The 57,671-nt window shown below is 37.8% G+C and carries 65 protein-coding genes (1 of these 65 running past the window's edge); 54 read left to right on the forward strand and 11 right to left on the reverse strand.

The window, feature by feature from the left end; all coding sequences use genetic code 11:
• A partial coding sequence (locus tag BMW30_RS10570) for a LysM peptidoglycan-binding domain-containing protein (protein ID WP_180366228.1) occupies positions 1 to 1,018 on the reverse strand: 1,018 nt, incomplete at its 3' end.
• A gap of 298 nt (positions 1,019 to 1,316) precedes the next feature.
• Here BMW30_RS10570 and BMW30_RS05460 point away from each other — a divergent pair.
• From BMW30_RS05460 to BMW30_RS05510, 12 genes are all read left to right on the forward strand, one after another.
• Positions 1,317 to 2,027: a YebC/PmpR family DNA-binding transcriptional regulator gene (locus BMW30_RS05460; protein ID WP_091474674.1), complete on the forward strand. Its 711-nt coding sequence runs from the start codon at positions 1,317 to 1,319 to the stop codon at positions 2,025 to 2,027.
• A gap of 33 nt (positions 2,028 to 2,060) precedes the next feature.
• Positions 2,061 to 2,591: a ribonuclease FAU-1 family protein gene (locus BMW30_RS05465; RefSeq protein WP_091474676.1), complete on the forward strand. Its 531-nt coding sequence runs from the start codon at positions 2,061 to 2,063 to the stop codon at positions 2,589 to 2,591.
• A 22-nt stretch (positions 2,592 to 2,613) separates the two neighbouring features.
• On the forward strand, positions 2,614 to 3,483 hold the full coding sequence (locus BMW30_RS05470) for a LysR family transcriptional regulator (protein WP_091474678.1): 870 nt from the start codon (positions 2,614 to 2,616) through the stop codon (positions 3,481 to 3,483).
• A 44-nt stretch (positions 3,484 to 3,527) separates the two neighbouring features.
• Positions 3,528 to 4,700, forward strand: a complete 1,173-nt coding sequence (locus tag BMW30_RS05475) for an MFS transporter (RefSeq protein ID WP_245705639.1) — start codon at positions 3,528 to 3,530, stop codon at positions 4,698 to 4,700.
• A 1-nt stretch (position 4,701) separates the two neighbouring features.
• Entirely contained in the window at positions 4,702 to 5,187 is a 486-nt protein-coding gene (locus tag BMW30_RS05480; RefSeq protein ID WP_091474682.1) for a DUF456 domain-containing protein, read from the forward strand.
• 22 nt (positions 5,188 to 5,209) lie between these two features.
• Positions 5,210 to 5,452 (forward strand): hypothetical protein, encoded by a 243-nt coding sequence (locus BMW30_RS05485; protein WP_091474684.1) that lies wholly within the window; start codon positions 5,210 to 5,212, stop codon positions 5,450 to 5,452.
• A 233-nt stretch (positions 5,453 to 5,685) separates the two neighbouring features.
• Positions 5,686 to 5,841, forward strand: a complete 156-nt coding sequence (locus BMW30_RS10575; RefSeq protein ID WP_180366229.1) for a hypothetical protein — start codon at positions 5,686 to 5,688, stop codon at positions 5,839 to 5,841.
• Between the two features lie 70 nt (positions 5,842 to 5,911).
• A complete protein-coding gene (locus tag BMW30_RS05490; RefSeq protein WP_091474687.1) occupies positions 5,912 to 6,808 on the forward strand; it encodes an ABC transporter substrate-binding protein in 897 nt (298 codons plus the stop codon).
• A gap of 68 nt (positions 6,809 to 6,876) precedes the next feature.
• Complete coding sequence (locus BMW30_RS05495; protein ID WP_091474689.1) at positions 6,877 to 7,578, forward strand: gamma-glutamyl-gamma-aminobutyrate hydrolase family protein; 702 nt, start codon at positions 6,877 to 6,879, stop codon at positions 7,576 to 7,578.
• A gap of 102 nt (positions 7,579 to 7,680) precedes the next feature.
• Positions 7,681 to 9,339 carry an ABC transporter substrate-binding protein gene (locus tag BMW30_RS05500; protein WP_091474691.1) on the forward strand — a complete coding sequence of 553 codons (1,659 nt, stop codon included), beginning with the start codon at positions 7,681 to 7,683 and terminating at the stop codon, positions 9,337 to 9,339.
• A gap of 172 nt (positions 9,340 to 9,511) precedes the next feature.
• Positions 9,512 to 9,832, forward strand: a complete 321-nt coding sequence (locus BMW30_RS05505; protein ID WP_091474692.1) for a hypothetical protein — start codon at positions 9,512 to 9,514, stop codon at positions 9,830 to 9,832.
• Positions 9,833 to 9,840: 8 nt separating this feature from the next.
• On the forward strand, positions 9,841 to 10,383 hold the full coding sequence (locus BMW30_RS05510) for a GNAT family N-acetyltransferase (RefSeq protein WP_091474694.1): 543 nt from the start codon (positions 9,841 to 9,843) through the stop codon (positions 10,381 to 10,383).
• Positions 10,384 to 10,614: 231 nt separating this feature from the next.
• On the opposite strand, the gene BMW30_RS05515 is transcribed toward BMW30_RS05510, so the two are convergent.
• From BMW30_RS05515 to BMW30_RS05530, 4 genes are read right to left on the reverse strand one after another with little or no spacing between them, the layout of a single operon-like run.
• Complete coding sequence (locus tag BMW30_RS05515; protein ID WP_091474696.1) at positions 10,615 to 11,208, reverse strand: LOG family protein; 594 nt, start codon at positions 11,206 to 11,208, stop codon at positions 10,615 to 10,617.
• Positions 11,209 to 11,223: 15 nt separating this feature from the next.
• Complete coding sequence (locus BMW30_RS05520) at positions 11,224 to 11,880, reverse strand: hypothetical protein (RefSeq protein WP_091474697.1); 657 nt, start codon at positions 11,878 to 11,880, stop codon at positions 11,224 to 11,226.
• A gap of 18 nt (positions 11,881 to 11,898) precedes the next feature.
• Positions 11,899 to 13,686 (reverse strand): two-component system histidine kinase PnpS, encoded by a 1,788-nt coding sequence (gene pnpS / locus BMW30_RS05525; protein WP_091474699.1) that lies wholly within the window; start codon positions 13,684 to 13,686, stop codon positions 11,899 to 11,901.
• On the reverse strand, positions 13,679 to 14,380 hold the full coding sequence (locus BMW30_RS05530; RefSeq protein WP_091474701.1) for a response regulator transcription factor: 702 nt from the start codon (positions 14,378 to 14,380) through the stop codon (positions 13,679 to 13,681). Before BMW30_RS05530 ends, pnpS begins: the two co-directional genes overlap by 8 nt.
• A gap of 143 nt (positions 14,381 to 14,523) precedes the next feature.
• On the opposite strand from BMW30_RS05530, the gene BMW30_RS05535 reads away from it, so the two are divergent.
• Positions 14,524 to 15,525 (forward strand): ThiF family adenylyltransferase, encoded by a 1,002-nt coding sequence (locus BMW30_RS05535; RefSeq protein ID WP_091474703.1) that lies wholly within the window; start codon positions 14,524 to 14,526, stop codon positions 15,523 to 15,525.
• 12 nt (positions 15,526 to 15,537) lie between these two features.
• Positions 15,538 to 16,032, forward strand: coding sequence for a MogA/MoaB family molybdenum cofactor biosynthesis protein (locus tag BMW30_RS05540; protein WP_091474705.1), 495 nt, complete (start codon positions 15,538 to 15,540; stop codon positions 16,030 to 16,032).
• Between the two features lie 65 nt (positions 16,033 to 16,097).
• Here the strand turns inward: BMW30_RS05540 and moaC are convergent, their stop codons facing one another.
• On the reverse strand, positions 16,098 to 16,586 hold the full coding sequence (gene moaC, locus BMW30_RS05545; RefSeq protein ID WP_091474707.1) for a cyclic pyranopterin monophosphate synthase MoaC: 489 nt from the start codon (positions 16,584 to 16,586) through the stop codon (positions 16,098 to 16,100).
• 83 nt (positions 16,587 to 16,669) lie between these two features.
• Between moaC and BMW30_RS05550 the strand changes: the two genes are divergently transcribed.
• From BMW30_RS05550 to BMW30_RS05595, 10 genes are all read left to right on the forward strand, one after another.
• Positions 16,670 to 17,941, forward strand: a complete 1,272-nt coding sequence (locus BMW30_RS05550) for a molybdopterin molybdotransferase MoeA (protein ID WP_091475130.1) — start codon at positions 16,670 to 16,672, stop codon at positions 17,939 to 17,941.
• 1 nt (position 17,942) lies between these two features.
• Positions 17,943 to 18,419, forward strand: a complete 477-nt coding sequence (gene mobB, locus BMW30_RS05555) for a molybdopterin-guanine dinucleotide biosynthesis protein B (RefSeq protein ID WP_091474709.1) — start codon at positions 17,943 to 17,945, stop codon at positions 18,417 to 18,419.
• Positions 18,416 to 18,862: a molybdenum cofactor biosynthesis protein MoaE gene (locus BMW30_RS05560; protein WP_091474711.1), complete on the forward strand. Its 447-nt coding sequence runs from the start codon at positions 18,416 to 18,418 to the stop codon at positions 18,860 to 18,862. The genes mobB and BMW30_RS05560 overlap by 4 nt, the downstream gene beginning before the upstream one ends.
• On the forward strand, positions 18,859 to 19,092 hold the full coding sequence (locus BMW30_RS05565; RefSeq protein ID WP_091474712.1) for a MoaD/ThiS family protein: 234 nt from the start codon (positions 18,859 to 18,861) through the stop codon (positions 19,090 to 19,092). Before BMW30_RS05560 ends, BMW30_RS05565 begins: the two co-directional genes overlap by 4 nt.
• Positions 19,089 to 19,664 (forward strand): molybdenum cofactor guanylyltransferase, encoded by a 576-nt coding sequence (mobA, locus tag BMW30_RS05570; protein ID WP_091474714.1) that lies wholly within the window; start codon positions 19,089 to 19,091, stop codon positions 19,662 to 19,664. Before BMW30_RS05565 ends, mobA begins: the two co-directional genes overlap by 4 nt.
• A 31-nt stretch (positions 19,665 to 19,695) precedes the next feature.
• Entirely contained in the window at positions 19,696 to 20,712 is a 1,017-nt protein-coding gene (moaA, locus tag BMW30_RS05575) for a GTP 3',8-cyclase MoaA (protein ID WP_091474715.1), read from the forward strand.
• A gap of 34 nt (positions 20,713 to 20,746) precedes the next feature.
• Complete coding sequence (locus BMW30_RS05580; RefSeq protein ID WP_091474717.1) at positions 20,747 to 21,598, forward strand: DegV family protein; 852 nt, start codon at positions 20,747 to 20,749, stop codon at positions 21,596 to 21,598.
• A 154-nt stretch (positions 21,599 to 21,752) separates the two neighbouring features.
• Complete coding sequence (locus BMW30_RS05585) at positions 21,753 to 23,087, forward strand: hemolysin family protein (RefSeq protein ID WP_091474718.1); 1,335 nt, start codon at positions 21,753 to 21,755, stop codon at positions 23,085 to 23,087.
• Between the two features lie 125 nt (positions 23,088 to 23,212).
• On the forward strand, positions 23,213 to 23,539 hold the full coding sequence (locus BMW30_RS05590) for a hypothetical protein (RefSeq protein ID WP_091474720.1): 327 nt from the start codon (positions 23,213 to 23,215) through the stop codon (positions 23,537 to 23,539).
• Position 23,540: 1 nt separating this feature from the next.
• Positions 23,541 to 23,822 (forward strand): hypothetical protein, encoded by a 282-nt coding sequence (locus tag BMW30_RS05595; RefSeq protein WP_091474722.1) that lies wholly within the window; start codon positions 23,541 to 23,543, stop codon positions 23,820 to 23,822.
• A 54-nt stretch (positions 23,823 to 23,876) separates the two neighbouring features.
• Here the strand turns inward: BMW30_RS05595 and BMW30_RS05600 are convergent, their stop codons facing one another.
• Positions 23,877 to 24,137 carry a GlsB/YeaQ/YmgE family stress response membrane protein gene (locus tag BMW30_RS05600; RefSeq protein WP_091474724.1) on the reverse strand — a complete coding sequence of 87 codons (261 nt, stop codon included), beginning with the start codon at positions 24,135 to 24,137 and terminating at the stop codon, positions 23,877 to 23,879.
• 190 nt (positions 24,138 to 24,327) lie between these two features.
• On the opposite strand from BMW30_RS05600, the gene BMW30_RS05605 reads away from it, so the two are divergent.
• The 15 genes from BMW30_RS05605 (at position 24,328) to BMW30_RS05675 (ending at position 38,956) form a co-directional block, all read left to right on the forward strand.
• Positions 24,328 to 24,903 (forward strand): anthranilate synthase component II, encoded by a 576-nt coding sequence (locus BMW30_RS05605; RefSeq protein WP_091474726.1) that lies wholly within the window; start codon positions 24,328 to 24,330, stop codon positions 24,901 to 24,903.
• Positions 24,900 to 26,588, forward strand: a complete 1,689-nt coding sequence (pabB, locus tag BMW30_RS05610) for an aminodeoxychorismate synthase component I (RefSeq protein WP_091474727.1) — start codon at positions 24,900 to 24,902, stop codon at positions 26,586 to 26,588. Before BMW30_RS05605 ends, pabB begins: the two co-directional genes overlap by 4 nt.
• Positions 26,589 to 26,596: 8 nt before the next feature.
• A complete protein-coding gene (locus BMW30_RS05615; protein WP_091474729.1) occupies positions 26,597 to 26,806 on the forward strand; it encodes a hypothetical protein in 210 nt (69 codons plus the stop codon).
• Positions 26,807 to 26,814: 8 nt separating this feature from the next.
• On the forward strand, positions 26,815 to 27,072 hold the full coding sequence (locus tag BMW30_RS05620) for a hypothetical protein (RefSeq protein WP_091474731.1): 258 nt from the start codon (positions 26,815 to 26,817) through the stop codon (positions 27,070 to 27,072).
• Entirely contained in the window at positions 27,069 to 28,022 is a 954-nt protein-coding gene (locus tag BMW30_RS05625) for a 5-oxoprolinase subunit C family protein (RefSeq protein WP_091474733.1), read from the forward strand. Before BMW30_RS05620 ends, BMW30_RS05625 begins: the two co-directional genes overlap by 4 nt.
• A gap of 143 nt (positions 28,023 to 28,165) precedes the next feature.
• A complete protein-coding gene (gene recQ, locus BMW30_RS05630; RefSeq protein ID WP_091474735.1) occupies positions 28,166 to 29,950 on the forward strand; it encodes a DNA helicase RecQ in 1,785 nt (594 codons plus the stop codon).
• A gap of 302 nt (positions 29,951 to 30,252) precedes the next feature.
• Complete coding sequence (gene nrdI / locus BMW30_RS05635; RefSeq protein ID WP_091474737.1) at positions 30,253 to 30,651, forward strand: class Ib ribonucleoside-diphosphate reductase assembly flavoprotein NrdI; 399 nt, start codon at positions 30,253 to 30,255, stop codon at positions 30,649 to 30,651.
• Entirely contained in the window at positions 30,623 to 32,728 is a 2,106-nt protein-coding gene (gene nrdE / locus BMW30_RS05640) for a class 1b ribonucleoside-diphosphate reductase subunit alpha (RefSeq protein ID WP_091474739.1), read from the forward strand. The genes nrdI and nrdE overlap by 29 nt, the downstream gene beginning before the upstream one ends.
• A gap of 24 nt (positions 32,729 to 32,752) precedes the next feature.
• Positions 32,753 to 33,715 (forward strand): class 1b ribonucleoside-diphosphate reductase subunit beta, encoded by a 963-nt coding sequence (gene nrdF / locus BMW30_RS05645; RefSeq protein ID WP_091474741.1) that lies wholly within the window; start codon positions 32,753 to 32,755, stop codon positions 33,713 to 33,715.
• 128 nt (positions 33,716 to 33,843) lie between these two features.
• Positions 33,844 to 34,269, forward strand: a complete 426-nt coding sequence (locus tag BMW30_RS05650; RefSeq protein ID WP_091474743.1) for a FixH family protein — start codon at positions 33,844 to 33,846, stop codon at positions 34,267 to 34,269.
• Positions 34,270 to 34,327: 58 nt separating this feature from the next.
• A complete protein-coding gene (locus BMW30_RS05655; RefSeq protein WP_091474745.1) occupies positions 34,328 to 34,939 on the forward strand; it encodes an SDR family oxidoreductase in 612 nt (203 codons plus the stop codon).
• Positions 34,940 to 35,165: 226 nt separating this feature from the next.
• Positions 35,166 to 36,134 (forward strand): ABC transporter permease, encoded by a 969-nt coding sequence (locus tag BMW30_RS05660; RefSeq protein WP_091474746.1) that lies wholly within the window; start codon positions 35,166 to 35,168, stop codon positions 36,132 to 36,134.
• Positions 36,124 to 37,083: an iron chelate uptake ABC transporter family permease subunit gene (locus tag BMW30_RS05665; RefSeq protein ID WP_091474748.1), complete on the forward strand. Its 960-nt coding sequence runs from the start codon at positions 36,124 to 36,126 to the stop codon at positions 37,081 to 37,083. Before BMW30_RS05660 ends, BMW30_RS05665 begins: the two co-directional genes overlap by 11 nt.
• A complete protein-coding gene (locus BMW30_RS05670) occupies positions 37,080 to 37,895 on the forward strand; it encodes an iron ABC transporter ATP-binding protein (RefSeq protein WP_091474750.1) in 816 nt (271 codons plus the stop codon). The genes BMW30_RS05665 and BMW30_RS05670 overlap by 4 nt, the downstream gene beginning before the upstream one ends.
• 32 nt (positions 37,896 to 37,927) lie before the next feature.
• On the forward strand, positions 37,928 to 38,956 hold the full coding sequence (locus BMW30_RS05675) for an ABC transporter substrate-binding protein (protein WP_091474752.1): 1,029 nt from the start codon (positions 37,928 to 37,930) through the stop codon (positions 38,954 to 38,956).
• Positions 38,957 to 39,046: 90 nt separating this feature from the next.
• Here BMW30_RS05675 and murB read toward each other — a convergent pair whose 3' ends face one another.
• A complete protein-coding gene (murB, locus tag BMW30_RS05680) occupies positions 39,047 to 39,964 on the reverse strand; it encodes a UDP-N-acetylmuramate dehydrogenase (RefSeq protein WP_091474754.1) in 918 nt (305 codons plus the stop codon).
• A 124-nt stretch (positions 39,965 to 40,088) separates the two neighbouring features.
• Between murB and BMW30_RS05685 the strand changes: the two genes are divergently transcribed.
• On the forward strand, positions 40,089 to 40,970 hold the full coding sequence (locus BMW30_RS05685) for an EMYY motif lipoprotein (protein ID WP_091474756.1): 882 nt from the start codon (positions 40,089 to 40,091) through the stop codon (positions 40,968 to 40,970).
• Between the two features lie 51 nt (positions 40,971 to 41,021).
• On the opposite strand, the gene BMW30_RS05690 is transcribed toward BMW30_RS05685, so the two are convergent.
• A complete protein-coding gene (locus BMW30_RS05690; RefSeq protein ID WP_091474758.1) occupies positions 41,022 to 41,270 on the reverse strand; it encodes a hypothetical protein in 249 nt (82 codons plus the stop codon).
• A gap of 110 nt (positions 41,271 to 41,380) precedes the next feature.
• Here BMW30_RS05690 and ytxJ point away from each other — a divergent pair, with 110 nt between their 5' ends.
• Complete coding sequence (gene ytxJ, locus BMW30_RS05695; protein WP_091474760.1) at positions 41,381 to 41,701, forward strand: bacillithiol system redox-active protein YtxJ; 321 nt, start codon at positions 41,381 to 41,383, stop codon at positions 41,699 to 41,701.
• Positions 41,702 to 41,732: 31 nt separating this feature from the next.
• Here the strand turns inward: ytxJ and BMW30_RS05700 are convergent, their stop codons facing one another.
• On the reverse strand, positions 41,733 to 42,782 hold the full coding sequence (locus BMW30_RS05700; protein WP_091474762.1) for a GGDEF domain-containing protein: 1,050 nt from the start codon (positions 42,780 to 42,782) through the stop codon (positions 41,733 to 41,735).
• A gap of 144 nt (positions 42,783 to 42,926) precedes the next feature.
• Here BMW30_RS05700 and BMW30_RS05705 point away from each other — a divergent pair, with 144 nt between their 5' ends.
• Positions 42,927 to 43,961 (forward strand): MraY family glycosyltransferase, encoded by a 1,035-nt coding sequence (locus tag BMW30_RS05705; RefSeq protein ID WP_342707586.1) that lies wholly within the window; start codon positions 42,927 to 42,929, stop codon positions 43,959 to 43,961.
• On the opposite strand, the gene BMW30_RS05710 is transcribed toward BMW30_RS05705, so the two are convergent.
• Positions 43,958 to 44,587: a YigZ family protein gene (locus BMW30_RS05710; RefSeq protein WP_091474766.1), complete on the reverse strand. Its 630-nt coding sequence runs from the start codon at positions 44,585 to 44,587 to the stop codon at positions 43,958 to 43,960. The two genes, BMW30_RS05705 and BMW30_RS05710, sit on opposite strands and share 4 nt — an antisense overlap.
• A gap of 92 nt (positions 44,588 to 44,679) precedes the next feature.
• On the opposite strand from BMW30_RS05710, the gene BMW30_RS05715 reads away from it, so the two are divergent.
• From BMW30_RS05715 to uvrA, 12 genes are all read left to right on the forward strand, one after another.
• A complete protein-coding gene (locus BMW30_RS05715; RefSeq protein ID WP_091474767.1) occupies positions 44,680 to 45,546 on the forward strand; it encodes a DegV family protein in 867 nt (288 codons plus the stop codon).
• A 207-nt stretch (positions 45,547 to 45,753) separates the two neighbouring features.
• Positions 45,754 to 46,851 (forward strand): DEAD/DEAH box helicase family protein, encoded by a 1,098-nt coding sequence (locus BMW30_RS05720; RefSeq protein WP_180366230.1) that lies wholly within the window; start codon positions 45,754 to 45,756, stop codon positions 46,849 to 46,851.
• A 203-nt stretch (positions 46,852 to 47,054) separates the two neighbouring features.
• Positions 47,055 to 47,522 (forward strand): ComF family protein, encoded by a 468-nt coding sequence (locus BMW30_RS05725; protein WP_180366231.1) that lies wholly within the window; start codon positions 47,055 to 47,057, stop codon positions 47,520 to 47,522.
• 50 nt (positions 47,523 to 47,572) lie between these two features.
• A complete protein-coding gene (gene hpf, locus BMW30_RS05730; RefSeq protein WP_091474769.1) occupies positions 47,573 to 48,142 on the forward strand; it encodes a ribosome hibernation-promoting factor, HPF/YfiA family in 570 nt (189 codons plus the stop codon).
• 116 nt (positions 48,143 to 48,258) lie between these two features.
• Entirely contained in the window at positions 48,259 to 50,802 is a 2,544-nt protein-coding gene (gene secA, locus BMW30_RS05735) for a preprotein translocase subunit SecA (RefSeq protein WP_091474771.1), read from the forward strand.
• A 2-nt stretch (positions 50,803 to 50,804) separates the two neighbouring features.
• A protein-coding gene (prfB, locus tag BMW30_RS05740; RefSeq protein WP_143248996.1) for a peptide chain release factor 2 occupies positions 50,805 to 51,915 on the forward strand; the annotation gives its coding sequence in 2 pieces (ribosomal slippage) (positions 50,805 to 50,876 and positions 50,878 to 51,915; 1,110 coding nt in all).
• A gap of 80 nt (positions 51,916 to 51,995) precedes the next feature.
• Positions 51,996 to 52,409, forward strand: coding sequence for a c-type cytochrome (locus tag BMW30_RS05745; RefSeq protein ID WP_091474774.1), 414 nt, complete (start codon positions 51,996 to 51,998; stop codon positions 52,407 to 52,409).
• Positions 52,410 to 52,560: 151 nt separating this feature from the next.
• Positions 52,561 to 53,148, forward strand: coding sequence for a TlpA family protein disulfide reductase (locus BMW30_RS05750; RefSeq protein WP_091474777.1), 588 nt, complete (start codon positions 52,561 to 52,563; stop codon positions 53,146 to 53,148).
• Complete coding sequence (locus BMW30_RS05755; RefSeq protein WP_091474778.1) at positions 53,148 to 53,792, forward strand: YfbR-like 5'-deoxynucleotidase; 645 nt, start codon at positions 53,148 to 53,150, stop codon at positions 53,790 to 53,792. The genes BMW30_RS05750 and BMW30_RS05755 overlap by 1 nt, the downstream gene beginning before the upstream one ends.
• Positions 53,793 to 53,794: 2 nt before the next feature.
• On the forward strand, positions 53,795 to 54,040 hold the full coding sequence (locus BMW30_RS05760) for a DUF2198 family protein (RefSeq protein ID WP_091474780.1): 246 nt from the start codon (positions 53,795 to 53,797) through the stop codon (positions 54,038 to 54,040).
• Between the two features lie 98 nt (positions 54,041 to 54,138).
• Positions 54,139 to 56,115 carry an excinuclease ABC subunit UvrB gene (gene uvrB, locus BMW30_RS05765; protein WP_091474782.1) on the forward strand — a complete coding sequence of 659 codons (1,977 nt, stop codon included), beginning with the start codon at positions 54,139 to 54,141 and terminating at the stop codon, positions 56,113 to 56,115.
• A gap of 5 nt (positions 56,116 to 56,120) precedes the next feature.
• Positions 56,121 to 57,671: the 5' portion of an excinuclease ABC subunit UvrA gene (gene uvrA, locus BMW30_RS05770; protein WP_091475134.1), read on the forward strand. The gene runs 1,281 nt beyond the window's last position; only the first 1,551 of its 2,832 coding nucleotides appear in the window; its start codon is at positions 56,121 to 56,123; its stop codon lies off the right edge, out of view.

The following is a 57,671-nucleotide window of genomic DNA, read 5'->3' on the forward strand; positions in this document are numbered from 1 at the left end:
GTCTTTCAGCTTCCGCTTGCTCAGCTGCTTGTCTTTCAGCTTCCGCTTGTTGAGCAGCTTCTCTTTCAACTTCTGCTTGCTCAGCCGCTGCTTGTTCAGCTGCAATTCTTTCAGCTTCTGCTTGCTCAGCCGCAATTCTTTCAGCTTCTGCTTGCTCAGCCGCAATTCTTTCAGCTTCTGCTTGTTCAGCCGCTGCTTGTTCAGCCGCTGCTTGTTCAGCCGCTGCTTGCTCAGCTGCAACTCTTTCAGCCTCCGCTTGTTCAGCGGCACTGTTATCTACAACTTCAACTTCTGCTTGTGGTGCTTCAACTTCTACAATTGTTTCTACTTCTGAAGCTTCGATTACTTCTTCTGAAGCTTCAGAAGTTGTTTCAGTTGTTTCTTCAACTTGAGTTACTTCTTCAACGATTTCTTGTACGTAATCGTCTTCAGCTTCCTCAGCGACTGCTTCTTCACCAACTAATGATAATTTTTGACCTACATAGATCAGGTCAACATTTTCAATATTGTTCCACTGAGCAATCAGTTTATAGTCAATACCGAATCTTCCACCGATTTTAGCTAATGTGTCACCAGCTTGTACTGTGTAAACATCAACTGTTTCTTCTTCTTCGACTACTTCTTCAACAACTTCTTCAGGTTCAGGTGCTGGTGCTTGAACAGTTTCTTTAAGTTCAAGCACTTGTCCTGGGTAGATTAAATGTGAAGTAATCCCGTTAATTTCCATTAACGCTCTGTAGTTTGTACCGAATCTGTCAGCGATTTTACTTAAAGTATCGCCAGCTTGTACTGTGTATGTATCAGAATCTTGTAACTTTAATGATTGATTCGTGTAGATAGTATCTGATTTTAAGTTATTTAATTTTTTGATTGAATCGATTGAGACTCTGTTATCTTGAGCAAGTTTCCAAAGTGAATCACCTGCTTGAACTTTGTACTCTGAAGCGTCAGCTTCTTGCGATAATGTAATAGTGGCAAATGCTGCTGATGCAGTGAGTGCTGTAACAATTTTCTTCATTTAGAAATTCCTCCATCGTAAATTGTTCTATATTGTTCATTCTTCTGTTGTCTAATTAACTATTCATATATTAGCAGATAAAAACTATGATTTGGGCTTTGTAATATAACTGTAAAACAATTTAAATCATTCTAATATAAACATAGGGAATTCTGTAATCTAAACCCGTTTTTTGTTACTTTTTAGGTGTCTTACAGAACATTAGCCATTATAACAAATGTAGAAAAAATAACACTTATAAAAAGTAATTTGCTAAAATTAGTAAGTAACAATTATATATGGAAAGAAAGTGTTAGATATGGGTAGGAAATGGAATAACATTAAAGAAAAGAAAGCGATGAAAGATAAAAACACATCGCGATTATACGCTAAGTTCGGACGTGAAATATACGTCGCTGCAAAAAAGGGAGAACCAGATCCGGAGAGTAATGCAGCTCTAAAGGCAGTACTAGACAAGGCTAAAACATTCTCTGTCCCAAAACACATCATTGATAAGGCAATTGAAAAAGCTAAGGGTACAGATCATGAAGATTATCATGAGTTGAAATATGAAGGATTCGGACCAGCGGGTTCAATGATCATCGTTGAAGCTTTAACGAATAATGTTAACAGAACAGCAAGTGACGTGCGTGCTGCATTCGGTAAAAATTACGGTACGATGGGTAATAGTGGTGCAGTCAGCTACATGTTCGATCCGCGCAGTGTCTTTGTGTTCAAAGGTCACGAAGAAGAAGTCTTTCTGCATTTAATGGAAGAAGGCGTTGAAGTAATTGATGTAACAACTGAAGAGGATTTAGTGGTAGTCTATGGAGAAATAAGTCAATTTAACGAAATAAAACAAGCATTGGATCAGTTGGAGATTTCTGAGTATGAGGTTGCAGAACTCACGATGATTCCTCAGTCACAAGTTACATTGGATGAAGAAGGAATGAGACAATTTGAACAGCTCATCGATTCTCTGGATGATTTAGATGATGTGTCTGTTGTCCATCACAACGTTGCAAATTAATTGATACAACGAGATAAGTAGGTGGTATTTGCAGTGAGGACTAAATTTATAGATAAAAGAGGATGGCGACGTGTAACAGATTCTAGTTATAAAGAACAGTTGGTCACATTGGATGATGAACGGTGTTTAGTCGGGCTAATCCGCATAAATAAAGTAACGAATCCACTTACAGTGAAGATTGTCGGTGAAGATGTGTGTGTCGTCGCACCTGGATATCGTTGGTTAACAATCATGCCTGAGAATAAGTATTACAGCATTACGGTCATGTACGATGAAGACTGGAAGGTCTTGCAATATTATATTGACATCAATTATGAACATACATTAGAACTCGATAATGCGCGGCGAAAAGATCTTTATCTGGATGTGTTAGTATTGCCTTCTGGTAAAAAGGAAGTCGTCGATAAGAAAGACCTTAAACACGCACTTAAAAAAGACAAAGTCACAAAGGAACAATTTGACTTTGCCTATTCTATCGTAGATGAAGTGTATCAAATGTTGGATTCTGACTTTAATGGTTTTACAACCTTTTGTAACGACTGTAAAGAAGTAATGAATAAATAAGATGAATCGGGAGGTTGTTTAAATGAAAGTCGATGATCATGAGTTACTCGTAGCATTGGATCAGACGAAATCGTTGAAAAGTGCTGCGGATTTATTATTCATCTCCCAACCAGCAGTGAGTCAGCGACTAAAATCAATAGAAGAGGATTGGGGCGTGCAGATTTTCATTAGAACGAAGCGCTTCATCCACGTTACACCCGAAGGTGAACGTATCATTGAACATGCAAGGCGCGTTGTTGCTGGAGAAAAAGAAATTAAAGAGTACTTGCGAAGTCATAAGAACGAAGTGTCAGGGAATTTATCGATTGGTGTGTCTTCCATTATAGGCAGTACGATTTTACCGAAAATTGTGCGTCAGTTTTTACTGGAATATCCGGATGTGAATATTAAAATCACCGTTGGATCAACACCTCAAATCATTTCGAAAAGTAACGAGTATCACGTGTCGATAATACGCGGTACACAGATCTCTCATAAGATTAACGAGCGTATTAAAACCGATCGACATTATTTTGTCTCACCAATTCAACAGATGGATGCCCATGAACTTTCTGTTATCGAATTTCAAGCAGACCGCTTATACTTAAATGAGATTGAGCAGTTTTACGTTGAAAGATATCAGGAAAGATATGATCCACAGATTAAAGTGGACCAGATGAGTACGTGTAAAGAGCTGTTGCTAGAAGGTATAGGTGTAACGATCTTACCCGAAATTGCAACACAGGATTTAAGCAATGAAGATTTCAATATCGAAGAAGTGTTAGTTAGAGGCGAACCACTTTTAAGAGATACATATTTAGCATATGATGAAACCATGTTGCGATTACCTCAAGTCAATGCATTTAAATCATTAGTCAATACGTTCGTACAACAAAATAATAGAAAGAATTAGGGGTGCCTATGCTAAGGGATATATTTAATATAAAAAATTACCCATTGTTTTTAGTTAATATGGGATTCCTTGGAGTTGCCATTGCTGTCACGAGTCCATTCTTAATCATCTATATGACTGAAGAATATGGCATATCAACAACTGCGTTTGGTTTGTTTTTAGCAGCTGCAGCACTCGGGAGTTTTATCATCAATACATATGTCGGTCGAAAAAGTGACCATATTACCTTTGACCGAAAATACATAATCGTCGCTGCGCTAGTCAGTATGATCATCGCGTTTATGGGCTTCGTAATATTTGAGAATTTACTCATCGTTATTGTCAGCTACATATTGTTTGCATCACTCGGTGCACCAGCAATGCCACAACTGTATGCAAGTGCACGCGAATCGATTAACGATTACCAGCCCCGCCTTGCGACATTTGCCAACACAGTCTTACGTTCTACATTTTCACTTGGATTTTTGATCGGTCCATTAATCGGTACAATATTACTCGCTAATTTTGGCTTCGATGGTTTGTTTGTCGGTACTTCATTATTTTTCGTTTCGGTATTAATACTTGCGTTACTGATAAAACCTCGTTCAAAACCACCGAGTGAGCGCGACGATGTTCAGATGAATGTATCAGTGTCTAATCAAGCACCCTCATTAACAAAAAACATGTATATTTTCTTACCGTTTATAGCATTTATCTTTTTACAAATGGCTATGTTTATGTATAACCTTAACATGCCGTTATATGTTACGGGGACGCTTGGACTTGATGAACGAAACGTCGGAATTATCGCGAGTCTCTGTGCAGGACTCGAAGTACCATTTATGATTATGGTGGGTTATATTGCGGGGAGATATTCTGCTAGAAATTTACTCATAGTCAGTGGATTCTTTGCAATTATATATTTCACCTTAATCGGCACGATACAAGACTTTACGTGGATGCTGATTGGACAAGTGCCACTCTCCATATTTTTAGCAATCATGTTAGGACTTGGAATTAGTTATTTCCAAGAACTTGTGCCACAATTTCCGGGGTTTGCTTCAACACTTTTTGCCAACGGTATGATCGTTGGGCAGTTACTAGGAAATTTACTCGGTGGGATGCTCAGTGACTTTGCTGGCGTACAGAGTGTATTTTACCTTTGTACAGCTGCTGTCATCATATCGATGATTATCCTGTTTATAACGAAGCCAGTAGTAAAAGAGGAGGCGATTTAATATGGAAGTTTTATGGTGGATTTTGATTGTCGTGTCGTTTCTCATTGGATTTGTCGGCGTTGTTATACCAGTGATCCCTTCGATATTAATGTTTTGGATTGGATTTTTTATCTATCAATTTTTAATTAGTGGGTATGAACTCGGCTGGATATTCTGGACAACTTCAGCCGTTTTAACAGTGTTGCTCTTCTTTAGTGAAATTATCGCTAACTCTATATTTGTAAAGAGATTCGGTGGTACAAAAGCGGGTGAATATGCAGCAATCATCGGTGTCATTGCCGGTATGTTTGTGTACCCGCCAATCGGTATCATTTTAGTTCCTGTCATTGGGGTTTTTACTGTAGAATTTTATCAGTCAAGAAATAGACGCCAAGCAACACGAGCATCCATCGGCTCATTATTAGCATTTCTTGCGAGCTCATTATTTACTTTACTCGTGTTCATATTCTTAGTCGTATGGTTCATATTATGGGTGTTCGTATTTTAGATAGAAGGACGGAGATGGCGATATGAAGAGAATATTAACGATTTGTTTATTGTTTACTGTTACAATCGTTCTTAATGGCTGTGAAAATGCAAGTAGTGAAAGTGCAACGATGGAAGAAGAAAATAAATGGATGGAATCACGAATAGCAGAGCTTCAGGAAGAAAATGCAGCATTACTTGAAGAGATACAAGCATTAGATCCTGAGTTTGAATATGGGAAAGAAGAAACTGATGAAGAAACAGAAGAAATAGAAGAAGACAACTAAAAAATTATGGATGATGAAGCTAGGACATGTGTCCTAGCTTTTTTCTTTTGAATAAATTTTGTGTTGGAATAAAAGAATTACAATGACAAACCAACGATTAGAGATCATATGAAAAATTCATAATTAACGTATAACGATTGCATAATTAATTTGATAGAGTTTCTAGGAAAATCAAATAATAATTATAAAATTTAATTTTTATTATCAAAAATTGAAAATAAACAAGTGTATAAATGATAACGATTACAATGCTTCATAATAAAGAAATCGATAAAATCAATGTTATCGGAGATTTTAATTTGAAAATTATGGGAAAAACTGGTTTTATTGCATTTAACGAATATGAAATTGTCATACAAAAAGCTTGGACTAAAATTAAATTAGAATAATTTATAATAATACTTGAATTGAATATAGATTGATATATGATTGTTTCAAATTTAACTTGGAAGAATGCAAATGAAACGATTGAAAAGCACTTTGGCTTTATCATTAATGTTACTCGGGGACGGTGTGTTCTTATCACAGACAGCTGATGCACAGGAACAAGGTGGCGATGTGATTGTATCGATTAATAGTGATGTGGTATCAATGGATCCACATGGAAGTAACGATGTACCATCGAACCAAATGCGTACGACATTGTATGAAGGTCTCGTTAAGTTAGACGAAAATATGGAAATTCAGCCGCTACTTGCTTCAGAATGGGAAGCAGTTGATGACACAACTTGTGTGTTTAATTTAAGAGAAGGCGTAACATTCCATGATGGTACTGAGTTTAATGCAGAAGTTGTTAAAGCAAACTTAGATCGAGTATTGGATCCAAATTTCGCTTCAGAGCGTGCATTCCTCTATACAGCTGTAGAGTCAGTAAACATCATCGATGAATATATTGTTGAAATTGTTACAAGTTATCCGTATTCACCATTACTCGAGCATTTAAGCCATGATGGTGGGGGAATGATGAGTCAGGACCTCATCGAAGCGGACTATGAAAATGCACTTGAACAAGCGGGTGTTGAATTATCTCTAGAAGAATACTACGAGTTGTGTGAAGACGGTGGTAGCGATAACGCACTTGTTCCATTATTCCACTCTGATAGTTTAGGTGATGTGGGTAACCGTTCGTTCTACGTGAGTGAAGAACTCGATGCTTTACTTGATGCAGGTAAAGAAGAAGTTGATGATGATGCACGTGAACAAATATACAAAGATGCAGCACAAATTATTGTTGAAGATGCACCAGCAATCTTCGTTCGTCACGGTGAATACTTGAACGCATACAGAACTGAATTACAAAATGTACAGATGGATAGATTTAATAATATTAACTTCAAAGATTTATACTTTGAATAATCATTGAATAATAGCTAGACTTAAAGAGTGCCAAACGGCATTCTTTATTTTTGGAGAGGAGAGAGGATATGAAAGTTCCATTAATAGGCGTAACGACATTTATTGAAGGTGTCAGCTATCGTTTACCAAAATATTACGGTGAAGCAATTGTTGACTGTGGGGGCGTTTCAGTGCTCCTTGTTAAAACTTTAGACGAAGATAAAGTAAAGAAACAAGTCGAAGCACTCGATGGCATCATTTTAGCAGGTGGTAGCGATATAGATCCTGAATTATTTGGAGAAGGGCCACATCAAAAACTTGGTGAAATTGAGCCAGGACGTGACGAATATGAAATGCTGTTGATCAAATATGCACTTGAGATGAACAAACCAATTTTAGGTATTTGTCGCGGTAGCCAAATCTTAAACATCGCAATGAAAGGTAATATGTATCAGGACATCTACGCGCAGATGGATGATGTTTATCAGCATAATCAAAAATCACCTGTGCAACGAAATTCACATTATATTGATATTGAAAAAGGTTCGAAATTACACGAGATTATGGGGGATGACAATATTAAAATCAACTCATTCCACCATCAGGCAAACAAAGAAGCTGGACCAGGATTTAAAGTCGTTGCACGAAGTAAAGACGGTGTCGTTGAAGCGATTGAGTCGACAACACATGATTTCGTGATTGGTGTGCAATGGCATCCAGAATGTACATATGAAGTAGATGAATATTCACAAAAATTATTCCAAAGATTTGTTGATACAGCACGTGGATAACAAATAAATATTAATTAAAATTTATTTTATTACGAATTCCGTTGTAATCTGTAAACGCTTTCTTTATACTAAACTTATGACTATAAGGAGAGTGATGATTTAATGCGTTTGGGTAAGATGATGTTAACAAGTTTAGGTGTAATGCTCACAGCATCGTTAGGGTATAGCATGGCAACGAGTAGTGTAGATGCGCAGGAAGACGGTGTTGATTTAGATATTGGTTTACTGAATGAACCGGTATCGATGGATCCACATACTGCGAATGACATTCCGTCTGCACAGATTAGAACTCAGCTTTATGACACTTTAGTGAAACAAGATTTCGATATGGAGATCGGAGAAGGCCTTGCAACAGACTGGGAACAAGTGGATGACAATACATGGAGCTTCACATTACGTGAAGGTGTAACATTCCATGATGGCAGTGATTTTACAGCAGAGGACGTGGAAGCAACACTTGAGCGTATACTGGATCCTAGTTCAGCATCATCTGTTCGATTTATGTTTGAAATGATTACAGATATAGAATCGGTCGATGAACATACGTTAGAGATTACGACAGAATATCCGTTTGCACCGTTATTGAGTAACTTATCTCACAACACAGCGGGTATTTTAAGCAAAGATACGATTGATGAAGATTATCAGAACGCGCTTGACGAAGCTGGATTAGACATTACGCTTGATGAATATTATGAGATGCGCGATGAAGGTGGAGATGAGTTCGATGATGTATCGGCTCAGATTACTGAATTCATTGGAAATCATTTAGCACCAAACCCTGTCGGTACAGGTCACTTACAATTTGTAAGTCGTACGCCAGGAGATAACATCGTGCTTGAAGGTTTCGACGATTACTATGAAGAAGGACGCGAGCTTGGTACAGTTACTTACCGCGTCATCCCAGAAAACCAAGCGCGTTTAGCAGAACTTGAAACAGGTGGTATCGCAATTTCTGATAGCGTTGACCCAGTGAATATGGAACGTGTTAGAAATGCTGATAATATGGATATCATCGATCAAGAAGGATTATCAATGACTTATTTAGCATTTAACGTTGAGAACGAATTGTTTGCTGATGTGAATGTCAGAAAAGCAATTTCACATGCATTAGACCGTGAAGGTATGATTGATGGTCTACTAGATGGTCGAGGCATTCATGGTTCAACACATATTGCACGTACAGTTAACTTCCATGACGAGTCATTCGAAGAAATCGAATATGATATGGAATTAGCACAAGAATATATGGCTGAGTCTGACCAGGCGGATGGCTTCAGTGCAACACTATGGGTATCTAACTCAGATACGAACCGTGACTTAGCGCAGTACATGCAAGAGACACTTGGTGAGTTGAAAATCGATATTACAATTGAAGAATATGAGTTCGGTACATTCTTAGATATGGCAAACAGCGGTACACATGATATGTTCATGCTTCAGTGGATTACAGTAACAGGTGATGCGGACTACGGATTATATCCAATGTTCCATACAGATTCTCAAGATGGTTCAGGTAACAGATGGTTGTATTCTAACCCAGAACTTGATACAGAATTAGAAGGTGGACGTCAAGCACAAGATGAAGAAGAACGTGCTGCATTCTATAGTGAAGCACAGCGCATCTTACTTGAAGACCTTCCGATTACACCGCTTTACTATTCAGAGCTCGGAATTGGTATCAATACAGACTTAGTCAGTGGTGTTGAACTCGATCCAGTTGGTATCATTCGCTTAGAGAATGTTACTGCCCCAGAGTAAACCATTTATTTAAAAGATAAAAATATAAAATAATACTAATACACGTATTCCCCATCATGGATGCAATACGTGTATTTTTATCTGTGCGTGTGAGCCAGTCATATTTCCATAACCAATGTTCAAGTGATATAATAAACAAGTGATTACGAATTGAGAAAATTGGGTGAACAATATGTATGAAAAACAATTTAGATTGCTAGAAAATAAAAAAATGACATTAAAAGAACTTGCACTTGAGCTGGAAAGTGTTGTCGGACAAACGATCAATAAAGATGAATTTTTTTATAAAAGAGATGTTGCGCTAAAGCCAAATACGAACGTGTCACAAGATACATTTCATGTAACATATGAATTTCTGGATCATAAAGATTTTATAGATGTCGTTGCGTCGTTACCGAGTAAGCGAAAGCTTTCAGAGTATGATTTTACAGATGCCAATTTTGATATCGAATTAATATCTTATGTTAAACGAGATACTCCAGAAAATAAGTAAGGTAAACAATGATTTATTTTAAAACGAAACGATTGATTTTTAGGGATTGGAAGGCATCTGACATCCCGAAATTTCAGCGTATGAATATAGACCCAGACGTTCGCAGATATTATGAAGTAAAAGAATTGGACAAAGAAATTTCGAAAACGCGCGCAGAAGAATTTCAAAAACATCTAGAAGATCGTGGCTTTGGATTTTTTGCAGTCGAACTGAAGCGGACAGGGGAGTTTATCGGGATGATTGGTATTAAAGTGATCGATGAAAATGGTCCCTTTAAATTGGAAATTTTCCCGTGCGTTGAAATCCGTTGGAAACTGATGAAGAAATATTGGAACCAAGGCTACGCAACAGAAGCGGGTGTTGGTCTGATTCGATTTGTTGATCGGAACACAAACATCCATGAGTTATATGCCCTGTTTCCAAAGAAGAACTTTGCTATTCAAAATGTCGTGGAAAAAATCGGCATGACGTATCACTCGAGCTTTGACCATCCGCTTATAACGGATGGCCATCAATTAAAGCCATTTTCTGTTTTTTATCGAAAAATATAATAGGTTTTGTTGGATTACCCCTGTGAGCTGGAAGAAAACTAGTTTATGGGGGTTTTTGTTGTCGAGTGTGTGGATATACGTGCCAATGAAAGTTGCTCATTGACACGCAGATTGGTTTACATTCCAATGAGACTCGCTCACGGACACGCAAACTCGATTTACTCACCAATAAGCGTCGCAAAAAACAAAAATACCCCCTGCATATAACAGGAGGTACCCAACAATACAATTTTAATTCAAATTTTGAATGTCTTCGTAAGTTCGTGTGGATAATGGCGTAAATGTTTTAAATCCTTCAAGCAGTTTTTCAGCAGAAGTTTCTACTTGAACGAGTGTTTTAAAACGCGCTTCTAGAAATCCTTCATCGATCAACTTATCGATTGTTTTTAACAATTGATCATAGTATCCGTTGACGTTTAAAATACCGATTGGCTTATCATGTAATCCAAGTTGGCCCCAAGTGAATACTTCGAAAAATTCTTCTAATGTACCTGCGCCACCTGGTAACATAATGATGCCGTCACCGTGTTCTTCAAGCATCGCCTTACGCTCATGCATTGTTTTAACAATAATCGTTTCACTGATGTCAGCATGCGCGACTTCGCGGTCGACTAAAAATTGTGGGATGATGCCTTTCACATAGCCATTCCCAGAAAGTGCACCATCTGCGACTGCACCCATCATGCCTGTTGCGCCAGCGCCATACACAAGTCCGATATTCTGTTCTGCTAAAAATTTTCCTAACTGAAGTGCGGATTCTATATAAGCAGGATCTTTACCTGATCCAGCGCCACAGAAAACCGTAATATTCTTTAACTCTCTCATTGCGACGCAACTCCTTTAGATACCCGTTTTTCTACCAATTTCTTGTATATGTGCTTCTTGTTTTTCTCTGTGCTTTTCAAAGAGACTCTTTGATGAATCTTTATCTGTTTCTACCTCGTGATTATCTTTACGATCTTTTTCCTCTTCTTGCGTGAAGTCAACCGCTTTAGAATCTAGCGCACGCTTGTGTTTTTCATGCAGTTTTCCAGGATCGAGTGTCTCTGCTTCCTTTCGACTCGCAGCGATTTTCTTTTCATTTAATTTTGCAATGTTATTTAGCATGTTTGATCCAATCTCCTTTTCGTGTTGGACATTAATATTTTGAATATCTTTGATGTCTTGTACTTCTTTAGAATCTAAATTATTTTGCTCTTGAGATTTTAAAATCTGAGGTACTTCTACTTTTTCTTTAGAACGCAATTCTTCTACCTTGTCACCAACATTTGAATTGACTGTTTTAATCGTTTGTTTCGTGTTGGAGTAGACAGATGAACTGATATTTTTGGCACCTTTAATTGTTTTCGTACTTGTGTTTTTTATTGAATTTAGTGCATTGCTGGATTTTTCAGGAATTCCCTTATCAGTGATGTAATTCTTTATGTTTTGTCGATTCATGATGATTGGAATCAGTACTAAAATTAAAACATTTACTATCAGTCTAGCATTTTTCATATTCTCACCCTCTGATCATTAACTTGATACGTCATGGTGTTTTCTCGGAATAATAACTGTAAATGTTGAGCCTTCGCCTTCAACACTTTCAACATCGATTCGACCTTTGTGAAGTTCGACAAGGTGCTTCACGATGGATAATCCGAGTCCGGTTCCACCTGAATGACGGCTTCTTGCTTTATCTACCCTATAAAAGCGTTCAAAAACACGCGAAATCGTATTTTTAGGAATACCTATTCCATCGTCAGTCACAGCGAGTACAAATTCATCTTTTGAGAATACAACACCGACTTTAATATTACCATTTTCTTTTGAATAGTTAATTGCATTTGCAATTAAGTTTAAGATGACTTGACTGAATCGATCCACATCAAGCTCAACAAACATTTCCTTCTCATCCAAATTCGGTAGTTGCAATGTCAGTCCTTTTTTCTCAATTTCATTTTGTAATGTTGCGGCCGTACTATGAATGAGCTGGATGACATCGACCGTTTTAATATTGAGCGGGATATCATGTTTTTCAATTCTAGACAATTGTAGTAAGTCGTGAATTAGACGATCGATACGATCACTTTCATCATAAATAATTTGTAAGAAGTAGTTTCGTGTCTTTTCATCATTGACTTCGTTAGAGAGCAGTGTTTCTGTAAATCCTTTTACCGATGTGACTGGTGTTTTTAATTCATGTGATACATTCGCGATGAAATCACTTCGAATTTGTTCAAGTCTTCTGATGTTCGTAATGTTATGGAGGACGACGATAATCCCGCGTCGCTTCCACCCTTTACCATAGTATGGTGTCAAATGGGCATCATAGATAAAATTCTCAGATAAGTGTAGTTCCTCTTGGATTTTTCTATTATCTTGATACAATTCATGCATTAAACGAATCAGAGTAGGGAAAGACTTAATACTCGTAAAATGCTTACCGATTAGATCGTCTTTCGTTAAATTGAGAATAGATGTCATCGACGGATTGATCAGCTCGATATATCCTGCCTTATCTACAATCATAACTCCGCTGTTGATCTGAGAGATGATACTCTCAAGTTCTCTTTCATTTTCTTCAATTTCACGCGTCTGTTCAAACAGACTCACCGCAAGGTCGTTAACAGATTCACCGAGAATTTTGATCTCACCGCTCGTGTCGATATTCACTCGACTGCTGTAATTCTTGTTGCGCAGCTCTTTCGTTACTTTGATAATTTCATTGATTGGCCGCGAGATACCACGTGCAATCAACATGCTAATGATTGCGAATAGAATGAGTAGACCACCTGTTACAAAGGCTGCACTTCTCCAAAATTCCGCAATCATTTGTTCTAGAGAATTTAAGGTCATCGATGTCCGTATGATCCCTGCGATTTCACCATTCGCATCGTATGTTTTAAGTGCATGGTAAAGCATGGATTCTTCAAGCGTATCACTATATCTCTCAGTCGTATAAGAGCGTCGACTATCTTCAAGTAAAACTTGAATCTCTTCACGTTCTAAATGATTTTCCATAGATGCCTGGTTGTGCATCGAGTCAACGATGACATCACCATCCGTATCGATAAAAGTCATGCGTACATTGGATTCTGTGTTTAAATCTTCCAACCATATTTCTACGTTCTCATGTATCTCATCGATTTCTTGAAACTGGAGTTGTTGTGAAATGAGTTGTGCAGTATCTTCTAATTGTGTGATAACTTGTTCTCTAGCAAACGATTCTATCGTAGAAGTTAATGCCCACCATAATAACAATAAAAGTATGAGAATACTCAAGAAAAATGCTGAAGCTATTCTCAACCATAATCTATTCATCCGACGGTCCTTCCAGCTTATAGCCAAATCCGCGAATCGTTTTTATGTATACAGGACGCTTTGAATCATCTTCAATCTTCTCGCGCAAGTGACTGATGTGAACATCGACGATGCGTGTATCTCCGTCATAATGGAAGTCCCAAACACCGTTGAGCAGTTGATCTCGACTCAGCACCTTACCATGATTATTCGCAAGATATAGTAGGAGCTCGAACTCTTTTGGTGTTAAAACGAGTAATTTATCTTTAAAATGAACATCATAACGATCAAGGAAAATTTTCAAATCACCGATTTTGATGACTTCACCATTTTCGTCCTCTGTTTTCACATCTTGTGTGCGTCGTAAGATTGCTTTGACACGTGCGATGACTTCTCTTGGACTAAATGGTTTTGTCATATAATCGTCTGCGCCGAGTTCAAGACCAAGAATCTTGTCGAATTCTTCATCCTTGGCAGTGAGCATGATAATTGGTACATTGACCTTCTCTTGTCTTAAATGTTTACATACATCCATCCCATCCATTCCTGGGAGCATTAAATCGAGAATGATTAAATCTAGTTTTTCTTTTAAAGCAATCTCTAAAGCTTGTTTACCATCATCTGCTGAAATTACGTTGTAACCAGCTTGTTTTAAATTAAATTGTAAGAGCGTAGAAATTGATGGTTCATCATCGACAACTAGAATTGTACGCATGGAGAAGCTCCTTTCACTTTATGTATCCACAGTGGACAATTATAATAATATTTTAACATATCAACACGAAAACTTAGCAATATTAACAATCTTTTAATATACACGTTGCTGACTGGTAGTAAGAAGAGAAGGAGGGCATTTATATGGGAAGATATAGTCGTCAAACATTGTTTAAACATATCGGTGTAGACGGTCAGCGTGCGATTACAAAGCGTACGGTCGTAATCATTGGTGTTGGTGCGCTCGGAACAGTATCGGCTGAGATGCTCGCAAGAGCTGGTGTAAAGAAATTAATACTCGTCGATAGAGATTATGTAGAGGAAACAAATTTACAGAGACAGTCTTTATTTACGGAGCGCGATGCGGTGAATCAAACACCAAAGGTTGTCGCAGCGAAAGAAAGAATTAAGGAAATAAGAAGTGACCTAGCCATTGAAACGTATATCGAACATTGTGATGCACAGTTGCTTTTATCGATTGCAGCAGGTGCTGATTTAATATTAGACGGCACGGATAACTTTGAAACGCGTCTGTTAATCAATGATGTCGCTTATAAATTAGGCATCCCATGGATATATGCTGCATGTGTTGAGAGTACCTATGTGAGCAGTGCATTTATACCCGATAAAAACACGCCGTGTTTTAGATGCTTGATTCCAACTTTACCGACGACAACATTAACATGTGACACGGCAGGCATCATCGCACCAGCAGTGCATACAGCTGTCAGCTTACAAATTTCAGCTGCGCTCAAAATTTTGAGTGGGGGAGAAATTATAAAACCATCGATGACAATGGGTGACCTGTGGCAAAACGAACACATGACGATCGGTACAGAAGCGTTGATTCATGACGAATGCCCAACGTGTCAAACGAAAGAATTTCCAGAATTAAATAGAACGACACATCGTCAATTTAGTTTATGCGGACGCGATACGGTGCAGATTATTGATGACAGACTCACAGAGCAAGTGGTTGCTAAAACACTTACAGAACGTTCAATAGAATATAAAGAAACACCATATTTCATAGAATTTCATTATGATGATACACGTATCGTTGCGTTTCAAAATGGACGATTACTCGTTCATGGCATCATGGATGTCAATAAAGGACAGACAATCGTCAATCAAGTGTTTGGATAAGGAGTTGAGGAAATGAGTCACGTTGAGGATATCGGAAGAAAAATTAGAGTGGGTGTGATAACTGTCAGTGACACGCGGACGAAAGAGACTGATAAGGGTGGCGCGCTCGTGCAAAGCTATTTAGATGATGATACCTATGAAGTGACGCATTATCGTATTGTTAAAGACGATGTTAATGCCATTCAATCTGAATTAAAAGAGATGCTTAACACAGTGGATGCTGTTATAACGACAGGAGGGACTGGCATTGCCAAACGCGATGTGACGATTGAAGCGGTGTCATCATTTTTTGTAAAAGAGCTCGAAGGTTTTGGTGAGATTTTTAGAATGTTGAGCTATACAGAAGATATTGGATCACGGAGTATTTTATCGAGAGCTACAGCAGGTACGACGGAAGAAAATAAGTTAATTATTTCACTACCCGGTTCAACAGGTGCCGTCAAGCTTGCGATGGAACGACTCGTCGTGCCTGAGTTGAAACATATGATTTCTGAACTAAATAAATAATCAAGTAAAAATCACGTATGTCTTCTCATACAAGGAGACATACGTGATTTCATTTTTGATTATTCTTAATCGGCTTGATAGTCCCCACTTTTACCACCGGACTTTAACAACAGTTTAGTTTCTAAAATTTCCATGCCTTTATCGAGCGCTTTACACATATCGTAAACGGTTAATGCCGCTGCACTTGCTGCTGTCAGTGCCTCCATTTCAACACCTGTCTTTCCAGTTGTTTTAACCGTTGCACTGATTTTTAAAATATATACATCATTCTTTTTATCATTCTCCCATTCGAAACTGATATCAATACCATTTAACATGAGTGGATGGCACATGGGGATGATTTGTGAAGTATTCTTCGCTGCCATAATTCCTGCGACTTGACTGACAGCGAGTACATCACCTTTTTTTATATTGTCTTCAGTAATAGCTGCATAGATCTCTTCAGTCACTTTAATTTTAGACTGCGCAGTTGCTGAGCGTTTCGTTATATCTTTGTCAGAGACGTCAACCATGCGTGCGTGTCCTTCTTCATTGAAGTGCGTAAACTTTGTCATAGAATCACCTTGCTATATAATAGTATGTAATCATTATAACGCAGAATCATAACAAGATACTAAAATAGAGGAAAGTGATCGCCGTGACATTACAACGTACACCCATTCATATCACCGATGCTGTTGCTCGTGTGATTAAACATACAAAAGAAACAAAAATCGAAACGATTGACTATCTAGACAGTTACGGGAGATTTTTAGCAGAAGATTTATATGCAAATGAAGATCTACCGCTGTTTAATAAATCTGCCATGGACGGATTTGCCATTCGTTCTGTAGACTCGATTGGTGCATCGGGTGACAATCGTATCGCGTTCAAAGTAGTTGAAGAATTACCTGCTGGAAAAACGAGTGATTACACGCTCAAAGAGAATGAAGCATTTCGAATTATGACCGGTGCCGAAATTCCGACAAGTGCTGATGCTGTCGTCATGTTTGAACAATCAAAAGCGATTGATGATACATTATTCACGATTAGAAAACCTTTCGAACCGAATGATAACATCGCCATGCGTGGCGAAGAGGTTAAGACTGGTGAATTAGTCGTGCCAAAAGGCACGTTGATCAATCCTGGTGTCGTTGCGAACTTGGCAACGTTTGGCCATGGTAAAGTGCGCGTGCATCAGTTACCGAAAGTTGCGGTCATGTCTACAGGCAGTGAGCTGTTAGATGTAGAAGATAAACTGACGCGAGGAAAAATTAGAAACTCTAATACGCCGATGATTATTAGCCAGTTGAAACGCATGGGCATCGAGGCGAAAGTTTATCGGTTTAAAACAGATGAGCTGGATGAAATTTTAGAGATTTTTAAAGAATTGACGTCTGACTTCGATGTTGTCATTACAACGGGTGGTGTCTCTGTCGGAGACTATGACTTATTACCAAAAGTGTACGCCCACTATGATGCAGAAGTATTATTCAACAAAGTCGCAATGCGTCCAGGCAGTGTCACAACGGTTGCAAAGCTGAATGATACGCTGCTGTTTGGACTTAGTGGTAATCCTTCAGCATGTTATTCAGGATTTGAATTATTTGCACGACCATCGATTTTAAAGATGCTTGGCGGAAAAAATATTTATGCTCCTATTGTTGAAGCGACGCTTGGTGCTGATTCCAAAAAGGCAAATCCTTTTACACGATTTATTAGAGCAGAATTAGAATACACAGGTGGCACACTGTATGCATCACCTGCTGGATTCAATAAATCAAACGCAGTCACTTCTATCGCAAGATCGAACGGTGTCATCATCTTGCCAAGTGGATCACGTGGTTTTGTTGCAGGAGATCAAGTGAAAGTCATGCTGACAGATGTGACGAGTGGTACACCTTCGTTTCTGCTTACGGAGGATGATTGATATGAAGATACTTCAAGTCGTCGGCTATAAAAATTCAGGTAAGACAACGACGATTCGTACATTTATTGAGCATGTTAAATCTCATGGAAAATCTGTTGCTGTCATTAAACATCATCATTTAGACAAAGCCGTTATCCGTGAAGAAGTGGATACGGGCAAATTTGTCGCAACTGGAGCTGAATACAGTATATTGAACACACCGACATATACTGAATTGACACAGCGTCATGATGAAGATATTGTCGTTCAATTGAATCATCAACTGGAATTTCTAGAAAAGTCAGGGATCGATTTCGTCTTTATTGAAGGATATAAGGACCAACCGTATCCAAAAATCTCATTGAACTATTCATTTGGTCAAGCCAGAGAGACAGACATCAATGATATCGGACTTGAAGCGGTGTTAGAAACGTTTGATTTACGGTATGATAAAGAGAAATTGTTTTCATGGTTTAAAGGTTGGAGTGATTTAAATTGAAGTTATTTAGCGTGGTAGAAGAGCCGATTGATGTCAATCAATATCAACAGCTCGTACTCAATGAACATCAAGGTGCAATCGTGACATTTACAGGACATGTTCGCGAATGGACACATGGAACGAAAACGGTTCATTTAGAATACGAAGCATATACACCGATGGCTGAAAAAATGATGGCACAAATCGGTGCCGAGATTGAAGAACGTTGGCCAGGTGTCATGACAGCAATGGCACATCGTATAGGTCATTTAAATATATCGGATATCGCAGTCGTTATCGTCACGAGTTCGCCGCATCGTAAAAATGCATATGAAGCAAATGCGTATGCAATAGAAAGAATAAAAGAAATCGTCCCGATTTGGAAAAAAGAAGTTTGGGAAGATGGAGAAGAATGGATAGGAGATACGAAGCAGTATCATCCAGACGTGGAGGAAGAACAATGAAAGTTCTGTTATTTGCAGGTTTAAAACAAAAGGTCGGTCGGGAGTTTATTGACATTCCAGTTGAACAGTCGTTAGAGGTCAGCGCATTGCGTGAAAATATAGAAGAGATCGCGCCAACATTAAATGGAGAAGTATACATGGTGGCAGTAAATGAAAACTTCGTGCGCGCAGATTATCGAGTGCAAAAAGAAGACACTGTTGCACTTATTCCACCAGTGAGTGGCGGATGAGAACAATCGGCATCATACTGACAGGCGGACGCTCCACGCGTTTTGGTGAAGATAAGTCGTTATACAAAATCGATGGTAAACCGATGTATCAACATGTCTATGATTTAGTCGATGATTCAGGTGTGACCGATGAGATCATCATCAGTACGAATGAAACATTAAAAGATGAATTTGGCGCGCATCAAGTAATTGTCGATGAACCTTCACTGACTGACGTCGGACCGCTTGGCGGTTTATATGCAGTAGCGAAAAAGTATCCAGGCTCACGATTTATACTTGTTTCTTGCGATACACCTTATATACCTTCCTCATGGATAAAAAGACTTGTTGAACATGCAGAAGCGCAACCGGGTAAATCTATCATTACTTTAGAAAATAGTATGTTACATCCGACGATTGCTGTGTTTGATGATCCTGAGTTAGTGGATAAGTTAGCAACACATTTGAATTCGGGTGGGCGTAGTATCCGTTCATTTTTCGATCAGATAGATGTCACATTTTTAGATGTAATTGAAGAAGGATTTGATCGCGAGAACTTTATCAATATTAACAGGAAGTCAGAATTGAAGTAGATTTATGCATGATTAGTTAGGAGGGGTCACAATGATTGTAGAAGATAAATTTGGAAGACCCATAAGGGATTTAAGGATTTCAGTCACAGACCGATGTAATTTCAGATGTTCATATTGTATGCCAAAAGAGATATTTGGTGACGACTATGAATTTTTACCGAAGAGAGAACTGCTGAGCTTCGATGAAATCGAACGTGTCAGTCGAATATATAGTGAGATGGGTGTTAAAAAACTGCGTTTGACAGGTGGAGAACCGTTGTTGCGTCGTGATTTGCACGTCTTGATTGAAAAGTTAAATAAAATCGAGGGTATTGAAGATATCGGCTTGACAACAAATGGTATTCTTCTTAAAAAACATGGTCAGAAGTTATTTGATGCAGGGTTGAAGCGTATCAACGTGAGTTTAGATGCTTTAGATGATGAATTATTTGGAAATATTAATGATCGCGGAATCGGTGCAAGACAAGTGCTAGAAAATATACACCATGCGCTAGACATCGGTTTCCAAGTGAAGATTAATATGGTTGTACAAAAGGGTTTAAATGAACAAGAAATTTTGCCGATGGCACGTTATTTTAAACAATTACCCGTCACATTAAGATTTATAGAGTTTATGGATGTGGGTAATGATAACGGTTGGAACTTCGATAAAGTGCTGACGAAAAAAGAAATGTTTTCAGTTTTAAGTGAAGAATTTGATTTAGAACCAGTCGACCCAGCATATTATGGAGAAGTGGCTAAAGTGTATAAGCACAAGGATGCGAACAGTCACCTCGGATTCATCACGAGTGTTTCAGAAAGTTTCTGTTCAACATGTACACGCGCACGCTTAAGTTCAGATGGTCGCTTTTATGGATGTCTATTTGCAACGAAAGGTGTTAATGTTAAAGAGATGTTGAGAAGCGATATGTCTGATGATGATTTGAAAGCAGAATTAGTGGATGTTTGGTCGAGAAGAAACGACCGTTATTCAGATATTCGTACAGAAATTACTGAGGAAAAACGTCGCGAAAGAAACAAAATTAATATGAGTTACATCGGTGGTTAGAAAGCTTAACCACGTACCAATAGGGGGACGATTTATGAAGAAGCTTGCGATTGTTACTGACAGTGCATCCGGCATATCAAACGAATACGCGAAGGAACATGATGTCATCATTTTACCGATGACTGTAATTATTGATGGTGTCGCATATCGTGAAGGTGTCGATGCAACGATAGAAGAAATTTATGAAAAGCTAGTAGTAAGTGGAGAAGGTGCGAAGACATCTCAACCAACGATCGGTGAATTTATTCAAGTGTACGAAGAAATAGAACAAGATGAAAGTTATGAAGCGGTCATTGCCATTCATGCTTCAAGTGAACTTACTGGTACGTACCAGAGTTCTTTATCGGCATCACAAGAATGTTCAAAGCCAGCTTTAGTAATTGATTCTTCAACGGGTAGTTATCCACTCCATAAAATGATTGAACTTGCTGTTGAATCTCGTGAATCGGATGAGTCGTTAGAAGCACTTGGCAAACGTATTCAATACGTAATCGACAATTCACAACTCTATATTTTACCGAAGAGTTTCAACCAGATGCGTAAGAGTGGGCGTGTATCTGCATCTCAGTCGATGCTGGCATCATTATTGAATATTCAAATTCAATTAGAGTTTGATGCGGGTAAAATTGTTATCGGAGAAAAGGTAAGAACGAAGCGCAAGATGGCAAAGTTGGTGATGGATAAGCTCGAACGCCACGTTGCTGAGGACAGTATCAAAACGATTGCTGTGCTATACGCCGGTACTAAATCATTGACGGATGAATGGGTTGAAAAACTAAAAGGGAGTTTCAATTCAGTTGATCTGGTATTCCAACCATTCGTACCAGTTGCTGGTGTTCACACTGGCCACGGAACGATAGCATTTAGTTTTGTAAAAGGTATGTAACCAAGGTGCGATTGTGCACCTTTTTTTACGCTTAAAATAATTGGATTTTAATTGTAAATCTATTATCATTTTGATATTATATTGTATTATATAATGAACACATTATAAACTTTTTAAATTTACCGGAGGTGAATCCCTTTTTTAAGGGAACTAATTGGACATATCCACCATAACAAACTTACTTATTTTTGTGATTCTGATCTTGCTAACGATTATATTCGTTGGTTCAGAATTCTCGCTTGTAAAAGCACGACAATCTAGAATCGATCAACTGATTGAGGATGGCAACAACGCAGCTGTACGTGTTAAAAAAATGACGAATGAACTCGATTACTACTTATCTGCGTGTCAGCTCGGTATTACCGTAACTGCACTCGGACTTGGTTGGATCGGAGAAAGTACATTTGAAGTCATTCTACACCCATTCTTTGATTTCATTGGATTACCTGACAACTTAGAGACAGTATTTACAGTGGCGACAGCATTCGCAATCGTTACGTTTTTACACGTTGTTGTCGGTGAACTTGCACCGAAGACAGTCGCGATTCATTATGCTGAGAAATTAGCAATGATGTTCTCATTACCACTTTATATATTCGGGGTTGTATTGAAGCCGTTTATTTTTGTTTTGAATGGTGCATCTCGCTTACTCTTAAGAATACTTGGCTTTAAAGACGCACCGCTCGATCAAGGTCACAGTGAAGAAGAATTAAAAATTATCATGACGCAAAGTTATCAGAGTGGTGAAATTAACCAGCAAGAGCTTGCTTATATGCAAAATATCTTTTCATTTGATGAGCGATTGGCGAAAGATATTATGGTACCACGAACTCAGATGATTACTTTAACGGAGCCAATTACTGCAGAAGATGTCTTAGCAGTTGTTCAAGAACACAACTTTACGAGATATCCTATTACTGGCTCAGACGGCGATAAGGATAATATTATCGGTTATATTAATGTCAGAGAATATTTAACACAGCACCTCGCAACGAATGGTAACGTACGCCCAGAAGATTATACACATGAAATGCCTCTAGTCACTGAAGTTTCAAGAATAAGTGATGCATTGATTAAAATGCAAAGAGAGCGCGTACATATTTCATTGATTATTGATGAATATGGTGGTACAGCAGGTATGCTAGCAATGGAAGATATTCTTGAAGAGATTGTTGGGGAAATACGAGATGAGTTTGATGAAGATGAGGAACCAGATGTTGTCAAAGTCGATGACGATGTGTTCCATATCAGTGGACGTGTTCTACTTTCGGACTTAGAAGAACAGTTTGATGTTGAGTTTAAAGATAGCGAAGAGATCGACACAATCGGTGGATGGATTAGAAGTATGAATTCAGAAATTGAAGTGGATGATTCTATCGATACCGAAAAGGACCGATGGATCGTTCTTGAACTTGATAATCACTTGGTGAAACAAGTTGCGCTCCACCGTAATTACAATAATAACAACATTGAAGTAATAGAAGATTAACAAAAAATAAGAGATTAAACGGCCATGGCTTCTTTATTTAAAGAAACCATGGCCGTTTGTAAATTTATTCATCCTTTTTTGTATTGAATAATTATGTATAATAGAAATATGTGAGGTGTTGAGCTATGGAATTTATCTTCTTAATTGTACTTGCAATAATGTCACCAGCAATTATTTCAGTCGTTGGTGAAACTTTTGTAAATATTAGAGATAGTAAATCTAAACTGGAATACAAAAAAATGGTTGAAGCTCGTCAGTTAGAAGAAATTAAACAGGAGAACTATCTTCTTGAAAATAAATCCATGCTCAAAGAATTAGAACAAATTCGCGCTGAACGGAAGGCACTAGAAGAGGATTTAAATGACAAACGATGGTTAATTAAGGAACGAAAGCGACCTCAGAAACAATTGACGACTAAGCAGAGTGCGTTAAAAGAAAAGAAAGAGGGATAATATGGATTTTGAACTCATCATTGGACTCGTCGCAACCGTCATGGCACTTGGCATACCGCTCTACGCAATTAAAAGAACTTCAGACGCGAATGATAGCAAACGCCAGCTGAAACATGTGAAAGAGCAACAAGAGTTAGAAAAAATGCGTCAAGAAAACTTTTTGCTAGAAAACAAACATATGGAACTAGAACTTGAAAAAATTAAAAATGATAGAAAACTGCGTGATGAAATCAAGTTGGAACGTGAAGATCGTTGGTTAATAGAAGATAAAGACCGGAAATAAAAAAAGCGTATGGATAATCCATACGCTTATCATATTTAATTAAGACAATATGTGTTACGCTCTTTTGTTTCCGCTGATTGCTTTCATAACAAATGATACAATTAGAATTAAAATAATTGCACCTAATAGACCGCCAACGATGCTCATGCCACCGATTTCAGGTCCGATATCTAAATTAAGTGCATTACCAATTGACGCACCAATAAGACCAGCAATGATATTACCGATGATACCAAATGGTACATCTTTACCTAAAATTGCACCAGCTAACCAACCGATAATACCACCGACAACTAATGTAATAAGCCAACCCATTTGTAAAAACTCCCCTCTGTTTTTATACTATTAATTACCCGATGTATAAATGAATAAACATAAATATTAAAAAAATTATTATAACTTTACGACAAAATATTATATACTACAGTTCATTGTAAGAGGAGTACCATTCGAAGGCTTATTTACTTATAATTAAACATATATTAACGAATTTGAGGGATAATTCATGTCTAAACTATTGATGATTGATAACTACGATTCATTTACATATAACATCATCCATTATCTCGAACAAATTGATGGGGTTGAGATTGTTATTTATCAACCCCATGAACTAAAAGATATGAAAGAATCTTTTTCGGGAATAATAATCTCCCCTGGTCCGTCACATCCAAAAGACCGACCGGACACGATGGGTTTTGTCGAATCATATTGGGGGAAAGTACCGATCCTCGGAATTTGCCTCGGGCATCAAATGCTCTGGTATATGACCGGTGGCGATGTACAAAGAGGTGACCGTCCAATCCACGGTCATGTGTATACAATCACGCATGATAACAGTGAACTATTTCAAGCATTGCCTGAATGTTTTGATGTTACAAGATATCATTCATTGGAAGCAAGCGGTGAGAATTCACAATTCGAGGTAACGGCACGCACTGAGGACAACGTGAATATGGCAATACGTCACAAGCACTTACCGATTTATGGTGTGCAATACCATCCAGAGGCGATTTTAAGTAATCACGGTATGGATCAACTGGCGTTATTTGTGGATATTGTGAAAGGAAGTGCATTATGAGAGTACATGCCAAAGTAAAAGTGAAGGGTCTTGTTTCTGACTTTTACTTTAACCATCCGATTCGTGTTTTAACTGAAGAAGATTGTTCACTTCGTGAGGCATTAGAAATTGTCGAGACTTCTTTGCAAGCGGGTTACTATGTCGTACCGGCAATCACCTACGAGAGCAATCAAGTACTGCCAAAAAATGAGAGCTTTATCATCGGTATTTTTGACTGCTTTGCTGATAAAGAAACATTTGGAACAGAGCAGGGCATCTATCAATTGTCACCGCTTGAATTCGATGAAACGAGAGAAAAAATAGAAGCAGACATTGAGAAGGTCAGAGATTATATAAGAGATGGTCATACATATCAAGTCAATTATACGACCCGCCTTCATGGTACATTTAGTGGCGATGCACACACGTTATTCTTACAATTGATGTCAAAAAATAATGGCGACTATGCATTTTACATTGAGTATGAAAATGAAAAAATTATCAGTTGCTCACCCGAACTCTTTTTTGAACGCGATGGTGATACGATTCGTACGAAACCGATGAAAGGGACATCTCAACGTTACGCAGATGAGGTGCGCGATGAAGAAAGTTATCAGTTTTTAAAACACTCAACGAAAGACCGTGCTGAAAATGTCATGATTGTCGATCTGTTACGCAATGATCTGTCAAAAATTGCACAAAAGGGCACTGTTAGATGTCCTGAACTATTCACGATTGAAAAGTATGAGACAGTGTATCAGATGACATCCACGATTGAAGCAGAATTAAAGACGAATGCATCATTAAATGATGTGATGCAGGGCTTGTTTCCTTGTGGTTCAATCACAGGTGCACCGAAACAAAGTACGATGCGCATCATAGAATCATTAGAATCATCTCCACGTCAGTACTATTGTGGTACAATCGGACTGTTACTTTCCCCAGATAACTGGGTATTTAACGTACCGATTCGTACATTATACATCCAAGGAACTGATGCGGTATATGGTGCGGGTGCGGGCATTACATATGATTCTAATCCGAGCGATGAGTACGACGAGATCGTTGCAAAAACATCATTCCTTTGGAATGGTTACGTCCAACTGATCGAGTCGATGCGTGTTGATGCTGGTGCGATACCTCGTTTAGATTTGCATATAAAGCGCCTAAAAAGCAGTGCGGATGCACTAGGGTATCCTTTTAATGACAACAATATTGCTTTAATTGATCAATACGTGAAACTGCATCTTTCAGCTGGTGTGTATAAGCTACGTGCGCTGCTTGATCAAAGCGGAACGCTGGCTTTATCGCATTCAGAACTCAACGAAGATAAGGAGATGTTCAGTACGATTCATCACGAACCGATCGATGGCGTTAAAGAATATATAAATCATAAGACAACCGTGCGATATCACTATGAGTTAACAGGTGATAATGCATTAAATTTATACTATAATAAGAACAATGAACTGACGGAATTTAATATTGGTAATATCGTTATTAAAGAATCCGGGCAGTATTACACACCGAAACATTCATCAGAATTACTGAACGGTGTGATGCGTCAACAGTTAATACACGAACAAAAATTGACTGAGCGCACGTACTTGCTTAACGAATTTATTGAGAAATACCGAAGCGGTTCTATAGAAGTATTTATGATTAACAGTGTCAGAGAATGGACTAAAGTGAAGTTTGAAATATGAGGTGAAACATGATTACGATACTATTAATTCTCCTGTTGACGGGAATTATTTTGTTTACACATTTCGTTGTAAACTACTTAATTGAAAATAACATTCGAATACTTGCAATATTGTTTACTTTTGCTGGTGTGATCACATCGATTTTCATTGTGAATTTTATCATGGGGAATCTCGTTGAATTCGTAACATCACAGCTAGAAATTTTTTATAGAGATTAGGTGAGCACATGCTATTTGCAAACGGTGATTGTTATATCACGTATAGCACAGATACTAAAATTGAAGAGACAACTCAAGAAAGAATCAAACAGCATTTTGAATCATACAAATCTGACTTTTTAACAGAGATTAATATGACAAACAATGATGTGACGTTTACTTATTTACCCATTGAAGTCATGGTAAGTCACGGTACGATTGAGCCGTCGATCATCGTTATGGAAGAGGTTCAACAGTTTTTAGAAGAAGTGGGCGTGTCGATATGAGTGTAATTATTGAAAACAGTGGTTTGTTGACGCTGCTACAAACATTAGATAAGAAAGAAAATGATGATAATCGTGTGTACAACGGTGCACTCGATCGCTTAGCGTTTCAGATGGCTAACCAACTCGTGGGCAATCCTATAGATGCACTCACGGTTGAAATGACCGTGCAACCCGCAGTCATTAAATTTACTGAGCCGACGATTGTCGCATTCTCTGGTGCTGATTTTGCAGGTGAAGTGAATGGACGCATTTTGAATACGAATAGAATCTACTTATTCGATAGAGGCGACACGGTGAAATTTGATTCTCAAAAGCGCGGCAACAGGTTATATATGGGTGTTGCAGGGGGCATAGAAACTGAAGGTACGAACGTGTTATCAAGCGGTGACGAATTGATCATGAAGCGTGAGTACACAGAACAACATAAAGAGTTGTTTAATATTTTAAGAACGAATAATACGGTTAATTGGGGTGTCGATTATTACGCACTAACAGAAGTGTACATCTCTGACATTTTTCACATCGTAAAAGTCCCAGGTGTCGACCCGAAGATCTATGAACAATTAGAAAAAAATACATATAGTGTACACAATGAAAAGAACCGAATCATGATGTATTTAAAAGGTGGCGCAGTTGATGTGGCAGAGACAGCCAATGGTCATGACATTGAGCAATATGGCTTGCGTGGTGGGGTCTTTATTCCAGAAGATCAGCCGGTGATTACTTTAAATGACTTCGACCAGCCAACGACAGCATCACATGTTGGGACAATTCCAAGCTATCATCTACACAAATTAGCACAGAAACGTCCGGGTTCACAATTACAATTTAAATGCATCGACATTGAAGATGCCCATGCGAACTTGTATGCCCATCATCTGTGGATTACGAGTTTGTTCAAAGCGATCGATTATAAATTATCTAAAGAGCTTGTGAAAGAGAAACTCTAATTTTTAAGACCCTTCTAAGGGTCTTTTTTTTAATCTCTCCCGGATAAAAAACCAACCTTCACAAAACATTTACATAACCAACTATAAATCCACACAAAAAAAGTGTATAATATACTAATATTTAAATTGGATGGTTAGTGTCTATGGAAAAAACTTTAATAGAATATTTTGGTTACTCAACGTTTAGACCGAAGCAAAGAGAAATTATTGAATCGGTCATATCAAAACATAATACACTAGGTGTCTTGCCAACGGGATTAGGTAAATCAATTTGTTATCAAGTTCCGACGTTAATGCAGGATGGGTTAACTCTAGTTATCTCTCCACTGATCGCACTGATGCAAGATCAGGTGGAAGAGTTAAATCGTCGTGATATACCAGCCGCTTATCTGAACTCAACGTTGTCACAAGCGCAAATTACAAAAGTTGAAAGTAACTTATCAAACAATCAATATAAATTTTTATATGTTGCACCGGAACGTTTAGTTTCTGACACGTTTCAAGACTTTTTAAAAACATTAAAGATAGACCTTATCGCTTTTGATGAAGCGCACTGTATATCTAAGTGGGGACATGATTTCAGACCGAGTTATCAAGATGTAATCCCTGTCATAAAGTCCCTATTTCCAAATGTGACAATCATTGCAGTGACTGCAACTGCGACTGAAGAAGTACAGGAGAACATTCAGACGCTACTTGATATTGATGAAGCGGGTGTGTTTAAGGGTGAAGTGAAGCGTGAAAACCTTCAGTTGATGATTAACCCAACATTCCAACGCGATCAGTTTATCTTGAACTATGTTTTAGCGCGTCCAGACGAAGCGGGTATCGTTTATGCTGCAACGCGTGCTGAAGTCGAGAAACTTTCGCTGTACTTATCAAACCATGATATTAAAAATGTCGCCTATCATGGTGGTATGAAAAAAACAGAACGCATGATGAATCAAGATTTGTTCATCCGTAACGAGGTACCGCTTATCATCGCAACCAATGCATTTGGTATGGGAATAAACAAAGCGGATATCCGCTATATCATCCACCATAATATGCCGGGTGATATCGAAAGCTACTACCAAGAAGTTGGGCGTGCAGGTCGAGATGGAAAATTAAGTGAATGCATCTTGCTATCAAGTGCACGGGACATCAACTTGCACCAGTATTTTATTGATAAGTCTGATGCGAATGAGGGTCACAAACAAAAGATGCGTGAAAAACTCGACAAGATGCTGCAGTATCAAAAAACAAAAAAATGTCTGACAGGATTCGTCACAAAATACTTTAGTCCAAATGATTACATCAGTGAGTGTGGGCATTGCTCAAACTGTTTAAGTCAGAAGCGAACATATGATATGACAGCTGAAGCAAAAGAAATCATGGAACTCTTGCTCCAGTTTCCAAATCACTTAACGAAGTCTATGGCGATTCAAATTTTACGTGGTGAAAAAACGGAAGACATTTTCAAATATAAACTTGATCGAAATTCTAAATTTGGCACGATGAGCGATACGATGACGAGTGAAATTTATTACATTTTAGACGAACTTATCTATAGAGGTTACGTTCACATTGAAGACGATAAATTAACAGTTCTTATTAAAGGACGCCTGCTCATTGAAGGCAAACGGATGATTTTCACTGAGCCGTTTAAACAATCACTACTTGAGAAAGTGGATATTTCTACTGATGAATTACCGAGTATCGATCTATATGAAAAACTTTTGAATGTCAGAAAATCACTTGCTCAAAAGTATAATGTCGATGAAGAAAATATATTTACACTACAAACGATTAAAGAATTTGCGAAGAAAAAACCAACAACAAAAGAAGAAATGGTTTATTTTGATGGTGTTGGGAGTTACAAATTGAAACATTATTGTCCTCATTTCTTAAAAGCAATTGAATCGCATGTAGAAAACATCGTGATTTAGCAGCTCTCTCTATGTAGGGTGTGTGAAGTAAAATTCCACACCTTTTTATTTTTTTCTATTGAAAAGAATATTGAGCAAAAGAGTTGCAAAAATAAAATCGTTTTAAATATTGATATTTAAATTTCAGTATGGCATGATATAGCTATTAACAATATATTGTGTTGGTTTTTCTCTATAAACACTATATATTGTGTTTTAATTCCAAATGGTTCGTTGAACACAAAAGCCATGACGCACATTGCTTCAAGCACACAGTGTAGAACATATGTTCTACCTGTGTTAGTATGTAGAGGAGGATTGATGTGTTAATTGTATACTATTCGATGACAGGAAATTGTCGTCGTTTCGTCAATTCTTCAGGTATTGCTGATGAATACGAAACAATCGAGTTAAAGAAAGATAACATCGATGATGCAATCGATGAACCGTTTCTATTGGTCACACCGACGATTAACTTCGGAGAAGTACCTCCGATGGTCCAGCGATTTTTACAAAAAAACCATAGCCAACTTATCGGTGTTGCATCGAGCGGCAACCGAAATTGGGGTGGGAATTACGCAAAAGCTGGTGATCGCATCAGTGAAGACTATCACGTTCCGTTAATTATGAAGTTTGAGTTACATGGTAATGAGCAATCACGCAAAGAATTTAAAGAGAAGGTAGGCGCGTTAGATGAAAGTATTAGACGAGAAAAAGTATAATCACATAGAGTTAAACAACGAAGTCACTAAGAGAGATGAGACTGGATTCTACCAGCTGCACAAAGATATCGAAGCAAAAGACGTATTTATGGAAGAAGTAAGAGATAAAACAATCTCGTTTAACTCAGAAATTGAGCGTCTGCATTATTTAGTTGATAACGACTTCTATTACGATTTATTCGCAGAATACACAGAAGATCAACTGACTGAAATCATTCATCATACGGAAAGCTTAGAATTTACATTTAAGAGCTACATGGCTGCGAGTAAATTCTTTAAGGACTACGCACTAAAAACAAACGATAAGAAACAATATCTTGAAGATTACAAGCAGCATGTTGTCATCGTCAGCTTATACTTATCAAAAGGTGATGTTGACCTTGCGAAACGCTTTATCACGTCAATGGTTGAACAGCGTTATCAACCAGCGACACCGACATTTTTAAATGCAGGTCGTGCACGTCGCGGTGAGATGGTTTCTTGTTTCCTTTTAGAAGCGGATGATAGCTTAAACTCAATCAACTACATCGATTCAACAGCGAAGCAGTTGAGTAAAATCGGTGGCGGTGTCGCAATTAACTTATCTAAATTGCGTGCACGTGGCGAAGCAATCAAAGGTATCGAAGGTGTTGCAAAAGGTGTCCTTCCAGTAGCGAAAGCACTTGAGAATGGATTTAGCTATGCAGACCAACTTGGACAACGTCCAGGTGCGGGTGCGGTTTACCTAAATATCTTCCATTATGATTTACCGGAATTCTTAGATACGAAAAAAGTGAACGCAGATGAAGACTTACGTCTATCGACGATTTCAACAGGGCTCGTTGTTCCATCTAAGTTCTTCGATCTCGCGAAAAATGATGAGCCGTTTTATCTATTCGCTCCACACACGGTGGAACGTGAATATGGCATGACGCTTGATGATATGAACATCGATGAGATGTACGATCAACTTGTTGCAAACGACAATGTTAAAAAGCGTAAAATGGATGCACGTGAAATGTTAAATACGATTGCACAGACACAACTTCAGTCTGGTTACCCATATATTATGTTCAAAGATAACGCAAACAAAGTTCACCCATTAAAAGATATTGGACAGATTAAAATCAGTAACTTATGTACTGAAATCTTCCAACTGCAAGAAACTTCAGTAATCAATGATTATGGTACTGAGGACGAAATCAAACGTGATATTTCTTGTAACCTGGGTTCATTAAATATCGTCAATGTGATGGAATCTAAAAAGATCCGTGAATCCGTACATGAAGGTATTGACGCTCTAACAGTTGTGAGTGATGATACATCAATTGCAAATGCGCCAGGTGTTAAAAAGGCAAACGATGAGTTACACTCAGTTGGTCTTGGTGCAATGAACCTTCACGGTTACCTCGTTAAAAACGGCATTACGTATGAATCAGAAGAAGCACGTGATTTTGCAAATGTATTCTTCATGTTAATGAACTACTATTCATTAGAGCGCTCGATGGAAATTGCGATTGAACGCAATCAAACATTTAAAGATTTTGAACGTAGTGAATACAAAAAAGGGACATACTTCGATAAGTACATCAACAATTCATATGCACCAGCATCAGAGAAAGTTGCAGCATTGTTCGAAGATATCCATATCCCGACTCAAGAAGATTGGATAGCACTGAAAGAAAACATACAAGCGCATGGATTGTACCATGCATATCGCTTAGCAATTGCACCAACACAAAGTATCTCTTACGTACAAAACGCAACGAGCTCGGTTATGCCGATCGTTGATACGATTGAACGTCGTTCATACGGTAACTCTGAAACGTTTTACCCAATGCCGTTCCTTTCACCGAAAACAATGTGGTTGTACAAAGGTGCATTTAACACAGACCAAATGAAAATTATCGATATGATTTCAGTCATTCAAGAGCATATCGATCAAGGAATCAGTACAATTCTTTACGTGAACTCTGAGATTTCTACGCGTTCTTTAGCAAGATTATATATCTATGCACACCACAAAGGACTGAAGTCTTTATACTACACAAGAAACAAATTACTAAGTGTAGAAGAGTGCACAAGCTGCGCGGTTTAATTTGATATAAGGGAGAATATTTGAATGATTGCTGTTAACTGGAACAAAGAAGACGATTTGACCATGGTATTTTGGCGTCAAAATGTTGCGCAAATGTGGGTGGAGTCAGAATTTAAAGTATCTAAAGATATTAGCTCATGGGCGACGCTCACGGATGATGAGAAAGATACATTTAAAAAAGTACTTGCAGGATTAACTGGACTCGACACACACCAAGCGGACGACGGTATGCCACTTATCATGTTACACACTAAGGATTTACGTAAAAAAGCTGTGTATTCTTTCATGGGAATGATGGAACAGATACATGCAAAAAGTTATTCACAGATTTTCACAACGCTATTACCGTCACGCGAGACGAATGAATTGCTCGATACATGGGTGCTCGAGAACGAACATCTGACATATAAAGCAGATAAAATCGTCAGTAGATATCACAAGTTGTTTGACAGAGATGCAAGTGTTTATGATCAATACATGGCACGAGTAGCGAGTGTATTTTTAGAGTCATTCTTATTCTATTCAGGATTCTATTATCCGCTCTACCTTGCTGGACAAGGTAGAATGGTGACAAGTGGTGAAATTATCCGTAAAATCTTACTTGATGAATCGATCCACGGTGTCTTTACAGGACTGGATGCACAATCGATGCGTGGAGATCTATCTCAAGAAGAGCAAGATCGTGCGGACAAAGAGATGTATGAATTACTTACAGAGCTATATGCGAATGAAGAAGCATACACAAAATCACTTTATGATAAGATTGGTTTAACAGAAGACGTGATGAACTACGTCACATATAACGCGAACAAAGCATTAGCAAACTTAGGGTTTGAACCATACTTTGAAGAAAAAGCATTCAACCCGATCATAGAGAACGCACTCGATACAACGACAAAGAACCACGACTTCTTCAGTGTGAAAGGTGATGGCTATGTCATCGCGCTGAATGTCGAAGCGATTCGTGATGAAGACTTTGTCTTCTAATATAAACTGAAATAGAAGCCCCGAAAACTGTGGGCTTCTATTTTTTCGAGTTTAGACACATTTAAAACGATATGATATACAGAATTTGTTAAACTAACAAGTATAAGATGAATGAAGGAGAGAATGAAATGTTTAAGAAAAGAAATTTAGCACTTCTACTAGGGTCTGTGCTGTTGCTTGCAGCATGTAACGGTGATGAAGAAACAGAAGAAAGCGATGAACACCAAGGCCATGATCAAGATCATGATTCATCTGAAGTTGCGATGTTAGAAGTAGAGATCGATATGCCTGATACAGCAACTGCGGGCGAGAGTATCGAAATCGGCGCACATGTGACATACGATGGTGAAGATGAAACTGAAGCGGATCAAGTAGAGTTTGAAATTAAATTAGACGATGAATCTCTCGATTCAATTGTGGCCGAACATACAGAAGACGGAAATTACGTTATTGAATACACATTTGAAGATACGGGTGAGTATGAGGTCATTGCACATACAGATGCACATTCATTACACACAATGCCGAATCAAACAATCACTGTAGAAGATTAATTGATTAGATTGTGCTTAAATTTGTTATAATTGTTTGAAATAGCAATGGAGGGATAATATGGCAGAAGGTCAGCGTGTCTATATTATATGTAATCCAAACACAGATATCGGAAAAAGTGTTGCATATACTTTGTTAGATGAGAATTATCAAATCATACTGGCTGGACCAGATTATTCAGCACTTAAGGCGTTGCAGAAACAGCTGGATCAAGATGGGTTTAATCATGTTTCTGTCGCACTGTTAGAACCAAGTAAAGAAATAGATTGGAAAAATCTTATTGAAATACTTGAGCGATTGGATAATCAACTGGCAGGTATTATCCATGTACATGAGAATGAATCAACTGATCCTGAATTATTTGAAATGGATTATGAAATGTTTTCTGCTAAGATGGATGCACATCTCTGGGGCACATATGTCGGTGCAAAACATATCGTGCCGTTGCTACACACAGAGAGCTCTGGTTCACTCTTACATCTTGTGGAAACAATGAAAGAAGACGATTTTTCAATGTACAATGCGATGATTAAACGTGCACTTGATGCAATGTTATCGATGATGGCGAAAGAGTTAAAAGAATCCAATTTAAATATCAAATATATAGAAGTAGATGATGCTTCATTAAAAGAGGTACTACTTCTTAACCTTGATAATACTGCAAATGAGTAATTGAGAAAGTGAATGGTTCTCGCAATATAGACCATTCACTTTTTATGTTTAATTTGTGTCTGAAGTTCATCCTTTAAAAGGAAAAGCGTATTCTAATTGTAAAATATCTTGACTACATAATTATGATATACTAAGATTAAAATCGTAATTGATATTGAGAATCGTTCTCAATTAGAATGATTCTAAATAAGATTATACACTTGGTGTTGTTAGGTAGGTTATTTGAATGGTAAAGCATTTGTTTCGTCTTGATGTACTGTTTGTTTTGCTGATTGTTTTATCGATTGCATCGATGTTTGTTGGTGTATCGGCAATTAGTATCACAGATATATTCTCACTGAGTGAGTACCAACAAAATATTCTGTTCTCCAGTCGATTTCCACGAACAATGGCAATCATCATTGCTGGTGCAGCGCTTGCTGTCTGTGGTTTAGTGATGCAGCAGTTGACGCGAAATAAGTTTGTTTCACCAACGACTGCAGGTACGACAGAGTGGGCGCAGCTCGGTATACTGCTCGGAATGATTTTCTTCCCTGCAATATCGATCTTTGGTCGACTAGGATTTGCAACTGTTCTTGCTGTACTGGGTACGTTACTTTTCATGAGAATTATCACAAGCATAAAGTTTAAAGACGTAATATTTGTACCATTAATCGGTCTAATGCTCGGTAGCGTGGTCGCGAGTGTGACGACATTCATAGCGATTCGTGAAAATGCATTACAAGCAATATCCGGATGGATGCACGGTAACTTTGCCATGATGACGACAGGACGATATGAAATCATGTATATAACAATACCGATGTTCATCATCGTCATGTTATTTGCCAGTCGTTTTACAGTTGCTGGGATGGGTGAGGATTTTTCTAAAAACCTAGGTCTTAACTACAAATTTGTTTTAAACACCGGTCTGTTCTTAACTGCAGCATTAACCGCTGTTATTGTAGTTTCAGTTGGATTACTTCCGTTTTTAGGTTTGATTGTCCCAAATATCGTCTCGATATTTAGAGGAGATCATCTTAAAAACACAATTCTCATAACAGCTTTAGTCGGTGCAATCTTTGTAATGATATGTGATATTATTGGGCGAATTATTATATATCCTTATGAGGTTTCAGTTGGACTGGTTATTGCAACGGTTGGTAGCGGAATTTTCCTAATCTTAATATTCAAGAGGGCTAAACATGACAGATAAGAGAAGAAATCGCCTACTCATAATCCTTACTGTTGCAGCCATAGGACTCATCGCATTTTACATGTTGTATCAATTAAATCCAGATATTCTATTCTATCAATTACCGTCTAGAACAAAGCGTGTTGTCGCAATTGTCATCGTTGCAGTAGCGATTGCAGTTTCAACAGTAATATTCCAGACTATTGTTAACAATCGTATATTAACGCCTTCAATCATGGGGCTTGACTCAGTATACATGTTTATACAAACGTCTATTATATTTTTTGCTGGCGCAACATCTACATTGCTTCTAGATAATCGTATCAATTACTTTGTCAGCGTAATACTACTTGTAATTTTTACAGTGCTCGTGTTTAAGTATCTATTTAAGTTTACTGGTAATAATGTTTTTCTATTATTACTCATCGGAATTATACTCGGTACATTTTTTGGAAATTTAGCATCCTTTATGCAATTGTTGATCGATCCACAGGACTTTATGGTGTTACAAAGCCGAATGTTTGGTTCGTTTTCTTCAGTAAATGAACAATTGCTGTTATTCACTTCAATTATCATTATTATTCTTTTGATAATCGTATTTAAAGATTTCGGATCGCTAGATGTGTTAGCCTTAGGGAGAGAACATGCAGTCAACTTAGGTGTTAATTATGATCGCAAAGTGTCGCAATTACTGATTATAATTGCTATCCTAGTATCTATATCAACAGCTTTAGTTGGTCCTATAATGTTCTTAGGGTTACTTGTTGTTAATATTGCACATGAGATATTTGAAACATTTAGGCATAGATATATGATTATAGGAACGATGCTATTTAGTACTATTGCATTGTTACTTGGTCAGATGGTTGTGCAATTTGTATTCAATAACAATATCGAGTTAAGCATAATAATTAACTTAGTCGGTGGACTGTACTTTATATACTTAGTTTTAAAAAGGAGTCAAAAATGATAAATGTAAAAGGGATCACAAAATATTTCGGTAAGAAGCCTGTCGTAGACGATGTTTCAATTTCCATAGGTAAAGGGCGTATCACATCGATAATTGGGCCGAACGGTGCTGGGAAATCAACAGTGTTGTCAATGGTAACAAGACTTCTTAGCAATGACTCTGGAGAAGTGCTTGTTGAGGGAGAGAATATTTTAACACAACCAAGTGATGCACTTGCGAAGAAAATTTCAATCCTGAAACAATCGAACCATTTACAATTAAAAATTACTGTTAGACAGCTGATTGCTTTCGGACGTTACCCATACTCAAAAGGACGGTTGACTGAAGAGGATGAGCGTGTGATCGACGAAACAATTCAATATATGGAACTCGAGGAATATGAACACAGTTACATAAATGAATTATCGGGTGGTCAGCGTCAACGTGCTTATATCGGTATGACAATCGCACAGGATACTGAATATATATTCTTAGATGAACCTTTAAACAATTTAGATATGAAACATTCAGTGCAAATCATGCAAATTCTCAGAAGACTTGTCAGAGAACGAGATAAAACAATCATTATCGTCATACACGATATTAACTTCGCCTCATGTTACTCGGATGATATCGTTGCACTAAAACATGGTAAGGTAGCCATTAGTGGAACAAAAGATCAAGTCATCAAAAAAGAAGTCTTAGAAGAAATTTATGAAATGGACATGAATATCGAAGTGATTGGCGGACAACAGATCTGTGTCTACTTTGATGAGAAATGTACAACTGCGAATGAGCTGAGTGCACTGCAAAAGGTAAAAGTAGCTCAATAAATATATATTCAAAAGGAAGAAGTGCATATTAAATGAAAACTCTATATAAATCTTTAGGAATTACTTTAGCTTCAGTCGTTGCAGTTTCTGTTTTCGCAAGTAATGATGAAGTCGTTTTAGCACAAGATGAAGAAACTGTAACAATTGAAAATAACTTTACGATCAGTCCACCAAGAGGTACAGAAGGTGATTCAGAAGAGCACAACGAAACAGTAGAAATTGCTAAAAATCCTGAGAATGTTGTAATTTTCGACTTAGGTCTAGCGACAACATTTGTTGAATTAAGGATTGAAGATGCAATCGCTGGTTTACCTAAAGGTGAGAACAATGCAAGTTTATCTGAAGACTTAGCAGTGTTTGAAGATGAACAATTTGAAAATTTAGGTGGATTATTCGAACCAAACTACGAATTGATTGCACAGATCCAACCGGAGTTAATCTTGTTAAGTGGACGTCAGTCATCAACGGATATCATTGCAGAACTTGAAGCTGCGGCACCAAATGCAGAAATCGTTAATATCGCAGCAAATAACGTAAACTACATTGAAGATATTAAAGCTTCAACATTAATTCTTGGTGAATTATTTGAAGTTGAAGAAGAAGCAGAAACGTTAGTTGAAGAACTAGACACAAGAATCGAAATATTAAATGAAATGATTGATGCTGGAGACAATTCAATGCTATTCATCCAAACAAATGGTGGAGATCTAGCATTCCACGGTGTTGGTGGACGTTACGGATTCCTATTTGAAGAGTTAAACTTTGAAATTGCAGGGGAACTCACAGACACTGAGACAGAAAACCATGGTAACCAAGTGTCATTTGAATTTATTGCAGAATCAAACCCAGAATTAATCTTCGTCATGGACCGTGGTGCAGCAACATCTACAGGTGAAGCAACGAACATTGATGTTCTAGTGAACGATGTGACGAGTAGTGTCGCAGCCGTTCAAAACGAAAACATCTACGAACTATCACCAGTACCTTGGTACTTAAATGCAGGTGGATATGGTACTTTAATGACTCAGTTAGACGAGATTGAAGCAGCTGTAGCAGAATAATATAAATAACATACGCACATTAGTCGTGCGTCTTTTTTTATGCACAAAATAGGATCAGACGGGTTATTCTGATCCTATAGAAAGAATATATTATAATTTTTCTCCAATTATTCTTACTTCTCGATTTAACTCAACGCCGAATTGCTGTGCAACTTCCTCTTGGACATACTTGATCAAATCTTCGTAATCACTCGCTGTCCCACCATCAACATTCACCATGAATCCAGCATGTTTCTTAGAAACTTCTACGCCACCAATACGATAGCCCTGTAGTCCTGCATCTTGGATTAATTTCCCGGCAAAATTCCCAGGTGGTCTTTGAAAAACACTGCCACAAGAAGGATATTCCAACGGTTGCTTTGATTCACGTTTCTCAGTTAAATCATCCATTATTGCTTTAATTTCTTGCTTGTCTCCGTATTCAAGTTGGAATGTTGCTTCCATTATGATTGAATCATTTCTTTGAAATATAGATGTACGGTAGTCAAGTTCTAATTCATCACGATTGAGCGTAAGGATATTGCCATCTTGATCAATCGCTTTGACCTCTTTAATACAATCTTTCACTTCACCGATGTAAGCACCAGCATTCATGTATATTGCGCCACCAACAGAACCTGGAATCCCACATGCAAATTCGAGTCCTCTGAGTTCATTTTCGAGCGCATCACGACTCGCTTGAATAATTGGGTAACCGCTCCCGACGACGAGCTCTTTATCGTTTACGTGACAGTAGCGAATGTCTAATAGATTAAATACAACGCCACGAATGCCGCCATCGCGAATAATGACATTCGAGCCATTGCCTAAAAAGGTGACTGGCACGTTATTCTCTTTACAGTATTTAATTGCTTCAGCTGTATCTTCTAGTGTTTTTACAGTAAGATAAACATCTGCGTTTCCGCCTGTTTTAGTATATGTGTAATGTTTTAAAGGCTCATTTATTTTTATGTTTGAATGTGTTAATCGATCAGCTAAATCAGCTGCAATTTTTTGTGTATCCATCATTAGGTTAAACCTCCGAATGATAAAATAATAGCTATAATATCATTGAATTGTTAATATGAACATACTTTCGGAAATATGTTGTGCTATATTCTATTATATAATAGTTTTCTAGGAATGTGATGAAATGAAAAGAATAATGTTATTAAACATTTTATTATTGTTATTAACGGCATGTTCAAATTCGCTTGGTGAAGCGCTTGAAGATTATCAACGAGACATGTCGGAAATAGCGACTAAGAATGATCAACTCAATACATTGCTTGAATCATTTGATTATTCATTGTTAAATGGCAGCAGCATTAACGGTGATAGTGCTTCTCTCAGAAATTCTCTCAGGGAGATGAGCACGGTGATTGAGGATGAAATCGTACCACTTGTAGATGAAATTGAGCAAGAGCTTGAGACAATCGAAATTACAAATGATGAAATTGATTCGATTCATACAACATTTTTAGAGAGCTTTGCTGTTAAGCAAGACTTCATAAATGATATAGAGCGTTATATCGAACTGTACTATCAAACGCTTACTAAAAGTGAAGAACTGGTTCGACTCAGCCAGATGTTCATAGAGAACCAAGAGATTCGGAACGAGTATATTGCTAGTGCTGAGACTGAGGAAGAAGAGGAAGAAGTCAATCGTATAATTGATCAAATAAACGAGAACAGCAGTGAGCTAGAAAATAGTGCAAAGGAATTACAAGAAACAACAGAATCAGAAGATAAACAAAATTATATTGATGAATCTTTGACACCAATTATAGAAGAACACATTAGAAAATTAAATGAGATGAACTTGGATACCGACATTGCAATTCGAGTGAGAAGTATTACACTTGAGATGTACTATGGATATGAAAGATATTACACAGAGAGACGAGATACGCTCTTCTATAACGAAGAATTAGAGCGACTACAAATCGATACGATATTACAACAAATCAATGTGTATGAACAGCTAGAAAGTACGTACATAGAGTCGCTGGAAGAGCTAATTAATGAAAGTTAAAAGAGTTGGCAAATTGCCAACTCTTTTAATTTAAAATCATTTATATTATTTTTACTTGTCGTTAGAATTTGATTCCTTTTTGACAGCATTGTTCAGTGGATGCGTTGGGTCATTCTGAGCTTTAGAAATGACCACATTTCTAAAAATTAAAAACCCAGCCCACATTGTAAATACTGCGATGAGTAGCCAAGAAATGAGTGGCTGTTCTTCAAAATTAATCAAGAATAAAATCGACACGATTAATAATGATGCGTTCAAAGTATCTAATATTGTCCAGCGTTTTAGTGTTGGTTGTTTCATTCGTTCGTCCTCCAATCTCCACGTGTGTATTATATCATAAAAGCAATGCATTATTGCTTAATTTGACAAAGAATGATAAGTTATTATCAGTCTAGTTAGAGGTGACATTTATGTTAAGAAAAATTACTACAATCGATGCATTCGATCAGTTGTTAGAAAGTAAAGAAGTTTTTTATTTTTTGAAACACAGTAACAGTTGCCCAGTTTCTCAGGCTGCTTATGAGACTTTTGAAAAGTTTCATTATGAATGCGATATGGATGGATATTATTTAATTGTCCAAGATCATGCTGAGTTATCAAAACATATCGAAGAAAAATATGGCATAAAGCATGAATCTCCACAGGCATTTTACTTTAAAAACAAAGCAGTAAAATGGAATGGCTCACATCAAGAAATTCAAATGAATACGTTATCAAATGCAGAAGATTAAAAATCACATGCCACAATCGCATGTGATTTTTTTATAGGGGACTGAACATAATCTGGTTCTGTCCCTGCTTTTTTGCACGATGTAACATATCTCCCGCATCTTTAAATAATGTTGTTTTATCGGTTTCTAAAGACTTGCTATGGTAGCCGATACCGATCGTAACTGTCAGTGAAATCTGTTCATCATCATCGATGTAAAACAGATGGTTTTCAATATTCTTGCGTATGCCATCGGCAAGACGAACAGATTTATCGAAGCTGAGTTCAGGAATCAAAATTGTGAATTCCTCTCCACCATTACGAAACAATAAAGAACCTTGAGGCGAAATATTTTTAAGTGCATCGACCATTTGACGAATAATCGCATCACCTGTGCGATAACCATAATTTTCATTGTATGTACTAAAGCCATCGATATCGATTAAATACATCGTCAAATGATTTTTGGATGCAATCCATTTTTCAACATCGCGATCGAGCGCTTTACTATTTCCAAGTTGTGTGAGTTGATCCGTATATTCATCTTGTTCATAACGTTTTATTAATTTGGCAATGAAGTTGATATCATTTAGAATAATCGTTGTTAAAAATGCGATGATGTGAGAAATTATGATTGCTATGAATACTGTTGACAATGAAATGACTTCAAAAGCAACATAAATACCGATAAAATAAATAAATATAAACAGCGAATGTGATATCGTTGAATTTACAAATCGGCTAAAGTTTTGAAAATGATCAGCGAGTAGTGCAATCGCATACGCCACAATAAAAATTGCAATCATTTCCCAATAAAAAATACCTTCAATCCATTTCATCATGAATACACCAAGAAGTGTTAGTGAGAAAATGACAGGGTGTTTAAATATTGAGATTAATAATAGTGGTACGAAAAACATGGATATGCCAAAACCATTGACATCGATCATTATATAAGCGAGCACAAGCGCAAGTATCGCAAGCAATATCGCTTGTGTACGGTCGTGTTCGACGAAAGATTTATTGAATCGATATATCGCTCGATAGTAAAAGTAAATAATACTGATGACGAGCGTTAAATTGATAAGGACATCTAAAAACATATGCGGTCCTCCTTACGAGTAAATTCACCATATTAATTATACTGATAATTAATATAGGTTACAATGTTATAGAGTAGTGGTGGTTGTTTTAGTAAGTAGCTGACCAGTGAAGGTGAATATATGTACACAATCTTTTTGTTTCTCATGTCATTTTTAATATCGATTATTTTGATCCCTATTTTAATATATATTTCTCATGCATTCGGTTTAGTAGATCGACCAGGGACGAGGAAAGTACACGACGTACCTATGCCATTTTTAGGTGGTGTTGCAATTTTATTGTCATTCATACTTGGCGTCGTAATCTCCCGACCGATTGAAGTAGAATATATCGCAATTTTTGTCGGGGGTATTTTTGTCGTCATTCTAGGCGTTATTGATGATATTTTTGATATTAAGCCGTTGATCAAGTTCATCGGACAAATACTCATCGGCTTTGTGCCGATATATTACGGCATTATCATCGATGAAATCAGCCTATTTGGTTTTTCCATTGAATTTGGATATCTGGCTATTCCAGTTACTATCTTTTGGATCATTTCAATCATTAATGCAATTAACTTTATAGACGGTCTAGACGGTTTAGCAACAGGCGTGTCGATAATATCACTCTTAGCAATAGCAGTGATAACAGTGTTGCAAGGCAATATTTTCGTCATGATGATCTGTGTGATTCTCATCGGTTCTTGTTTAGGGTTCTTAGTATATAATTTCTACCCAGCAAAAATATTTCTCGGGGATAATGGGGCAATGTTGCTCGGTTACATACTAAGTGTCGTCAGTTTGATGGGCTTTAAAGAAGTAACATTTCTATCGTTGCTGTTCCCAATTATCATTTTAGCTGTTCCGATCATCGATGTATTGTTTGCAATGATAAGACGCTATAAGAATAGAGTGTCAATCGTTCGTGCAGACAAACATCACCTGCATCATCGCCTTCAATTTTTAGGACACAGTCACCGTAGAAGTGTTATAATCATCTATTTGATTTCGAGTTTATATGCAATTTCGAGCGTTGTCCTCTATATATCACCCGAGTATGGCATCATTACAGTGGCGGTTATCCTGTTGTTTACAACAGCCATCGTCGTCGAGTACACGAGTCTTGGTGGCAATAAAAAGCAGCCATTGCTCAATCTGATGAGAAAAATATTCAGAAATAATCAAGAAAGTCCCTAAAGTACACGCTCACTAGGGACTTCTTCTTTTACATCCATATTATAGTTATCTTTCGTAATCGCTTGAATCTGTTGTTGAAGTGTATCTTTTTTATCAGTTTCAACATAAAAATGATAGGTCACTTTATCGGTATACGCAGTGTCTTTAATTTGAATATCATTGTTCTCAAAGTAATGCTCAATTGAATTTGTGAACGTATAATCTACGACTAAAGTCACGGGATGCATCATGACAAGATAGACTTTTCCCGCAGCTTTTACTACTTCTGATGTTGATTTCGCATACGCTCTAATCAACCCACCTGCACCGAGTTTAACACCACCAAAATATCGTGTAACAACGACTGTCGTATTGTAGAGTTCTTCTCGCTTTAACACTTCTAACATCGGTACGCCTGCAGTGCCACTCGGTTCCCCATCATCATCTGCACGCTGAATCAGTGCACTTTCTCCAATGATATACGCACTGCAGTTATGTGTCGCATCTTTATATTTTTCTTTAATCGTGGCAACGAATGCTTTCGCTTCATCTTCACTCTCAGTTCGTGCGATATGTCCGATAAAATTTGATTTGTTGATTGTAATTTCTGCAGAAGTATTTTTATAATTCATGTACGTTTGTTCCATTTTGACACCTCATTTACATTCTATCATAATGGACGAAGTCGAGTGTAAATAGTAATATATAAATGAGTGTATTAGTTGTAGGAGGATTTTTTATGAAGATTGCAGTAGTCGCGGATTCGACAGCATATATTCCAAAGGATTTAAAGGAAAAATATAACATATATACAATTCCATTGATCGTAAATATGGATGATGGTTCATACAAGGAAGAAATTGAAATCACAACAGCTGAATTCTTTGAAAAAATGGCGGCGATGAATGAGTTACCAACGACTTCACAACCATCTATTGGTGATTATATATTACTCCTTGAACAATTGCGGAACGAAGGCTACACAGATGTCATCAGCGTTCATCTTTCCGCTGAAATCAGTGGGACGTGTGCGAATGCTCGAGCTGCTGGTGCCTCAGTTGATGGTATAAATCTGCATGTTGTGGATACGGAGATCGCCTGCTTGATGCAAGGGTTTATGGCACTCTATGCAGCGCAAAACAAAGATAAGCTTGAATTAGTGGAACTATTAGAGAACTTGGAAGAGATGAAACAAAAGACGAGCTCCGATGCGAAATTTATCGTGGATTCTATGAAGAATTTACAAAAGGGCGGACGTGTATCTCATTCTCAAGCACTGATTGGTGGTCTGTTAAACATTAAGCCCGTTCTTGAATTCCAAGAAGGTAAAATTGTTCCTTATGAAAAAGTAAGGACGATGAAGAAAGCGAAGAGCTTGGTTGAAGAACAGTTTGGTGAAGAGATTAAGAAGCAAGCGGGCAAGAAGATCACAGCAACTGTCATTCATAGTAATGATGAAGAAGCCGGGCGTGAGTGGATGAGGCATTTACAATCTCTCTATCCGGACGTTCATTTTACATTGAGTTATTTCGGACCAGTCATTGCAACACATTTAGGCGAAGGTAGTCTGGGTCTCGGCTACACAACATTCGATTTAGAAATGTAAAAAAGAAGAAAAAATATTTAGGTGCAGCTTATTTAGCTGTGCCTTTTTTTGTGGAGACATATGTTAATAAAAAATACAGGGAACGTTGTTATTGCTCTAAAGTCTGTGACGATAAAGCCACTCAAATGCCTACGCTGTAAAAACGATAAAAAACACCTGTTCTATACGTATGAATCAAAACTTTATAAAGGTCCGGTCACATATTGTATGAACTGTGTACAACTTGGTGCGATGACAAATCGGAAGCCACTCCGTGGTGTCGATGTCATAAAAAGAAAAGAGCGGGCACAGTTTATTTTAGATTTTGAACTGAGTGAAATTCAATCAAAGGCATCCGATGCATTGCTAAAGGCGAGTATAGAGAACAGAAACATTTTACTGTCAGCCGTCACAGGTGCAGGTAAAACGGAAATCACATTCCAATGTATTGCAGCAGCACGACAACGGGCTAAACGCGTTGCATTTATAGCACCGAGAATCGATGTCGTCAAAGAGATTTACACACGACTCAGCGCAGCATTTGTCAATTCGAGAATTGATCTAAAGTATGACGGTGTGAAGTTAGAGTTTGAACATCAGTTTCTAGTTGCAACAGTACAACAATTATATAACTATCATGATCACTTTGATTTAATCATCGTCGATGAAACAGATGCCTTTCCACTGACGACTGATGATACTTTAATGCAAGCCATAAAAGTTGCGGCAACTGAGAAACACAGCATTATTTTTATGACCGCAACACCGTCTCAGCGCACGCTTAAATTTTTAGGACAACATGAAACAGTCACGATAAATAAACGTTATCATGGCCATCCACTTGCGATACCTAGATTAGAATGGCAAGACGTCATCAAACAGTTGAGAAAAAATAGAATCAATAAAAGACTGGTTGAACTGCTAAAACAAATTGTGGCAAGTAAACGCAAAGTGCTCGTATTCGTTCCGGAAATTGAACTGATGCATCAATTAGAAACGCTGCTATCCAACCAATTCGACGGTATGACTTCAGTCTATAGCGACGATGCATTCCGCTATGTCAAAGTTGAAGCAATCCGTGAATCTAAAATAGAAATATTATTGACGACAACCATTTTAGAACGAGGTGTCACTTTTTCGTATTTGGATGTCATCGTCATTGGGGCAGACCATTATGATTTTAGCAGTCTGATGCAAATCTGTGGAAGAGTTGGTAGAAAAATCGATGATCCAATCGGCAACATACATTTCTTTACTGAGTTTCAGACACTAGATATTATCCGTACGATAAAAACAATCCAAAAACTTAATGCGGAGGATTTATGATCTGTTTATATTGTCACTCACCGTTGAGTCAACATGTCGATATCTTTTCCTTGTTTCAAAAGTCCAGTATCATCTGTCATACATGTGAGAAAAAACTCTCACCCCTTTCAGATTCTCCAACGTGTAAAAGATGTGCCAATAAGACAGAAGAAGCGGTTGACCTTTGTGAGAGCTGTCTGTTTTTAAGTCAGTCCTTTAAACATTTGCCGAATCAAATTATTACAGTATTTGACTACAATAAAGAAGTGCAGCAGTTATTTCATCGCTACAAATTCGTCAATGATGCGGCAATGAGTGAAGTCATTGCGCATTTCATCAATGTGGATTTTAAAAAGTATGATCTTGTAATTCCGATACCAATCTCAAATAAGCGGTTAGAGGAGCGGACATATAATCAAGTGTCTTTGGTACTCGACCAGTTAAATGTAAATTACTCTGATATTTTAAAGACGAATAAAGTAAAGCGTCAATCAGAACTTACGAAAGCCGAGCGCTTGCGTGAAAAACAAATATTTTTCATGCATGAAGGTGATAAAGAACGGGTATATGGTGCGAACATATTGTTAGTGGATGATATATACACGACAGGAATTACTGTGCATCAAGCAATTCAGGAACTTTATGCACATAATTGTAAGAATATCGACCTGTTAACGTTTTCAAGAAGCTGATGATAGTGATATAATTAAAGTAGTAAATAATTATAAAAGGAGTTGGGATCATGATTACATGTGAAATTAGAGGAGAAAAACTCACTGTAACTGATGCTATTAGAAATCACATAGAAAGTAGGGTAGCAAAGCTCGAACGTTATTTCACTGATGTGCCCGATGCACATGCACACGTGAATATTAAAACGTACAATAACAAAACTGCAAAAGTGGAAATTACAATTCCGATGAAGCGTCTAACACTACGCGCAGAAGAAAAACACGATGATTTATATGCGGCAGTTGACTTAATCATCGATAAACTCGAACGACAAATTAGAAAGCATAAAACTAAAATTAACCGTAAGTTCAGAGAGAAGAATGAAGAACCTTACTACTTCGGTGCGCCTGATGTGAACGGTGAAGCTGGAGCTTCAACAGAAGAAAATAATGATGATAGCTTTGATATCGTTAAAAATAAAACAATTAATTTAAAACCGATGGACTCGGAAGAAGCGATTTTACAAATGAACATGCTCGGTCACGACTTTTTCGTCTTCAATGATCGTTACACAGAAGGTACGAGTATCGTATACAAACGTAACGATGGAAAATATGGATTAATTGAAACAGAAATCTAAGAGGATTCATGAGAGGCCGCAAGGCCTCTTTTTTTATGTCCATTATAATTTTAATTTACATGCAAGAGTGATAAAATGAATGATTGAGAGTGTACCTAGGAGGAGAATGACACACGATGAATGTCTTAGAGAAAATATTTAACTTTAATAAGCGTGACCTTAACCAAATACGAAAAATTGCGATGCAAGTTGATAATTTAAAAGATGAGATGAGTCGCCTTCAAGATGGAGACTTTAAAAAGAAAACTGAAGAATACCGTGCTCAATTTAAAGAACTGGAATCTCGTGCCGATGAAGAAAAGCTGATGGAAAAAATCTTACCAGAAGCATTTGCTCTCGTCAGAGAAGCAGCAAAACGTACACTCGGGCTCGAACCTTTCATTGTACAAATCATGGGTGGTATTGTGCTTCATAGAGGCGATATTGCTGAGATGAAAACCGGTGAAGGTAAAACATTAACTGCAGCGATGCCAGTTTATTTAAATGCATTGACTGGACGTGGTGCACATGTCATTACAGTCAACGAATATCTATCTGAAACACAGAGTCAAGAGATGTCGAAACTATATAATTTCTTAGGATTAACAGTCGGTCTTAACTTGAACTCTAAGAAAAGTGATGCAAAGCGCGAAGCATATGATTGCGATGTAACATATACGACGAACAATGAACTCGGATTCGATTATTTACGTGACAATATGGTCGTTTACAAAAAAGACCGTGTACAACGTGAATTGAACTTTGCAATCGTCGACGAAGTTGACTCGATTTTAGTCGATGAAGCGCGTACGCCATTGATCATTTCAGGTAAAGCGGATGCAACATCGACAAATTACGTTGAAGCCAATGCATTTGTGAGAACGTTGGAAATTGAAGAAGATTTCACATATGATGTGAAAACTAAAAACATTCAGCTGACTGAGGCTGGCGTCGAAAAGGCAGAAAACTGGTTCAAACTAGACAACTTATATGACGTTTCAAACGTAAATTTAATTCACCACATCAACCAAGGACTCCGTGCAAACAAAGCGATGGCGCGCGATGTTGACTACGTGGTTGAAGAGAATAAAGTCGTAATCGTCGACCAATTCACTGGTCGTAAAATGCCAGGCCGACGCTTCTCTGATGGTTTACACCAAGCGCTTGAAGCGAAAGAAGGATTATCGATTCAAAACGAATCACGTACAATGGCATCGATTACGTTCCAGAACTTCTTCAGACAGTATTTCAAATTATCTGGTATGACAGGTACTGCGAAAACCGAGGAAGAAGAATTCGTAAACATTTACAACATGAAAGTTATTTCTATTCCGACAAACGTTCCTGTTGAACGAATTGATAACCCAGATAAAATTTACTCGACGAAAGATATGAAATTCAAAGCAGTATTAGCGGATGTTGAAGCGCGACATCGTCGAGGCCAACCGATTTTAATCGGTACGGTTGCCGTAGAAACAAGTGAAATGATCAGTAAAGTTTTACGTAAAAAAGGAATCCGCCACAACGTATTAAATGCGAAGCATCACTCAAGTGAAGCGGAAATTATTGCAGATGCCGGTAAAAAAGGTGCGGTGACAATTGCGACGAACATGGCTGGTCGTGGTACGGATATCAAGCTTGGTGAAGGTGTTAAAGAACTCGGCGGACTATATGTTATCGGTACAGAGCGTCACGAATCACGTCGTATTGATGATCAGTTACGCGGGCGTTCAGGTCGTCAAGGGGATGTTGGTGAAAGTTCATTCTATCTATCACTTGAAGATGACTTAATGCGTCGCTTTGGTTCAGAGCGTATTCAAAACATGATGGAACGACTCGGTATGGGTGGCGAAGAATTATCTTCAAAAGTCATTACGCGTTCTGTTGAGTCAGCACAAAAACGCGTTGAAGGTAATAACTTCGATGCACGTAAACGTCTCTTACAGTTTGACGATGTACAACGTCAACAACGTGACGTGATCTACCGCGAACGTAACGAAATTTTAGATAATGAAGACATCAATGATTCATTGATGGGTATGATTCAAGGGGCAGTAGATCGCCTTGTTGAATATCACATTATTGAAGATGAAGATAATAGAGATTACGAAGCATTTATACAGCAAGCAGAGGAGAACTTTATTTCAGAAGGCGCACTTGAGAAATCTGAAATTGAGCGTCGTGATGCAGCAGAAGTTAAAGAAATACTGATGGAAAAAATTGAATCTGAACTTGAGGATAAAGAAAAACAACTCGGCGAAGAACGCATGAGAATGTTTGAAAGTATGATCATGCTTAGAACAATTGATAAGAAGTGGATTGAGCACATCGATGCGATGAATCAGTTAAGAACGGGTATCGGTTTACGTTCGTATGCACAAACAAACCCACTGCAAGAGTATCAACGTGAAGGATTACAAATGTTTGAAGAGCTGTTGACATCGATCGAAGATGATACAGCGAAATATGTCTTGAAGACGAAAATCCGTCAAGAAGATGAAATCAAGCGTGAAGAAGTGGTGGATAAGGAAACACTTCAAGCAGGTAACAATGCTGCAAACCAGAAAAAACAACCGGTGCGTCGCAAGCCAATCATTAATGAAATTAAAATTGGTCGAAATGATCCGTGCCCATGTGGTTCTGGTGAGAAATATAAAAATTGTCATGGGAGTAATGCGTAAACATGGAATTACATGAAATTAAAAACTTTTTAGAAGATATGGAAGAAAAAATCGATAACTTTAGGGGGTCACTTTGACCTAGAGGAAAAAGAAATACAGATTGCTGAGTACGAAGAGCAAATGGCTGACCCTAACTTTTGGAACAATCAATCAAAAGCACAAGCAATCATTGACGAAAGTAACCAAATCAAACAGGTGACAGAATCGTTTAAAGCGATTCTGTCACACATCGAAGATATCGAAGTATCTTATGAGTTGTTGAAAGAAGAATATGATCAAGACATGCACGACACTGTGGTCGAGAATGTAAAAGAAACCGAGGAATTACTGAATCAATTTGAGCTCAGCGTGTTACTGAGTGATGAACACGATCATCTCAATGCACTGCTTGAACTGCATCCTGGTGCAGGCGGAACGGAATCACAAGATTGGGCGGAGATGTTACTCCGTATGTATAACAGATTTTGTGAACAACAGAACTTTAAAGTTGAAGTGTTGGAATATCTTGCAGGTGATGAAGCGGGTGTAAAAAGCGTGACTTTATTGATTAAAGGAACCAATGCTTATGGATTATTAAAAGCAGAAAAAGGTGTACATCGTCTCGTGCGAATTTCACCATTTGATTCTTCAGGACGTCGTCATACATCATTCGTTTCATGTGAGGTAACACCACAATTTGAAAATGAAAACATAGAAATCGAAATACGTTCTGAAGATATTTCAGTCGACACGTACCGTGCGAGCGGTGCAGGTGGTCAGCACGTTAACACGACAGATTCAGCTGTGCGTATTACACACCATCCATCAGGCATCGTCGTCACGTGTCAGAACGAACGCTCACAGATAAAAAACCGTGAGCAAGCGATGTCGATGTTAAAGTCGAAGCTCTATCAACGAAAACTAGAAGAGCAACAAGCAAAAGTTGACGCAGCAAAAGGTGAACAGAAAGAAATCGGATGGGGATCGCAAATCCGTTCTTACGTCTTCCATCCGTATTCGATGATCAAAGACCATCGAACAAATCTAGATGTCGGAAACACTTCGAAAGTGATGGATGGTGACTTATTGCCATTTATTCATGCATTCTTACGACAAAACATTTCACATAATTAATGATATATTGACATTTTTGTAGATATTATGGGTATAATTAAATTGGATTTAAAATATTATAAAATAGGGAGGGAATTTAGATGAAAAAGTTCTTTATGTTCTTTCTACTATCATTTGTCCTAGTATTAGGTGCATGTGGTAACGGCGATGATGATGCTGACACAACAGATGATGTTGAAGAAGATGCGGACACAGAAGAAGTTGTTGATGAAGAAGAGGCAACTGAAGATGAGGAAGCAACTGATGAAGAGGAAGAAGCAGATGATTCAGCTTCAACTTCAGACTTTGATGCAGAAGAATTTGCACGTACAAACTGTACAGCTTGTCACGGACAAGACTTCACAGGTGCTATGGGTCCTGATTTAACAGGTTTAGATGAAGGTACTATTACTGACGCAGTACGCGAAGGTCCTGGTTCAATGCCTAGCTACAACGAAAACCAAATCAGTGACGAAGATTTAGATGTCCTTGCTGGATTCTTCAGCGAAATGTAATTCTTTTTTAACACACGCCATTAAAAATGGTGTGTGTGTTTTTTTTTGCCTATAATCGACACAAATTTATCAAGATAACATACTGATGTGAATAGGTGGACACCGACAAGTATGATAGAATAAACACAATATATTATAAGGTTGAGACGATATGAAATTAAAACGAGTACTTTTATTAGTCGGTGTATTTGCGTTACTTATGGTAGTAGCCTATTCAATCTATGCAGTATTATCGATGTCAAATAATCAAATACGTGATCAAATGATTCAATCGATTGGTAACGCTGAAGGACGAGATACGCATATGGCTGTGGGTAATAACATATTAAATGATAATTTCGATTATGTCATAAACAATGATGCCACACTTCAAGAAGTCGTATCTTCACATGACGTGACTGTCGTTAACTTTTTTGCATCTTGGTGTTTACCATGTCAGCGGGAAGTACCTGAGTTAAACGAACTACATAAGGAAATTAACGGTTCGGATGCTGCGATAATTGCAATCAATGTCGATGATACTGTAGATGGTCGCGATAAGTTTATAGAAGAACATAATGTACTGTTTCCAGTCTATGAGTTTCATGATGAAGATGCTGGTTTAGATGAATTTAAAGTGAGTGTCATTCCGACGACGTTTTTCGTCGATGGTGATGGAGAAATCATACGTGTATTTATTGGCGAAGTTAATCTCGATCTACTCAACAACTATATATCATATGTAAAGGAGTTGGACTGATGGGAATTCATCAATATTTTAAAAGTTTAAATGATATGGAAAATCTCATTAGAATGCCGGGTAAGTTTAAGTATCAAATGCATAATGTGGCCGCACATTCATACAAAGTGACAAAGATTGCACAGTACTTTGGAACAGTTGAAGAGCACGCTGGCAACGAGATCAATTGGAAAAATTTATATGAAAAAGCTTTGAATCATGATTATCCAGAGATTTTCACAGGAGATATTAAAACACCGGTTAAATATGCTTCAGAAAAATTAAACTATCTGTTTACTGAAGTAGAACAATCTATGACGATACGCTTCATTGAGTCTGAATTTCCAGAAGAGTATCAAGAAGCATATAAGAGTTTTCTTGCGGATGAAGGTAAAGATGATACGATTGAAGGTCAAATTTTATCAGTCGCCGATAAAGTGGATTTATTGTATGAATCATTTGGCGAAATTCAGAAACGTAACCCAGAGCCGCTGTTTTTTGAAGTATATACAGAAAGTCTAAAAGAGATTATCTCCTTTAAGCATCTCACGTGCGTTCAACAGTTTGTCAATGTCATTATTCCAGAGATGTTGGAAGAGAAATTTATAAAAACGACTGAGTTAATCGATATCACTCAGGAAATTTTAGCAAAGGAATTTGATTAATTTTGGAATTATTTTGGCCGATGATGGCACTTATCGTTCCTGCGGTCATCGTTATATTTTTTACACGATGGACACATAATAAGTACGTTGCAGTGTTGTTGACTTTTATCTTGTTTGCTGCAGCAATATATCAGGGGTATTTTTACTCTGAATGGACATTATTTTTAAACGCAGTTTCAATTGTAATTGGTTATATGTTGATAGAGTTGTATGAATTAGATGCGATAGATGTACAAGATGGAGAGTAGTGAAAAGACGCGAACATACGTTTGTGCTTTTCACTACTTTTTTTGCTGTATATTTGATAAAATAATAAATGCAGTGAATATAAAAAGGATGTGATGAGGTGGCAGAATTCGAGTTAGTTTCAAAATACCAACCTGCTGGGGATCAGCCGAAGGCGATTGATGAGCTTGTCGAACAGATCAATTCAGGACAGAGACATCAGACGCTCTTAGGTGCGACAGGAACAGGTAAAACATACACGATGAGCCAAGTCATTCAACGTGTCGGAAAGCCGACGCTTATCATCGCGCATAATAAGACGTTAGCAGGACAGCTATACAGTGAGTTTAAAGAGTTTTTCCCAAACAACCGTGTTGAATATTTTGTCAGTTACTACGATTATTATCAACCGGAGGCATATGTACCATCAACCGATACTTTTATCGAAAAAGATGCACAGATTAATGATGAGATTGATAAGTTGAGGCACTCTGCAACGAGTGCACTTTTTGAAAGAGATGATGTCATCATCATCGCATCGGTATCATGTATATACGGTTTAGGTAACCCAGAAGAATATCGAGACATGGTCGTAAGTGTACGTGTGGGGATGACAATCGAGCGCAATCAATTGTTACGCAAGCTCGTTGACATTCAATATTCGAGAAATGATATCGATTTTAAACGCGGTACGTTTAGAGTGCGCGGTGATGTCGTGGAGATATTCCCAGCGTCACGAGACGAACAGTGTATTCGCGTCGAATTTTTCGGTGATGAAATCGATAGAATACGTGAGATTAACCATTTAACCGGTGAAGTATTAGTTGAGCGAGAACATTTTGCAATCTTCCCTGCATCACACTTCGTAACGCGTGAAGAGAAGATGAAGATTGCAATAGAGCGAATCGAAGCGGAATTAGAAGAGCGTTTAACTGAGTTAAGAGAAGATAACAAGTTGCTAGAAGCACAGCGACTAGAACAGCGTACAAACTATGACTTAGAAATGATGCGAGAGATGGGATTCTGCTCAGGGATCGAGAACTATTCATTACATCTGACACTTCGTCCAATCGGTTCAACACCATATACACTCCTTGATTACTTTAAAGATTTCTTAATTATGATCGATGAATCACACGTGACATTACCCCAGATACGCGGGATGTTCAACGGTGACAGAGCACGAAAAACAGTGCTTGTTGAACATGGTTTCAGATTGCCGAGTGCACTAGATAATAGACCGTTGCAATTCGAAGAGTTTGAAGAGAAAGCACAGCAGTTACTCTATGTTTCGGCAACGCCAGGTCCATACGAATTAGAGCATACTGAAAAGATGGTCGAACAGATTATCCGTCCGACAGGGTTACTGGATCCAACAATTGATGTCAGACCATCTGAACATCAAATTGATGATCTCGTTGAAGAGATTTTACAGCGTGTAGAGAAAAACGAGCGTGTACTCATTACTACATTGACAAAAAAGATGAGTGAAGATTTAACGGATTACTTAAAAGAAGCGGGCATTAAAGTCCAGTACTTGCACTCAGAAATTAAGACGCTAGAACGTATTGAAGTTATTCGTGAGCTCCGACTCGGTACTTACGACGTACTCGTCGGAATCAACTTATTACGAGAAGGTCTGGATATACCAGAGGTGTCTCTCGTTGCAATTCTCGACGCGGATAAGGAAGGATTTCTACGTTCAAACCGCTCGCTTATTCAGACGATTGGTCGTGCTGCGCGTAACGCAAACGGTCATGTTATATTATATGCCGATAAAGTAACGGATTCTATGAAATATGCACTCGATGAGACGGCACGTCGTCGTGAATTACAAATTGAATTTAACGAAAAACACAACATTACGCCGACGACGATTCAGAAAGAAATACGCGAGCTGATCAGTGCATCTGGTGAGATTAAAGATGATGAATCCAAAGAACAACCGATGAAGAAAAAGCGGAAGTTAACGAAGAAAGAACGTGAAAAAGTGATGGTCAATCTCGAAAAAGAAATGAAGGATGCTGCGAAAGCTTTAGATTTCGAACGTGCATCTGAATTAAGGGATGCTCTGTTTGAGTTGAAAGCGGAAGGATGAAGGAATTGAAAAATAAATATATATCTATACGTGGTGCAAGACAACATAATTTAAAAGGCATCGATATTGACATTCCAAGAGACAAGTTCGTCGTCATGACGGGTTTGTCTGGATCTGGAAAATCATCACTCGCATTTGATACGATCTATGCAGAGGGACAGCGTCGTTATGTTGAGTCGTTGAGTGCATATGCACGACAGTTTTTAGGACAGACGGATAAGCCTGAGGTGGATTCAATCGAAGGATTATCACCAGCAATTTCAATCGACCAAAAGACGACGAGCAACAACCCGAGGTCAACGGTTTCAACAATAACTGAAATCTATGACTATATGCGCTTGTTGTTTGCACGTGCAGGCACACCATACTGTCCAATACATAACGAAGTAATATCGTCTCAAACGATTCAAGAGATGGTCGATCGCGTTATGGAATTGCCTGAATTGACACGTATTCAAGTATTTGCGCCGATTGTTAAAGGCCGCAAAGGGCAGCATGTTAAAGTGTTTGAAGAAATTAACAAAGAAGGTTTCTCAAGAGTCGTTGTTGATGGAGAGATGTATGATATTTCAGAAGTTCCGGAATTAGAAAAGAACAAAAAACATAACATCCATATCGTTGTCGACAGAATCGTCGTTAAACATGGCATTGAGTCACGCTTATCTGACTCATTACAAACCGCATTAAATAAAGGTGATGGTAACGTCACAGTAAACGTCATCGATGGGGAAGATATGACATTTTCTGAACACTTTGCATGTCCAAAGTGTGATTTCACATTGAGTGAAATGGAACCGAGACTTTTTTCATTTAATGCGCCATATGGCGCATGTAAATCATGTGACGGCCTTGGCATCAAGATGGCAGTGGATAGATCACTCGTCATGCCGGATGAAAGTTTATCTTTAAATGAAGATGTGCTATTACCGTGGACGCCAATCAGTTCTAATTATTATCCAACATTATTAAAACAAACGGCAGCACACTTTGGCATCGATATGGATACACCATTTAATAAGTTACCGAAGAAACAACAAGATATTATTTTATTCGGTTCAGACGGTGAAGAGATACAATACACATTTAATCAAGACAACGGTGTAACACGTAAGAGAAAGATGGCATTTGAAGGTGTATTTAATAACATTGAACGCAGATATACAGACAGCCCATCGAACTATGTGCGTGAAGTCATGAGTCAGTACATGAAGGAAATGTCATGTCAATCATGTAATGGTTACCGTTTAAGCGATGAGGCGTTATGTGTAAGGATTCAAGATAAACACATTGGTGAATATTCTGCACAATCGGTAAAAGAAGCTTTAAAATCGTTGGAAGAAGTGCAATTGAGTAAAAACCAACAGACAATTGCTGAACCGATTTTTAGAGAAATTAATGCACGACTCACATTTTTAAGAAATGTTGGATTGGATTACTTAACACTCAATCGTCGAAGCGGTACTTTATCGGGTGGGGAAGCACAGCGCATACGATTGGCAACTCAAATCGGTTCTCGATTGAGCGGTGTGCTTTATATATTAGATGAGCCATCAATA

Origin of the sequence: Aliicoccus persicus, assembly GCF_900110815.1 — a bacterium.
In the GTDB taxonomy this organism is placed as follows: domain Bacteria; phylum Bacillota; class Bacilli; order Staphylococcales; family Salinicoccaceae; genus Aliicoccus; species Aliicoccus persicus.

Coding starts and splice junctions, on each gene's coding strand:
- BMW30_RS05460 (WP_091474674.1), top strand. CDS start 1,317: ATGGGTAGGAAATGGAATAACATTAAAGAAAAGAAAGCGATGAAAGAT.
- BMW30_RS05470 (WP_091474678.1), top strand. CDS start 2,614: ATGAAAGTCGATGATCATGAGTTACTCGTAGCATTGGATCAGACGAAA.
- BMW30_RS05480 (WP_091474682.1), top strand. CDS start 4,702: ATGGAAGTTTTATGGTGGATTTTGATTGTCGTGTCGTTTCTCATTGGA.
- BMW30_RS05485 (WP_091474684.1), top strand. CDS start 5,210: ATGAAGAGAATATTAACGATTTGTTTATTGTTTACTGTTACAATCGTT.
- BMW30_RS10575 (WP_180366229.1), top strand. CDS start 5,686: ATGATAACGATTACAATGCTTCATAATAAAGAAATCGATAAAATCAAT.
- BMW30_RS05490 (WP_091474687.1), top strand. CDS start 5,912: ATGAAACGATTGAAAAGCACTTTGGCTTTATCATTAATGTTACTCGGG.
- BMW30_RS05495 (WP_091474689.1), top strand. CDS start 6,877: ATGAAAGTTCCATTAATAGGCGTAACGACATTTATTGAAGGTGTCAGC.
- BMW30_RS05500 (WP_091474691.1), top strand. CDS start 7,681: ATGCGTTTGGGTAAGATGATGTTAACAAGTTTAGGTGTAATGCTCACA.
- BMW30_RS05505 (WP_091474692.1), top strand. CDS start 9,512: ATGTATGAAAAACAATTTAGATTGCTAGAAAATAAAAAAATGACATTA.
- BMW30_RS05510 (WP_091474694.1), top strand. CDS start 9,841: ATGATTTATTTTAAAACGAAACGATTGATTTTTAGGGATTGGAAGGCA.
- BMW30_RS05515 (WP_091474696.1), bottom strand. CDS start 11,208: ATGAGAGAGTTAAAGAATATTACGGTTTTCTGTGGCGCTGGATCAGGT.
- BMW30_RS05520 (WP_091474697.1), bottom strand. CDS start 11,880: ATGAAAAATGCTAGACTGATAGTAAATGTTTTAATTTTAGTACTGATT.
- pnpS (WP_091474699.1), bottom strand. CDS start 13,686: ATGAATAGATTATGGTTGAGAATAGCTTCAGCATTTTTCTTGAGTATT.
- BMW30_RS05530 (WP_091474701.1), bottom strand. CDS start 14,380: ATGCGTACAATTCTAGTTGTCGATGATGAACCATCAATTTCTACGCTC.
- BMW30_RS05535 (WP_091474703.1), top strand. CDS start 14,524: ATGGGAAGATATAGTCGTCAAACATTGTTTAAACATATCGGTGTAGAC.
- BMW30_RS05540 (WP_091474705.1), top strand. CDS start 15,538: ATGAGTCACGTTGAGGATATCGGAAGAAAAATTAGAGTGGGTGTGATA.
- moaC (WP_091474707.1), bottom strand. CDS start 16,586: ATGACAAAGTTTACGCACTTCAATGAAGAAGGACACGCACGCATGGTT.
- mobB (WP_091474709.1), top strand. CDS start 17,943: ATGAAGATACTTCAAGTCGTCGGCTATAAAAATTCAGGTAAGACAACG.
- BMW30_RS05565 (WP_091474712.1), top strand. CDS start 18,859: ATGAAAGTTCTGTTATTTGCAGGTTTAAAACAAAAGGTCGGTCGGGAG.
- mobA (WP_091474714.1), top strand. CDS start 19,089: ATGAGAACAATCGGCATCATACTGACAGGCGGACGCTCCACGCGTTTT.
- moaA (WP_091474715.1), top strand. CDS start 19,696: ATGATTGTAGAAGATAAATTTGGAAGACCCATAAGGGATTTAAGGATT.
- BMW30_RS05580 (WP_091474717.1), top strand. CDS start 20,747: ATGAAGAAGCTTGCGATTGTTACTGACAGTGCATCCGGCATATCAAAC.
- BMW30_RS05590 (WP_091474720.1), top strand. CDS start 23,213: ATGGAATTTATCTTCTTAATTGTACTTGCAATAATGTCACCAGCAATT.
- BMW30_RS05595 (WP_091474722.1), top strand. CDS start 23,541: ATGGATTTTGAACTCATCATTGGACTCGTCGCAACCGTCATGGCACTT.
- BMW30_RS05600 (WP_091474724.1), bottom strand. CDS start 24,137: ATGGGTTGGCTTATTACATTAGTTGTCGGTGGTATTATCGGTTGGTTA.
- BMW30_RS05605 (WP_091474726.1), top strand. CDS start 24,328: ATGTCTAAACTATTGATGATTGATAACTACGATTCATTTACATATAAC.
- pabB (WP_091474727.1), top strand. CDS start 24,900: ATGAGAGTACATGCCAAAGTAAAAGTGAAGGGTCTTGTTTCTGACTTT.
- BMW30_RS05615 (WP_091474729.1), top strand. CDS start 26,597: ATGATTACGATACTATTAATTCTCCTGTTGACGGGAATTATTTTGTTT.
- BMW30_RS05620 (WP_091474731.1), top strand. CDS start 26,815: ATGCTATTTGCAAACGGTGATTGTTATATCACGTATAGCACAGATACT.
- BMW30_RS05625 (WP_091474733.1), top strand. CDS start 27,069: ATGAGTGTAATTATTGAAAACAGTGGTTTGTTGACGCTGCTACAAACA.
- recQ (WP_091474735.1), top strand. CDS start 28,166: ATGGAAAAAACTTTAATAGAATATTTTGGTTACTCAACGTTTAGACCG.
- nrdE (WP_091474739.1), top strand. CDS start 30,623: ATGAAAGTATTAGACGAGAAAAAGTATAATCACATAGAGTTAAACAAC.
- nrdF (WP_091474741.1), top strand. CDS start 32,753: ATGATTGCTGTTAACTGGAACAAAGAAGACGATTTGACCATGGTATTT.
- BMW30_RS05650 (WP_091474743.1), top strand. CDS start 33,844: ATGTTTAAGAAAAGAAATTTAGCACTTCTACTAGGGTCTGTGCTGTTG.
- BMW30_RS05655 (WP_091474745.1), top strand. CDS start 34,328: ATGGCAGAAGGTCAGCGTGTCTATATTATATGTAATCCAAACACAGAT.
- BMW30_RS05660 (WP_091474746.1), top strand. CDS start 35,166: ATGGTAAAGCATTTGTTTCGTCTTGATGTACTGTTTGTTTTGCTGATT.
- BMW30_RS05665 (WP_091474748.1), top strand. CDS start 36,124: ATGACAGATAAGAGAAGAAATCGCCTACTCATAATCCTTACTGTTGCA.
- BMW30_RS05670 (WP_091474750.1), top strand. CDS start 37,080: ATGATAAATGTAAAAGGGATCACAAAATATTTCGGTAAGAAGCCTGTC.
- BMW30_RS05675 (WP_091474752.1), top strand. CDS start 37,928: ATGAAAACTCTATATAAATCTTTAGGAATTACTTTAGCTTCAGTCGTT.
- murB (WP_091474754.1), bottom strand. CDS start 39,964: ATGATGGATACACAAAAAATTGCAGCTGATTTAGCTGATCGATTAACA.
- BMW30_RS05685 (WP_091474756.1), top strand. CDS start 40,089: ATGAAAAGAATAATGTTATTAAACATTTTATTATTGTTATTAACGGCA.
- BMW30_RS05690 (WP_091474758.1), bottom strand. CDS start 41,270: ATGAAACAACCAACACTAAAACGCTGGACAATATTAGATACTTTGAAC.
- ytxJ (WP_091474760.1), top strand. CDS start 41,381: ATGTTAAGAAAAATTACTACAATCGATGCATTCGATCAGTTGTTAGAA.
- BMW30_RS05700 (WP_091474762.1), bottom strand. CDS start 42,782: ATGTTTTTAGATGTCCTTATCAATTTAACGCTCGTCATCAGTATTATT.
- BMW30_RS05705 (WP_342707586.1), top strand. CDS start 42,927: ATGTCATTTTTAATATCGATTATTTTGATCCCTATTTTAATATATATT.
- BMW30_RS05710 (WP_091474766.1), bottom strand. CDS start 44,587: ATGGAACAAACGTACATGAATTATAAAAATACTTCTGCAGAAATTACA.
- BMW30_RS05715 (WP_091474767.1), top strand. CDS start 44,680: ATGAAGATTGCAGTAGTCGCGGATTCGACAGCATATATTCCAAAGGAT.
- BMW30_RS05720 (WP_180366230.1), top strand. CDS start 45,754: ATGAACTGTGTACAACTTGGTGCGATGACAAATCGGAAGCCACTCCGT.
- hpf (WP_091474769.1), top strand. CDS start 47,573: ATGATTACATGTGAAATTAGAGGAGAAAAACTCACTGTAACTGATGCT.
- secA (WP_091474771.1), top strand. CDS start 48,259: ATGAATGTCTTAGAGAAAATATTTAACTTTAATAAGCGTGACCTTAAC.
- BMW30_RS05745 (WP_091474774.1), top strand. CDS start 51,996: ATGAAAAAGTTCTTTATGTTCTTTCTACTATCATTTGTCCTAGTATTA.
- BMW30_RS05750 (WP_091474777.1), top strand. CDS start 52,561: ATGAAATTAAAACGAGTACTTTTATTAGTCGGTGTATTTGCGTTACTT.
- BMW30_RS05755 (WP_091474778.1), top strand. CDS start 53,148: ATGGGAATTCATCAATATTTTAAAAGTTTAAATGATATGGAAAATCTC.